The sequence below is a fragment of the Blautia sp. 2227st1_G12_2227SCRN_220401 genome (assembly GCF_039062885.1).
Lineage (GTDB): Bacteria > Bacillota > Clostridia > Lachnospirales > Lachnospiraceae > Blautia_A > Blautia_A fusiformis.
This window is the reverse complement of the sequence record NZ_JBCLNI010000028.1, coordinates 1-45569: the sequence shown is the minus strand read 5'-3', so window position 1 is coordinate 45569 and position 45569 is coordinate 1. Positions and strand designations below refer to the sequence as shown.

Genomic DNA, 45569 nt, shown 5'->3' with positions numbered 1-45569 from the left:
ATCATACATTAAAGTAATAACAAAGGTAATAACGAAACGAGAGGGGAATTATTATGAACACACAGAACAACACAGTAGTTAAACTTGCAGAAACTGCGTTATTAGCAGCTTTATGTTATGTATCCTTCACATTTCTGCAGATCAAGATCCCGGTGCCGGGCGGAGACGCAACATCCATTCATATCGGAAATGCTTTCTGCGTACTTGCAGCACTGCTTCTGGGTGGCGTATATGGCGGACTTGCCGGAGCTATCGGAATGGGAATTGCAGATATCATGGACCCTGTTTATATCACAGGCGCACCGAAAACCTTTGTACTGAAATTCTGTATCGGTCTGATCGTAGGTCTTGTGGCACACAAGGTTGCAAAGATCAATGAGAGTACAGATAAAAAATATGTTTTCAAATGGAGTGTGATCGCATCTGTCGCAGGACTTGCATTTAACGTAATTGCAGATCCTATCGTAGGATATTTCTACAAACAGTACATTCTGGGACAGCCACAGGAACTGGCACAGGCACTTGCAAAAATGAGTGCGGCGGCAACTTTTATCAATGCAGTTGTATCTGTAATTCTGGTAGCGATCATCTATAATGCAGTACGTCCGGTACTGATCAAAAGTCATCTGATCACAGTTACCAACAACAAAAATCAGGTTGCGTAAAACGACATACTAAAAAAATAATAGAAAACAAGAAATAACACAAGACAGCGAAATGGAAGTAAAATCCATTTCGCTGTTTTTTTATGCGGGTATAGGATCATTTTTTATATGGTTATCCTCACATGGAAAACAAATTTTGGAACAACCAAGATCTGTTTTGACGTATCCATGGCAGTGATCGCTGCGGTACTTTCCTTCGTATTTGCGGGAAGACTGGATGGTGTAAGAGAAGGTACTGTTATTTCCGCATATTCTCCCGCACCTTCTTAGGTGTGCACCCGAAGTGCTCCTGGAACATCCGTCGAAACAGCTTATAATTGTTGAATCCATGGCGTTTCAGAATCACATGCACAGGGTCTTTCGTATTGATCAGATCTTTGTAGATAAAAGAAAGTCTGTATTCATTCTGATATTCCAGAAATGTAACCCCCATCTTTTTCTTGAAAAAACGGCAGAAATATCCAGCCTGGAGATAAGCAACACCTGCGATCTCATCCAGAGAAATAGGCCGTTTGTAATTCTCAGAAATATAATTCAGCACCAGATTCAGCCGGTCCAGATCTTTTTTCAGCCGGCTTAGATCACTTTGAAAAACTTTGACACTGAAATTGTGACACAGCTGGAACAAAAGTTCAAAGATCAGGATATTGCAGACGAGAGTCGTATGGTGGAGTAAAAAGATACAAAAAAAGCGGAGATTTATCGTTATAAAGACTATTGAAAATAAAAGAAGTTTGTAGTAAGGTAGTAGCTACAACGCTTACGAAAGGGAAGAATGTTTCAGGTGGGCAGTCTCCTTTTTGTGGAGAATTTTGGATGAAGGAAAACGAAAAACAAGGGGGAAGAATTTATGGAGAAGGTAAAAGAGAAATCTTCTTTTTTCCGAAAGTTCGTAGGAGATAAGAGGTTTTATCTGATGGTCCTGTCTATTGCAGTACCGATCATGGTACAGAACGGGATCACAAATTTTGTCAGTCTTCTGGACAATATTATGATCGGTCGTATCGGTACCGAACAGATGTCTGGAGCGGCGATCGTCAATCAGCTGATCTTTGTATATAATCTATGTATTTTCGGCGGGGTGTCCGGAGCGGGAATTTTTACAGCACAGTATTTCGGACAGAAGGATCATGAGGGTGTCCGCCAGACACTTCGTTATAAATTGTGGATGGCAGTGATTCTGACAGCAATCACCATTATACTGTTTCTGACAGCAGGGGGTTCACTGATCAGCATGTATTTAAAAGGTGACGGGACTGCACAGGAGATCAGGGATACTCTTATTTATGGGAAACAGTATTTATGGATCATGCTTCTGGGACTTCCGCCATTTATGATGGTGCAGGTCTATGCAAGTACTTTACGTGAATGCGGTGAGACCGTACTTCCAATGAAGGCCGGGATCGTGGCAGTGCTGATCAATCTGATATTTAATTATCTTCTGATCTATGGAAAATTCGGATTCCCGGAAATGGGAGTAAGAGGCGCGGCTGTTGCCACAGTGCTCTCCAGATATGTGGAAGCCTGCATTGTCCTGAGCTGGACACATAAGCATACAGAAAAGAATATTTTTGCACAGGGTCTGTATTCAACATTAAAGGTTCCGGCGAACCTGACAAAGAAGATACTTATTAAGGGAACCCCGCTGCTTCTGAATGAGACTTTATGGGCAGCCGGAGTGGCCATGCTGACACAATGTTATTCAGTCCGTGGACTGAACGTGGTTGCGGGATTAAATATTTCCAATACCATCAACAATGTATTTAATATCATATTTATCGCACTTGGAGATTCGGTAGCCATTGTTGTAGGACAGCTTCTGGGGGCAGGTAAGATGAAGGAAGCCAGAGATACGGACAACAAGATGATCGCATTTTCTGTGTTCTGCTGTACCTGCGTGGCAGCTGTGATGTTTGTAATGGCACCACTGTTTCCAAGGCTTTACAATACCAATGCTGAGGCACGTACTCTGGCGAAATATTTTATTATGCTCACAGCATTTTTCATGCCGCAGAATGCATTCTTGCATGCAACATATTTTACTTTGCGTTCCGGTGGAAAGACCATCGTTACATTTCTGTTTGACAGTGTGTTTATCTGGGTGGTAAGTGTAACGATCGCATTTACCTTAAGCCGTTTTACAGGTCTGCCTGTACTTGTGATCTACGCAATGGTCCAGGCAGCGGATATGATGAAATGTGTCATTGGATTTATCCTTGTAAAAAAAGGCGTATGGCTTCAGAATATCGTTTCATAGAATTTTTTGAAATCTTCCGGGAGGGGTGCTTCCAGGGAGATTTCTTTTTTGGCATTTTTGTCATGATGCATGGAAGCCCGGGTGTCGGAAGCAGATTCATCAATTGAAAATGGAAGTTGAAATTTAAGCTTCCATGCGTGGAGTGCAGCCCGGGAAAACGGATTCGATATGTCCGATAAACAGTACAGAGAATCACCCAGAAGAGGATGCCCGAGAGATGCCATGTGTACACGGATCTGATGGGTACGGCCGGTTTTCAGACGGAGCATTACAAGAGAAGCCGGAGCTGCTGCGTCAGGGCCGGTAGATTTCAGAACAGAATAAAGGGTTTCTGCATGTTTGCTTCCGGGAAGCGTGCCATCTGTGGATACGACCATTTTCAGACGGTTATCCGGGTCAGGTGCAAGGGGAACGGAGATCCTGTGAAAAGCTCCATCTTCATCCACAGGCATGAAACCGGAAACTGCAGCCAGATAGGTTTTCTCTGAAATCCCTTCTTCACGCTGGTTCTGTAATCTGGCGGCAGCAGTCTGGTTCCTGGCAAAGAGCAGGATACCGGAGGTTTCTTTATCCAATCGTCCGATAGACCGGACTTTGGTAGGCTCTCCTTTGGAACGGAAATAGGAAGCCACCTGGTTGGCGAGACTGTCACTGTAGTGAGAACCGGAAGGGTGAGTGACAATCCCGGCAGGTTTATTTATGGCGAGGATATCCTGGTCTTCGTATATAATCGCCAACTCAGGAAGAAACTGTGACGTTGTAGCCGGTGAATGATAATTGTGAGAATTGACATCAGAACCTGCAAATTCTGAAGCTGCGGAATCAGAATATGAAATTGCGTCTGCGGAGAACTGGAAATTGTGATTGGACGAATAGACGATAAAGGATGAAGATTCCAGCTGGGCAGAATCCACATCGTCCGCTTCCAGGCATACTATGATCTGATCCCCGGGATAAGCGGTTTCCGTTACCCGGCACTGTTGTCCGTTTTTTCGGATACCACCGGGACGGAACTTCGCCTGGCTGATCTGCTTTTTTGTAAGACCTGCCTGCGTGCGAAGAAAGCGGGAGACAGGTGCCGGAACAGCTGTTTTCGGGATATAGATAGTAAGATAGCGGTTCATTGTGAGGAATCCTCCGATTCTATTAAATTAATAAATATTTACAGGAATTTGGATGCAGGAGATTTTTACTTATGCTGATAATAAAAAACAGCAACTTGAGTCCGATCCCTCAGCTGCAGTTTATCCAGAATGGAACTGAGATAATTTCGTACCGTTCCCTCACTGAGAAACAGTTCTGCGGCAATCTCCTTATTGCTGTATCCGTTGGCAATCAGCCGGATGATATCCAGCTCCCGTTCGCTGATGTTTCTGGAAGCATAATCAAATCCGTCGGAAGACTGCAGGAGTTCAGGGATTTTGGATATGATCTCTGTGCCGAATACGGTCTGGCCGGAGTAAACCGCCTGAAGAGCTGGAAGAATGCTGGTATGATCCTGCTTCAGAAGATAACCCTTTGTGCCGAGGCGGAGGGCTTTTACAATATATTCATCATCGGAAAAAGTAGTCAGAAGAAGAATTTTTGCCTCCGGAAATTCGCCCAGGATCTTTCTGGAAGCTTCCAGTCCGTCCATTCCTTTCATACGGATATCCATCAGAAGAATATCCGGAAGATACTCTCTGTACAGAGAGCAGGCTTCTTCACCATCAGAGCCGGTGGCAGTCACTTCGATATCCGGGTTTGCCTCAAGAATGGTTTTTAGTGCTCCTGCAACCAGGCAGTCGTCGTCTACGATTATAATTTTCATGTCAAAATCTCCTGTTTATGAGTTATAAAAAATAAATTTACAGATCAGAAAAAACAGACGGATCCAATATGCCGGGAAAGTACTTTGATCAAATCAGGAAGGTTTCCGGCAAAGTGAGAAATATCTGTCTGATTCAATTAGAAACAGATTTCGGGATCGTCACAAAGATCCGAAAACCATTCTCCTGCGTAATCTGGACCGTACCGCCCAGCGTCTTTGCACGGTCACGGATATTGGACAGTCCCATACCACCGGAAATATTTTTGGCCTTATTGCTGTCTGATCCAGTTTGAATATCCGGAATTCCATTTTCCGGTGTCCCATTATCCTCAATGCACAATTGATAAAGTGCAGGATGCTCCCGCAGAAGAATATCCACAGAATCCGCATTACTATGCCGCATCACATTGGAAAGCCCTTCCTTTGTAATACTGATCAGACTGTATTTCACCTCTCTTGGAATCTGCCTGGACATATCATAAGTAAGATTCACCGGGCAGAAGGTGAAATCCTTTACAAGTCCTTTTATGGCATCTTCCAGATCTATCGCATCGTCATGAAGATCATGTACACTGGAACGGATGCTGTTCATAGCACCGTTCAGGGATTCTTCCAGATTTCCAAGCAGAGGATCAAGAGAATCATTTTTGTTGATGGTTTTGCAGGCAGCAGTCATAAGGATAGAACGGGATAGTACATGTCCCACATTATCATGGATCTCTCTGGCAATTCTGTTTCGCTCGCGCAATGTAGCAGCATAAATCTCGTAATCCTGTTTTTCCAGAAGTGCCTTGTTTTTTTCAGAAAGAAGAAGCGTATGTTCCTCACTGTCATCCCGGATCTGATGAAAATCCTGGTAAAGAGCCTGATATTTTCCGGCATAGAGCCAGAGAAAAAATGAGAGAACGAAACCAAAAATCCCAAGCAGACAAAGAACTGCCGGAAATCTATTGATCTGAAAAACCAGAAATCCCCAAAGTGGAAGCGCAGCCACTGCCAGAGGAAAAAGCCCAGCAGATAAGGTCTGATACAGCAGCAGCGGGAAAAATAGAAGAAGATCCGAAAACCACAGGGAACATAATCCAAAGATCACATAGCTTCCTGCAAGAACCGGAATGATATTTCCGGCGGGTTTCAATACTGGCAAAGAATTGTGTGAACAGGATTCTGTTTTACATACCCTGCCCAGATAAGTAATGCAGCAAAGGATCACCGCAAAAAGGAGGGCAAACACAAGAGCCTGATCTGCAGGCACATAAAAAAATGTTAAAGTACTGTATAAAAGCAATAGTATGGAATCTGTAAAATAACGCATAAAAAATATACCCTCCTTTCTCAGAATTACAGCCTTTTCCGAAAGTCAGGCAGATAACCGGCTAAAATTATCGTATCCTGTTCCGGGAGAACCCCTTTTGCTGCACAAATTTCTGAAATCAATGTGCCTTTATTATAATATACCGGTTCCTTTCCTGCAAAGAAAAATCTATCCTTCTGAAAAAGACATGACATTTGTCATTTGCAGGTGGTGACATTCAACACTTGGAGCAGACAGAAGAAAAGGATATAATGGCATCATAGAAGAAATATGAATTTCTGCGAAAAAGACATAAAAGTCCTGCTTAACGGACTGTAAAAAAGGAGGAAAACATATGCCACAGAGTATGGTCCACATAGAAAATCTGGTAAAACGATATGGTGATCTTACCGCACTGAATCATCTGGAACTGGATATCCGGGAGGGTGAGATCTTCGGATTACTTGGTCCCAACGGCTCGGGAAAGACAACGGCCATCAGCTGCCTCTTGTCACTTCTGAAATATGACAGAGGTGAAATAAAGATATTCGGAGAAGAGATGAAGCCGGACAGCTATAAGCTCAAGGAACAGATTGGGATCGTGCTTCAGAATGTAGCCGTTTTTGATGAGCTGACAGTGCAGGAAAATATCGATTATTTCTGCGGCCTTTACATACGGGACAGGAAACGGAGAAAAGAGCTGGTGGAGGATGCCATTGAATTTACAGGTCTTGAAGATTTCCGCAAAATGTACCCGAAGAAGCTTTCCGGGGGCCTTTTACGAAGATTGAACATTGCCTGCGGGATTGCCCACAAGCCAAGACTGATCATTATGGATGAGCCGACGGTAGCTGTAGATCCACAGAGCAGAAACAAGATCCTGGAAGGGATCCAGACGCTGAACCACCAGGGCTCCACCATTATCTACACATCCCATTACATGGAAGAAGTGGAGCAGATCTGTACCAGGATCGCCATCATGGATCACGGAAGAGTCATCGCTCAGGGAACAAAGGAAGAATTGAAGCAGATGATCAAAACAGGAGAGACCATCACCGTAGAAGCCATTGCCCTGGAAGAAAAAAATCTCCGGGATATCCGCACACTGGAGCATGTGTTTGATGTGCAGTATAAAAAACAGGTGCTGGTCGTGCGCTGTACCGATGCGAAGCATAACCTGATCCGTCTTCTTAATTATCTGCAAAGCCAGGATATTTCTTTTGGAAGAGTCTTTTCCGAACTGCCTACATTAAATGATGTCTTTCTGGAGATCACCGGAAAACAGCTAAGAGATTAGGAGGGATGGGAGATGTTACATTTACTGAAATACAGTTTTCTTTCCAAGATCCGGAATTTTAACATTGTATTCTGGCCGCTGGTCTTTCCGCTTGTGCTTGGAACCTTTTTTTACTTTGCATTCGGAAATATCAATGAAGCAGATTTTCAGACGGTTCCGGTGGCAGTGGTGAAGGAAGCTTCTGCGGATACGTTTTTTATGACCTATCTGGATGAAGTGGAAAAAAGCAGTCCGGATCTTTTAAAAGCAGAAGAAATGTCGGAAAAGGAAGCGCTGGAAGCACTGCAGGATAAAAAAGTAGAAGGGATTTATTATGTGGGAAAAGAGCCTTCCCTTACAGTAGCAGGAACCGGAATAGAAGAAAGTATCCTTCAGACAGTTCTCGACAGCTGTGAAAACACCAGAACGACTATCACCAATATCATGAAAAAAAATCCGCAGATGGATATGGAAACCATGAAATCCTTGTTAAGTTCCGACAGCTTGGTAAGGGAAGTCTCTCTTGGCGGCCGGACCATTGACGGAAATGTGCAGTTCTTTTACGCACTGATCGCCATGGCCTGCCTGTATGGATGCTTTATCGGATTTGGCTCTGCGATCGGGATCCAGGCTAATATCACACCTCTGGCAGCCAGACGGTGTGTAACGCCGACCCACAAGCTGAAGCTGATCCTTACAGACCAGCTGACATCTTTTGCTCTGGGCTATGTGGACGTGATCATTCTGATCCTGTATCTCCGGTATATTCTCAATCTGGATTTTCAGGGACAGATGGGAAAAATGCTGGTGGTATCTTTTTTCGGAAGTCTCATCGGTGTATCTATGGGAATGTTTATAGGCAGCTTCGGAAAAATGCAGGAAGGCGTCAGAATCGGGCTCATGCTTGGAATCTCTATGGTAAGCAGCTTTCTTGCCGGACTGATGAACGGAAATATGAAGGATATCGTGGAAAAAAGTGTTCCGTTTGTGAACCGGATCAATCCTGCATCACTGATCTCAGATGCGTTTTACTGTATCAATGTATATGATGATATGACCAGATACTATAGAAATCTGATCACACTGGCGGTAATGTGCGTGGTGCTGGTGACGGCATCCTTTTTCATGGTCAGGAGGGAACGTTATGACAGTATTTAAAGGCTATATGAGGATCATGAAAAAAAATACAGGTCTGATCCTCCTGTATCTGGGCATTTTTTTCGGAGTGACAATGGCACTTCAGGCAGCGGCCGGTAAGGAAACTTATACCAGCTATGAAAGCGAAAAAATAAAGATCGGAGTGGTGGATAAAGACAACGGACCACTTGCAGAAGGACTGGTAAAATGGCTTGAAGGTACGCATCACGTGACCATGCTGGAGGATAACAGGGAGAAGCTTCAGGAAGAGCTTTTTTACAGAAATGTAGAGTACATCGTGGTGATTCCTGAGGATTTTTATGAGAGCTGTATGGTAAACGGCGAAAGTATTTCTGTGACCAAGGTGCCCGGATCTTATTCGGCATATTATGTGGATCAGCAGCTTGAGAGCTGTCTGAATACAATGCGGACATATCTGAAAGCCGGTTTTTCCCAGAAGGAAGCGGCAACAGCGATCCTGGATAAAAAAAGAGGAGAAGTCACTATGCTGGATACAGATGAAAACAGTGGTACGTCCGGATGGCTCTATTATTTCCGATATATTCCATATCTGTTTTTTGCATTACTTTGCTATGTGATGGGATATGTTCTGATGGCTTTCAAAAAAGACGATATACCAAAGAGAATGCAGGCATCTGCGGTCTCTGCAAGACGACAGAGTCTGGAAGGGCTTCTGGCCATGTTTGTGATGGGTGGGGGCTTATGGGGAATCGGTATGGCTGGAGCCATCCTTATGTATGGAAAAACATTTCTCGGTTCAGAAAATTTCGGATACTATGTACTGAACACTCTGGTAATGATGGCAGTGGCACTTTCACTTTCCTATCTGATCGGTCTTTTTGTAAAAAACAGCAACATGTTAAGCGGGATCGCAAATATCCTGTCTCTTGGAATGTGCTTTCTGTGTGGTGTGTTTGTTCCCATGAATATTATGGACAGAAACGTCCTGAAGGTGTCTCAGTTTCTTCCTGTGTACTGGTATGAAAACGTAAATGAGACTCTTGGAAGTTATAGCCACCTAACAGGTGAGGCAGCTGTATCGGTGTGGAAAGGCATTGGACTGGAAGCTATGTTTGCGGTAGTTTTTGTCTGCATGATCCTGGTAGTGACCAGGTATCAGCGGCAGAAATAACAGAAAATAATAGCAGATGGCTGTTAATTATGGTAGGATATAGCTGATAAAGATGATTTGCGGAGAAAAACATGAAAAAAATACAAGTTTTACTAAAACCACAATGCAATGCAGAAATTCAAAATCAGTTTGCAACAAAATTCGGAGATCAGTGCGAATTTACATTTCAGGGCAAAGAAACTGAGGATGCGATCGCAGCAGCAGAAGTAGTGATCGGAGAGCCAGAGGAAGAAGAAATCCTGAAAGCAGAAAATCTTCGCTGGATCCAGCTGACCTGGGCCGGTGCGGACAAATATACAAAAATGAAAGCATTCCCGACAGGAGTTACATTAACCAATGCTTCCGGCGCTTTTGGAAAGATCATATCAGAATATGTGATCGGGAATATCATTGCGCTGTACCGTGAACTTCCGAACTACTGGAAGAACAAACAGAAACACCTCTGGGTACAGAATCGATCATCAGAAACCATATATGGAAAAAACATTCTCATCCTGGGAACCGGGGATATAGGAAGAAATATTGCCCATAGAATGAAAGCGTTTGAAACGCATGTGACTGGAATAAAAAGAACTGCAGTCCCGGAGCATTTGCAGCAGATGAAAGAGTTTGATGAGGTATATGATCTGACAGCGCTGGATCAGCAGCTTCAGAAAGCGGATATTGTGATCGGCTGTCTCCCGGGAACACCGGAAACAAAATGCCTTCTGAATTACGAACGGCTGTATTCCATGAAAAAAGATGCAATTCTGGTTAATGTAGGAAGAGGAAGCCTCATTCCAACAGAAGACCTGATCAGAGTACTGGAGGAAGGCCATTTAAAAGGAGCGGTCCTGGATGTATTTGAAACAGAACCATTGCCGGAGACATCACCTCTTTGGAATATGGAAAACGTCCTTATCACTCCACACATTGCAGGCCCGAGTTTCGGTGGAAACGCTGAAGTCCAGGATATGATCTGGAACATCTGTATGGAAAATATGGAACGATATCTGAATGGAAAAAAATTAAAAAATATTGTCCGGTTAAAGGATGGGTATTAAATAAAAAAGATAGTTACAAGCTCCTTCTGATAAACTGTGAAGCAGTTATCCGGTTATGAGCAAGTAGCGAAGCGGATGCTTTTATCCGCTTGACTAAAAATACATTTATGGATATTTAAGAAAGAGACAGAGTGCATAATGATAACACGTCAGAAACTGATCGATCAGATAGAAAAATACAAGCCATATAATGAGCAGGAAGAAAAAGATAAAATCCTGATCCTGGATTGGATCAGAAATAATGAGAATGCTTTTTTCAGGGAAAATGCAGTAGCCCATATGACAGCTTCTGCCTGGGTAGTAAACAGAGAACGGACGAAAGTCCTTATGGTATATCACAACATATACAATTCCTGGTCCTGGCTTGGAGGACATGCAGATGGTGAGACGGATTTACTGTCCGTTGCTGTCAGAGAAGTAAAAGAAGAGGCAGGGATTTCCAATGTTCGTCCGGCGTCAGAAGAGATTTTTTCCCTGGAATCCCTGACTGTAGACGGCCATATAAAAAAAGGAAAATATGTATCCAGCCATTTGCACTTTAACCTAACATATCTTCTTGAGGCAGATTCAGAAGAGGCTGTTTCCATAAAAGCAGATGAAAACAGCGGTGTAGCCTGGTTTTCACCGGAAGAAGCATTGATGAGATCAACAGAACCGTGGTTTGTGGAACATGTTTATATTAAGCTTTTGAAGAAAATGAATCTATGTTATAATGGGATAAAGACAAAAGAGGTTTGACATTGACTGAGCAAATACGAAAATCTGACTGTAATGTAAGACAATACAGTTTTGCAGGAATCGACGGGAAGCAAGGTTAAAATAAAAGAATAAAGGACTGGATTGTATGAAAATGCAGTCTTTTTTTATTCATAAGGAATAGGGAAAATGTTAGCTGAGAAAGGGGGAAACAAACATGAAAAATTATTCAGAGGATGCGGACAGACAGTATCACATTCAGGTAGCAAAAGGAGAAGTGGGACGTTACGTTATTTTACCGGGAGATCCGAAACGCTGCAAAAAGATCGCACAGTATTTTGAGGATCCGGTTTTGGTAGCAGATAACCGGGAATACGTAACATACACCGGAACACTGGACGGAGTGAAGGTAAGTGTGACATCTACCGGAATCGGCGGACCGTCCGCTTCTATCGCAATGGAAGAGCTTTATCGGTGCGGGGCTGATACATTTGTACGCATCGGAACCTGCGGTGGAATGCAGCCAGAGGTAAAAAGTGGTGATATTGTTGTTGCAACGGGCGCGATCCGTATGGAGGGCACCAGTAAAGAGTATGCACCTATTGAATTCCCGGCAGTGGCAAATCTGGAAGTGATCAATGCACTTGTGGAAGGAGCAAAGAAAGAAGAATGTGAATTCCACACAGGTGTGGTACAATGTAAGGATTCCTTTTATGGCCAGCATGAGCCGGAAACCAAGCCGGTCAGCTATGAACTGATGAATAAATGGGAAGCGTGGAAACGTCTTGGCTGTCTTGCGTCGGAGATGGAATCCGCTGCTCTTTTTATAGTGGCAAGCCATTTAAAAGTACGTGTGGGCTCCTGCTTCCTGGTGCTTGCAAATCAGGAAAGAGAGAAGCTGGGTCTGGATAATCCTGTGGTACATGATACCGATAAGGCAATCCAGGTTGCAGTACAGGCAATCCGTGAATTGATCCGTGCAGAACAGGCACAGAAAAAGGCAGAATAACGTATACATGCCTGATTCAGGAAAGGTGGGAAAACTATGGAAGAAAAACAGATCAAAGAAATGATCGATCTGGCGATCAGACAGATGGACTATTCCTATGCGCCATACTCACATTTTCATGTAGGGGCGGTACTTCTTGCAAAAAACGGTACCTATTATACCGGGTGCAACATAGAAAATGCTGCCTATACTCCAACAAACTGTGCGGAAAGAACTGCTTTTTTCAAAGCGGTCAGTGAAGGCATGAGAGACTTTCAGGCAATCTGTATCGTTGGCGGCAAGGATGGTGTTCCTACAGAGTATGCAGCACCCTGTGGAGTATGCAGACAGGTTATGATGGAGTTCTGTGATCCGGAAACCTTTCAGATCATACTGGCAGTCAGCAGAGAAAAATATGATATCTTTACGTTAAAGGAACTGTTGCCATTTGGATTTGGACCGGATAATCTGAAGAAACTGAAGTGATAAGCGCATGTGGATATGTGCAGATATTTTCACGATATGAATGCAGTGAGAAGTAAAATATTGAAAAGTGATCGCCCGGATGTTGATATGACAGGCCGGGCGATCACTTTTTCTGCCATACAATAAAAAACGCTGAAAATCCTTAATTAAGGTTTTTCAGCGATTCTAATAGCAGGGGATGAGAGAATCGAACTCCCACCAAAGGTTTTGGAGACCCCTATCATACCATTTGACCAATCCCCTATATTAAATTGTGTTTTCATCACTGTTGCAATTATACATATAAAATATACAATTGTCAAGGGATGAGAGTGCTTTTTGTATAATAAAATATAAATAAAATTCTTCCTGTCATAAATCGGCAGAAAAGCGGAGATGGAGGGATTTGAACCCTCGCGCCGGTTGCCCGACCTACCGCATTTCGAGTGCGGACCCTTCAGCCACTTGGGTACATCTCCGGATGCAAACCTTTATTATTATATAAGGTATCCGGAGAAAGGTCAATCTTTTTTAAAACTTTTCTTTTTTGTATTATTGACGAATCTTCCAGACTATAATATGATAATGAGATAAAGTGTACAGACAGAAGTGGATGTGCAGAAATGGAGGGAATTATGAGCGATAAGAAATCAGCGATTCTCAGAGCGGCGAAGGGTCTTACTGAGAATTATGCTTCAGAAGAACTTTTTATGCCGAAGAGCGGTAGACGTCTGCCGAACCGTTCGGTGATCATTGATATAGTAAGAGATCTGAAATCTATTGTATTTCCGGGATATTTCAGTACGGATACCAGTGCTACCGTATTTCCGGAGTATTATGTGGGACACAGACTGAATGATCTTTATGACAGATTGAAGAATCAGATCGAGATCGCACTTCTTTATCACGGAGAGGAACCGGAAGAAGCAGCAGCTCATGCAGACAGAACTGCCTGTGGATTTTTTGAGCAGCTTCCTGAGATCCAGCGACTGCTTCTGACAGATGTACAGGCTGGTTTTGATGGTGACCCCGCAGCCAAGAGCAAGGAAGAGATCATTTTTTCATATCCGGGATTATTTGCTATCTACGTGTATCGTCTGGCACATGTTCTTTATAAAGAAGAGATTCCATTTATCCCGCGCGTGATGTCAGAATATGCTCATGGCCGTACAGGAATCGATATCAACCCGGGAGCGACCATCGGAGAGTATTTCTTTATCGATCATGGTACCGGTGTGGTTGTAGGTGAGACTACAGAGATCGGAAATAATGTAAAACTGTATCAGGGAGTGACACTGGGAGCGCTTTCCACAAGAAAGGGACAGCAGCTTGCCAATGTAAAACGTCATCCGACGATTCGTGATAATGTAACGATCTATTCTAATTCCACAGTGCTCGGTGGTGAGACGGTTGTAGGAGAGAATACGATTATAGGTGGTAATACCTTTATCACAGAATCCATTCCTGCAAATACCAAGGTCAGTGCAAAAAGTCCGGAGCTTGTGATCAAGAAACCGAAGGCCCAGGTTTCTGCCACAAATGTATGGGAGTATTGATAAAAAATCCAATAAATAAAAAAATTAAAAAAAATAAAAAAACCTGTTGACAAATAAAACAGTATGTTATATACTAATCATCGTTGCAGCGGTCAAGCGATCGGTAATCACCGAAGCGACGATGCGCGGGTGTAGTTCAATGGTAGAACACCAGCCTTCCAAGCTGGATACGTGGGTTCGATTCCCATCACCCGCTTATGCGATAGTGGCGTAGTTGGTAACGCGCGACCTTGCCAAGGTCGAGACCGCGGGTTCGAGCCCCGTCTATCGCTCTCATCGAAGGATGAAGATTTATAATTTCATAACTGCGGGTGTAGTTCAATGGTAGAACACCAGCCTTCCAAGCTGGATACGTGGGTTCGATTCCCATCACCCGCTTGTGCGATAGTGGCGTAGTTGGTAACGCGCGACCTTGCCAAGGTCGAGACCGCGGGTTCGAGCCCCGTCTATCGCTCTTCGGAACTCTGAGGATGATCAGAGTTCTTTTTTGTTGCGAAAAAATCCTCTGCTTTATTTTTATGCAGCAGAGGATTTTTCGCGTTATGTGTTACTGCGTAGCTTATTCAGTTGTTTCACCCTGATCGATCAGAGTATAGAAGGTCAGAAGATAAAGCCCACATAAGCCTACAAGTCCGTAGATGATCCGGGAGAGCCAGCTCATGCTTCCGAACAGGAATGCTACCAGATTAAAATTAAAGAAGCCGATCAGACCCCAGTTTATGGCACCGACCACAGCAATGGTCAGGGTGAAGTACTGCAGACATTTATTTGACATAAGTCACCATCCTTTCGTTATACAGGAAATAGTTTTTCATAGAATCGAAAAAATATACACAGGAATGAGAAAAAGAAAAACGGAAATTTCTGCCAGCCATGAAAAAATCATGAAGGAGAAATTTCCGTTTTCCTTTCATATGCAAGATAAAATGTAAATTTCCGGTTTATCGAATTTGGATCGTAAATATCTGCCAGGCGATTCCGATATCTTACTTCAGCTTCAGAATCTGAGAGGTTGTCTGTCCGCCGCTTACATTCAGAGTTTCTTTGCCCTGAAGCGTTACATCATTGGTAGTATCCTTCAGAAGAAATACCTGGCATACAGTGACGGTTTTTCCGGGATCAATGGTGCTCATGTAGTTATCTACAGCATCATCGCTGGCTTCCGGATAAGTTCCTTCCAGAACTTCTCCGTTCTGGGAAGCCTGCAGGGTGAAGTCTACAAATGCACTGGACTGGGAATCGCCGGAGTTTGTATAGTCGTAGTAGATCATCAGACAGGGATTTCCGCCGTAGTCCTTGGAAATCGCAAACTGTTTGAAACGGACGGAGAATTTGTCAGTTGTAATATCAATGGATGCACTTGTGCCCTCAGCAGAGGCCGTGCTGCCTGGGGTGGAAGAATCCTCTGCAGCGGCAGAACTGCTATCTGTGCTGTCATCCGTAAGCTGGGATGATATTTCGTCTTTTACGCTTTTGAAGTTTGCGCACATAACCTTGACTGTGGTGTCATCCAGAGAAACGATCTTCCAGTCGCTGCCGATTTTGATCAGAGGATAGGTAATATCGATCTCACTGTATTTCTCATCAGCTGTGGAAGCATTTTCGGCAAGAAGTGCAGCGAGCATTTCCTGGATATCATCCTGTGTCATTTCCTTTCCGGCATAGGCTGCGACAGCAACCTTACGGGTGTATTCCTGAATAGTTGCTGCATAGATATTGGTTCCGTCAATATATTTCATGTGAACCGTTATCCTGGCAGTTCCGTTCTGGATGTCAAATTTGTTTTTGGTGATCTTGTAGGTCATTTTTTTGTTGACGGTAGTGAAGAAATCTGTGTAAGCAGAATCACGGATATCTGCATCATCCAGAGCGCTGAGATCATGACTCTGGAGAAGGTTCTCCATTGTGGTAAAATCCATGTTCTGCATTCCTGTGAGAAATTTTTCTGTGGCTTCTACCGGTTTATGGCGCTGCATCATATACCAGGCGGTTCCGCCGGTTGCGGCAGCGATCAGAAGGATGATCAGACAGATCACGAGAGGCTTTTTGCTTTTTTTCTTTCTGTGGGGAGTGTCGCCTTCAAAATCATTGGAGATCAATGATCTGGAGAGCTCATCGTCATAAAAATCATTATTGTCTTCTGTATTCATTATTCCTCCTTACAATAAGTCATTCTGGTTTTCGGGTGGGTAAGTCAGAGGATATCTGTTTGCATTTGCGGGCAAACAGCATCACCCTGTGTTACCGTAACGATTATATCATAGGTTTACTGTTTGAGAAACCCCCTGTGTTATGATATACTGGAAGACACAGAAAAAGTGGTTGAGTACAGGTGACAAAGCGGAATGCGAATGCCCGCTTTATGCAGCAGAAAAGGTGAGGTGAAATATATGTTACGGACAATTCAGTATTCATTTCCTTCAAAAGCAGACGGATTGGAAATTTCCTGCCTGGCAGTAGTGCCGGAGTTGGAACGTAATGAGAAATACCGTGGGATCATACAGATCGTTCACGGAATGAGTGAGTACAAGGAACGCTACATTCCTTTTATGGAATATATGGCAGAGCGAAAATATATAAGTGTGATCCATGATCACCGTGGCCATGGGAAAAGCGTACGCAGTAAAGAGGATCTTGGGTATATGTACGGTGGTGGGGCGGATGCCATGCTGCAGGATATCCATACGGTGAACTGCTTGATCAAGGATCATTTCCCAGGTATTCCGCTGATCCTTTTCGGACACAGCATGGGCTCTCTGGCAGTTCGTGCCTATGCAGCTCATCATGACAGCTGTATGGATATGCTGATCGTCTGCGGCTCACCCAGCTATAATGTATTTCGTCCGGTCGGAGTAGCTCTGGCAAAAGCGGGAAAGACTGTTTTCGGGCCTAAACACAGTGCGGGTCTGATCGAGATGATGTCTTTTGGAAGCTATGCAATGCACTTTAAAAAAGAAAAAAACCGTTTTTCCTGGATCTGCTCTGATCCGCAGGTTGTGCAGGATTATTCGGATTCAGAATACTGTGGATTTACCTTTACGGATGATGCATATCTGGCACTTTTTGACCTGATGAAAAGAGCCTATGATGTGAAGCACTGGAAGTGTACAAAGCCGGAAATGCCGGTGCTGTTTATTAGTGGGGCGGAGGATCCCTGCATGGTAAATGTGAGACAGTTTGCGAAGTCTGTCCGTGCCATGCGTTGTGCAGGATACCGGGATGTCCGGGGAAAATTATATCCGGGAATGCGCCACGAGATCCTGAATGAGAAAGACAGGGAAAAGGTTTATCATGATATATTTACATATATCTGCAAAAAAGGACTTTGAACGCTCTGTGACAGAGTGATATAATAAAAATCTGAGTGCTCCTGCAGACATCTGTGAGAGGGCGCAACTACTGAGAAAACAGGAGGATTCGTAAATTATGAGAGCAAGTGGGATTTTACTTCCAGTGTCCAGTCTGCCATCGAAATATGGGATCGGATGCTTTTCTGAGGAAGCATATGAGTTTGTAGACCAGCTGGCAAGAGCAGGACAGAAATACTGGCAGATTCTTCCTCTCGGACCTACCGGATATGGAGATTCACCATACCAGTCTTTTTCTACCTTTGCGGGAAATCCGTATTTTATTGATCTGGAGGCTTTTGTAAAAGAGGGATATCTGGATAAAAGTGATTGCGAGGACTGTGACTGGGGTACAAACGAGAGCTATGTGGATTATGAGAAGATTTATAATTCCAGATTTCGGCTTTTGAGAAAAGCCTTTGAAAATTATGACTGTGAGACAGACCAGGAGTACCGTAAGTTTGTAAAAGAAAATGCTGCCTGGCTGGAAGATTACAGCCTGTATATGGCAATCAAGGACAGCCTGAATGGGATCAGCTGGATCGAATGGCCTACGGAACTTAAAAACAGAGAAAAAGCTGCATTGGCTGAAGAAAGAGAGAAGCTTGCAAAAGAAGTGGGATTTTACTGTTTCCAGCAGTTCTGCTTTTTTAAACAGTGGACAGCACTGAAAGCTTATGCAAATGCTAAGGGAGTGGAGATGATCGGAGACATCCCGATCTACGTTGCGTTTGACAGTGCGGATGCCTGGGCACAGCCGGAATTGTTCCAGTTTGATAAGGAAAATATTCCGATCGGCGTTGCCGGATGTCCGCCGGATGCTTTTTCCGCCACAGGGCAGCTCTGGGGAAATCCGCTTTATGACTGGGAATATCACAAGAAAACAGGCTATGCATGGTGGACACGCCGAATGGCAAATTGTATGAAGCTTTATGATGTGGTAAGGATCGACCATTTCAGAGGCTTTGATGAGTATTATTCCATTCCGTACGGAGATAAAACTGCCCAGTTCGGTCACTGGGAAAAGGGACCGGGAATGGATCTGTTCCGTGCGCTTGAAAAGAATCTTGGAAAGCTGGATGTGATCGCAGAGGATCTTGGTCTCCTTACAGACAGTGTGATCGAGATGGTGGAAGAATCCGGATTCCCGGGAATGAAGGTATTGCAGTTTGCTTTTGACGAGAATGAGGACAGTCCGTATCTGACGCACAGATATGAAAGGAATTGCATTGTTTACACAGGTACTCATGACAATGAGACAACAAGAGGATGGTTCCGCAATCTGAGCCAGCATGACCGAAATTTTGCCAGGGCCTATATTGGCTGTGAGGGCAAGCATGAGACTGCGGCAGTGTGGAGCATGATACGTGCGGCGATGTCCAGTGTTGCAGATCGCTGTGTGATCCCGGTACAGGATTATCTCTGCCTTGGAAATGAGGCAAGGATCAATGAACCGTCAACTCTTGGTGACAACTGGAAGTGGCGTATGAAAAAAGGCCAGCTCAATGAAACAATTATTCAGAAGATTTATAAAATGACAAAGCTTTATGGAAGACTTGTAAAAGAAGAAACGGAAGAGAAGGAAAAAACAGAAGCTGACAGGGAAAAGATATCTGACAAATAGAGAAATATAAGGATATCAGAAAGGACAGAAATACATCATGGAAGAACAGAAAAGAGAAAATAAGGAAGAGCTGCAGCAGGAAACTGCTGAGGAAAAGAATTCCGGACAGGGAAATTCTTCCACAAGAAGCAGTCTTCTGTGGATCTTTGCAGGAGGCTATCTTGTGTATACAGGATATCGTCTCTGCGCCAGTGTCATAAGCGGAGCAGAAGACTCCGGTGTGGTATTTCTGGCAGCGGGAGGTATTTTTGTTGTGATCGGAGCAGTGCTTTTGATCATGGCGATCCGTAATCTTGCAAAGGCTGGCGCACAGAAACATGAGCTGGAAGAAGCTGCTGCGAAAAAAGCGGCAGAGGAAGCTTCTCAAAATCCGGAAACCGTGGCAAAGAAAAAAATGTCAATTGCGGAGCGGGCGCATCTTGCGGAAAATCTGGATGACGCACCGGAGGAGAAAGACGAAAAATAAAACTGGATGCAGGTGAGAGTAAAATGCCTGCTGAGATATGACGATTAGTAATAGCAAAAACGGAACATCATAAGGCAAAAAAATCCTTATGTATGTTCCGTTTTTTAGATCAGGCAGATCGCAAAACAGTTATCTGCGTCTTTGTGCGTTTCTGCGCTTTTTTCGAGATTTTTTTCTGCCGGGGGTATGTAAGGTAGACCAGCAGAATGCCTGTACCAGCAAAATTCCGATCATTGCTCCGCAGCTGTCGATCCCTACATCCCTTACGGAAGGTCCGCGGGCCTCTACAAAAGACTGGTGGTATTCATCCAGTCCGGCAAATCCTACACATACAAATCCGGCAAGGAGCATCAGCCAGATTCCCCGAACTCCGTATACATAGATGGGGAAGGAAATAGATATGGCCAACAGGCAGTATTCTGTCATGTGAGCAGCCTTACGGACATAAAATTCGATACCGGCAGCTTCCTGGGAAAGCTGTTCCAGGCTTTTGCCGGAAGCTAATATTTCGTTTTTGGTTTCTACGATCTGGTAGCTGATCTTGTAGCTCAGGGCACCGGAAACATCTCCGGTCTGTGCGGAAAAAGAGTAGATCACGCACATCATCAGGATCGCAGGTGCAAAAGAAAAAGGTTTTAATAATGTAATCAGTATTTTCATGGCTCTTAATATAGCACTCCCGCATGGAAAAGTCCAGAAAAATACAGAAAAAGAACAGGGAAAAGGAAAAACAGGGAGAGAAGGTTAAATGGGATAGGAGGTTAAAGGGGAAGTGGACAGTAAGGACTGAAATGTGTTAGAATATAAAATAAATTTCAGGGGCATTTTTAAGAAAAAAAGCAGCCCGGGATCGAATAGAAGAAAATTACAGGAGGAAATCAACAAATGAGTCTTGCAGATAATATATTCATTGACATGTGCAAAGATGTCATAGAAAACGGAACCAGCACAGAAGGTGAGAAGGTACGTCCTGTGTGGGAGGATGGAACTCCGGCTTATACCATCAAGAGATTTGGTGTTGTGAACCGTTATGATCTCCGGAAGGAGTTTCCGGCACTGACTTTAAGAAAAACAGCGTTAAAGAGTGCAATGGATGAGATTCTATGGATCTGGCAGCAGAAATCTAATAATATCCATGATCTTCACAGCCACATCTGGGACAGCTGGGCAGATGAGAACGGTTCCATCGGAAAAGCCTACGGCTATCAGTTAGGTGTGAAGCATCAGTATAAAGAGGGAATGATGGATCAGGTAGACAGAGTTCTTTTTGATCTTAAGAACAATCCGTACAGCAGAAGGATCATGACCAATATTTATGTACATCAGGATCTCCACGAGATGAATCTTTACCCATGTGCCTATTCCATGACTTTCAATGTAACCAAGGAACCCGGAAAAGACAAGCTGGTCCTTAATGCGGTGCTGAACCAGAGATCTCAGGATATCCTGGCTGCAAACAACTGGAATGTGTGTCAGTATTCTCTTCTTCTCATGATGATCGCACAGGTCTGCGATATGGAAGCCGGAGAGCTTGTTCATGTGATCGCAGACTGCCATATTTATGATCGTCATATTCCGGTAATTAAAGAACTGATCTCCAGAAAACCGTATCCTGCACCGACAGTAAAACTGAATCCGGAGATAAAGGATTTTTATAAATTCACCACCGATGATCTGATCGTGGAGAATTATGAGACATGGCCACAGATCAAAAATATTCCCATTGCAGTATAATTGCATAAAGAAAGGAAGAAAGAATGAATATTATTGTTGCAGCAGATAAAAACTGGGGAATCGGAAGAAATAATGAACTTTTGGTAAGTATTCCGGCAGATATGAAGATGTTCCGTGAGGAAACTACAGGAAAAGTGGTTGTTATGGGAAGAAAAACACTGGAGTCTTTTCCAAACGGACTTCCTCTGAAAAACAGAACCAACATTGTGATCACCGGCAACCGGGATTATCAGGTAAAAGGTGCGGTGATCGTTCACAGCATCGAGGAAGCACTGAAGGAAGTGGAGAAATATCCGGCAGAGGATGTGTACTGTATCGGCGGAGACAGTATTTACAAACAGATGCTCCCGTACTGTGATACAGCTCATGTGACAAAAATCGATTTTGCATATGAAGCGGATGCGTATTTTCCAAACCTGGATGAGGACCCGGACTGGGAGATCACAGCGGAGAGTGAAGAACAGACATACTTTGATCTGGAATATGCGTTTGTGAAATACGAGAGAAAAGATAGGTAATGTGAGCACAGATCATAAAGCAGAATGAGAATGCCCGCTTTGTACAGAAAAACAATGAAGAAATAATAAAAAAACAGACCACCGAAAAAAATACGGCGGTCTGTTTTTTTGTGCTTAATGTTATGTATAATGACGAAAATCCGGTAATTACTCGATTACGTGGATCCATCCCTTCGGTGCTTCGATGCGTCCCATCTGGATACCGGTCAGTGTGTCGTACAGCTTCTGGATGACCGGACCCATCTTCTCCATTCCGCTTGGGAAGCAGATTTCTTTGCCGTGATCATTGATCTTTCCGACAGGAGAGATAACTGCAGCAGTACCGCAAAGACCACACTCTGCAAAATCTTTAACCTCATCGAAGTAGACCTCACGCTCTTCAGCTTCCAGTCCAAGGTACTCCTTTGCAACGTAGATCAGAGAACGACGTGTGATGGAAGGAAGGATGCTGTCAGACTTCGGTGTTACAACCTTGCCGTCTTTAGTAACGAAGATGAAGTTTGCTCCGCCTGTCTCCTCAACTTTTGTACGAGTCTTGGGATCAAGGTACATGTTCTCATCAAAGCCCTGTTTGTGAGCATCTACGATAGCATGAAGGCTCATTGCGTAGTTCAGGCCAGCCTTGATGTTACCGGTTCCGCAAGGTGCGGCACGGTCATAGTCGCTGACACGGATCGTGATCGGTTTGGCGCCGCCTTTAAAGTACGGACCAACCGGTGTTGTAAGGATACGGAACTGATATTCGTCAGCCGGTTTAACACCGATCACGGCGTTGGAACCAAACATGTACGGGCGAAGATAAAGTGTTGCGCCGGAACCATATGGCGGAACCCATGCAGCATTTGCCTTAACAACCTGCTCAACAGCGTCGATAAATCTTTCCTTCGGGAATACCGGCATTTCAAGTCTTGCTGCAGATGCAGCCATACGCTCTGCGTTCAGGTCAGGACGGAAAGTAACGATATGTCCGTCTTCTGTTGTGTATGCCTTCAGACCCTCGAATACACTCTGAGAATACTGAAGCACACCAGCACACTCGTTGAGTACGATATTAGGGTCTGTGCTTAAAGTACCCTCATCCCATTTTCCATCTTTAAAATTAGACACGTATCTGTAGTCGGTTGGCATGTAAGCGAATCCGATGCTGGACCAGTCGATGTTCTTTTTTTCCATAACGATTCCTCCGTTTACAATTTTTACTTTTTACCATTGTAAAACTTTTACGTGATGACTTCAATAGTTTTTTGTTCCTTTTTTTCATTTGCTTGTAATTTTAATATGATTTCGATATAATAAAAATTATCTATGGACTGGAGGGAAAAATGGACAATCACGAATTTGAAGACCTTGGAAAAAAGATTCAGGATATTGTAGATAATGCAGTGAATTCAAACAGCTATCACGAATTAAGCCATACGATCAACCAGACAGTAAATAAGGCCATTAATTCCGGAAGCGAAGCGCTGAAAAATGCGCTGAATTCCGTATTTGATCCGGGTGCTGATCCGGAATTCCGTAAGAAAAGCTATACATACCAGAGCCCTTATTACGGAAGAAGCAGAAAAGCAAAGCAGCAGGCTGCAAGGAAACAGTCGGAACTGCTCTACGGAAAGACTACCGGTGAGAATCTCAAAGGCATGATGATGGCAGTTTCCGGTGGGATACTTTTAAGTGGCATGGGGCTTGGAGCCATGGTGCTTCTGATCTGGATGGGCATTGGACACAGCGGTGCACTTGCAGCAGGTGTGCTTGGAGTGATGTGTGCAGGCGCAGCAGGTGGCGGTGCTCTTTTGGGAGCGGGAACAAGCCGTCTCGGAAGACTGGGACGTTTCCAGAAATATATCCGTGCGCTGGGAGACCACACCTACTGTAATTTTCAGAAGCTTGCCCAGGCAGCAGGAAAGAACGAGAAATTTGTAAAAAAAGATATCAGCAGAATGATCCAGAAGGGCTGGTTTCTGGAAGGCCATGTGGATGAGCAGGGAACCTGTCTGATCACCAGCAATGAGACCTATCAGCAGTATCTGGAAACACAGAAGCAGCTGGAGCTTCGTAAACAGGAAGCAGATCCTAAGGTTCAGCTGGAGGAGAATATGAGTCCGGAAGCCCAGGAAGTCCTGAGAAAAGGAAATGAATTTCTGGTAAAGATCCGTGAGAGCAATGACGCCATTCCCGGGGAAGAAATTTCCGCAAAGATTTCCAGGATGGAAATGATCGTTCAGAAAATTTTTGAGCGTGCAGGAGAGCATCCGGAGGTGATTCCGGATCTTAAGAAAATGATGGATTACTATCTGCCCATGACTGTGAAGCTTCTGGATGCTTATGAGGATATGGATGGACAGCCTGTACAGGGCGAGAATATCACGGCTTCCAAGAAAGAAATTGAAGAAACCATTGATACACTGAATATTGCTTTTGAGAAACTTCTGGATTCCATATTCCGGGATACCGCATGGGATGTATCCACCGATATTTCTGTGCTGCATACGGTTCTGGCACAGGAGGGACTGACAGAGGATGATTTCGAAAAAATGAAACAGAATGCGGAAATGAAATAAGTACAACGAGCAGATCAGAAGCTGGAATACAGACATCTGCCGGAAGGTACAGCTGATCAAGGAGAATGCTTATGGGAGAAGAATTTAAAGACTTTGAGGTAGAAGCACCGGTGCTGACTTTGGAACCGGATCTCACGGAAGAAAAAGAAGAAATTGCAAAAAAAGAACCGGAGAAACCCCAGGAGCCTGCAGTAGAGGAACCGGTGTTATCTCCCCAGGAACAGAAAATCGTAGAAGACTTTGCAGCAAAGATCGATATTGAAAATACAAACCAGATCCTGCAGTACGGAGCCGGCACTCAGAAGAAGATGGCAGATTTTTCTGATGCAGCGCTGGTAAATGTGAAGACACAGGATCTTGGGGAGGCAGGAGAGCTTCTTGCAAATGTGGTAGGAGAATTGAAGGATTTTGATGCCACAGAGGAAAAGGGATTTTTCGGTTTTTTCAAAAAACAGACAGCGAAGGTGGAAACTCTGAAAAACCGTTACACAAAGGCCGAGGGAAATGTGACGAAGATCACGGAAGCTCTGGAGCAGCACCAGATGCGTCTGATGAAAGATTCTGCCGTGCTGGATAAAATGTATGAGCAGAACCTTGCATATTTTAAAGAACTTTCCATGTACATTCTTGCGGGTAAAAAGAAGCTTAGGGAAGTCAGAGAAGGCAAGCTCAACGAATTGCATCAGAAGGCAGCGGCAAGCGGACTTCCGGAAGATGCACAGGCTGCCAATGATCTGGAAAGCAAATGTGACCGCTTTGAGAAAAAGCTTCATGATCTGGAGCTTACCAGAACCATTTCTATGCAGACTGCACCGCAGATCCGCATGATCCAGAACAATGATACGACGATGATCGAGAAGATCCAGACAACCATTGTAAATACCATTCCTCTCTGGAAAAGCCAGATGGTGCTGGCTCTAGGGATCGCGCACTCCACAGAAGCCGCACAGGCACAACGGCAGGTTACGGATTTTACCAATGAACTTCTGAAGAAAAATGCGGAAACGCTTCACCTGGCATCTGTGGAAACTGCAAAGGAATCCCAGCGTGGTATTGTAGATATTGAAACTCTGAAAAAAACCAATCAGGAACTGATCCAGACACTGGATGATGTGATGAAGATCCAGCAGGAAGGCCGTGAAAAACGTCAGGCAGCAGAGGCAGATATGAGACGTATGGAAAACGAACTGAAAACAAAGCTGCTGGAGATCCGACGTTAGGAGTAAGAGTAAAAAGATAGTTCGGAAAGGAAAGGCAGGGCGTTTGAAGACACCTGCCTTTCAGGATTCATAAAGGAGATTTTTATGTACAGAGATCATACAAAAGTAATAAAAATTGGAAATCGTGTTATCGGAGGAGGAAATCCGATCCTTATCCAGTCCATGACCAATACGAAAACTGAAGATGTAGAAGCAACGGTTGCGCAGATCCTTTCACTGGAAAAAGCAGGCTGTGATATTATCCGCTGCGCAGTTCCTACTATGGAAGCTGCGAAGGCTTTATCCCAGATCAAAAAACAGATCCATATTCCGCTGGTTGCGGACATCCATTTTGATTATCGCCTTGCCATTGCAGCCATGGAGAACGGTGCGGACAAGATCCGTATCAATCCGGGAAATATCGGTTCCAAAGAGAGGATCCAGGCAGTTGTGGATACAGCAAAGGAACGGAATATCCCTATTCGTGTAGGAGTAAACAGCGGTTCCCTTGAAAAAGAACTGGTAGAAAAATATCACGGTGTTACAGCCGAAGGACTTGTGGAGAGTGCTCTTGATAAGGTGCACATCATTGAAGAGATGGGATATGACAATCTTGTGATCAGCATCAAATCTTCTGATGTTCTCATGTGCGCCAGAGCCCATGAACTGATCGCAGAAAAAACACAGTATCCTCTTCATGTGGGAATTACAGAAGCAGGAACTCTGTATTCGGGAAATATCAAATCAGCTATCGGACTTGGGATCATCCTGTATCAGGGAATCGGAGATACCATCCGTGTTTCTCTGACAGGCGCACCGCTGGAAGAAGTGAAATCAGCCAAAAGGATCCTGAAAACGCTGGGACTTCGCAAAGGAGGCGTGGAGGTTGTTTCCTGTCCGACCTGCGGAAGAACAAAAATCGATCTGATCGGCCTTGCAAACCAGGTAGAGACCATGGTACAGGATATTCCTCTTGATATTAAGGTTGCGGTTATGGGCTGTGTGGTAAATGGACCGGGAGAGGCGAAGGAAGCAGATCTCGGAATTGCAGGAGGCGATGGTGTTGGTCTTCTGATCCGGCATGGAGAGGTTGTAAAAAAAGTACCGGAAACGGATCTTTTGGATACACTTCGTCAGGAACTTCTTACCTGGAATGAGCAGGAGTCATAATGGAGAAAGATTTTTTTGATGTATTTCCGCATCTTAAAGTGAAGAAAGAGCTGGAAGAACTTCTGGACATGGTATTTGTGACAAAGGTTTCCATGAACCCCGGAAGAACTCATTTGAGGGTTTATATCGAAAGCAGCCGCTGGATACACAAGAAGAATATTTTTGCGCTGGAGGATGAGATCGAACGGCAGTGCTTTCCGGGGATTCCCATGACTGTAACAGTTGTGGAAAAATTTCATCTTTCCGAGCAGTATACACCGGAGAACTTTCTGGAAAGCTACCGTTCCAGTATGGAGATGGAGCTGCGCAACTATAACATGCTGGAGTACAATCTGTTCCGTAGATCAAAAATCATTTTTACAGGAAAAGATACCTTGCGTATGGAGCTTCCGGATACGGTTATTTCCAGACAGAAAAGCGAAATACTTGTTGAATATTTTCATAAGGTTTTCTGTGAACGCTGCGGTATGGATCTGAAAGTGGAACTGGATTTTGTGGAAGTGAAAGAGAGTAAATACCGGAAAAATGCTGCACTTCAGATCAAACAGGAAGTGGAAAATGTCCTGAAGCATGCCAAACTCAGCGGGGATCAGGAAAGCGAACCGAAGCAGGAGGATACAGCCAGGGAAGAGACAAAGAAAACCTCTGGAGATAAGAGCGGCGAAAAGACAAACGAGAAGAAATCCGTTGACAAAAAACAGCAGAAGGTTCAGAAGGGGGATTTCCGCGGCAGCTTCGGATTCCGCAGGGACAGCAATCCGGATGTGGTTTACGGCAGAGATTTTGATGGAGAAACGATTCCGCTGGAGAGCATTACCGGTGAGATGGGTGAGGTTATCATCCGATGTCAGGTTATGGATGTGGAAGCTCGTGAGATCCGAAATGAGAAAACGATCCTGATCTTCCCTGTGACCGATTTTACGGACAGTATTGTTGTGAAGATGTTTCTGCGTAACGAGCAGGTTCCGGAAGTGACGGAAAGTGTAAAAAAAGGCGCATTCCTGAAGCTGAAGGGAGTTACCACCATTGACCGTTTTGACAGTGAGCTTACTATTGGAAATATTACAGGTATCAAGAAAATCGCCAATTTTACCAGCACAAGAATGGATACCAGTCCTCAGAAGCGTGTGGAGCTTCACTGTCACACCAAGATGAGCGATATGGATGGTGTCAGCGATGCAAAGGCATTGGTAAAACGTGCCTATGAGTGGGGACATAAGGCTATCGCTATCACGGATCATGGCGTGGTGCAGTCCTTCCCGGAGGCAAATCACTGCTTTGATGCCTGGGGCGGTTGTGTTCCAAAGGAGTCTGATTTTAAGGTGCTCTATGGAATGGAAGCGTATCTGGTAGACGATCTGAAGGGTATGGTCACCAATTCCAAAGGGCAGCGTCTGGATGGAGATTTTGTTGTTTTTGATATTGAGACTACGGGATTCTCAGCACTAACCTGCAGGATCATTGAGATTGGCGCGGTAAAAGTGGAAAAAGGACAGATCACAGATCGTTTTTCCACCTTTGTAAACCCGGAAGTGCCCATTCCGTTCCGTATTGAGCAGCTGACAAGCATCAATGATTCCATGGTCCTGGATGCACCTGTGATAGAGGAAGTACTGCCGAAATTCCTGGAATTCTGTGAGGGCTGCGTGATGGTGGCCCATAATGCGGACTTTGATATGAGCTTTATTATTGAAAACTGTAAACGGCAGGGGATTTCGGATGATTTTACTTATGTGGATACCGTTGGTATGGCTAGATTCCTTCTTCCTGCCCTGAACCGTTTTAAACTGGATACGGTAGCCAAGGCAGTAGGTGTTTCTCTTGATCATCACCACAGAGCTGTGGATGATGCGGCATGTACCGCAGAGATTTTTGTGCGGTTTGTAAAGATGCTGGAAGAAAGAGATATTTTTGATGTGGATGAGATGAACAGGCAGGGTGCGGTTTCACCGGATACCATCCGAAAGCTGCCCACATACCATGCTATTGTTTTTGCAAGAAATGAGACCGGAAGGATCAATCTGTACAAGCTGGTAAGCCAGTCCCATTTAAAGTACTATCACAGAAGACCAAGGGTTCCCAAAAGCGTGCTGGAAAAATACAGGGAAGGCCTTCTGGTGGGAAGTGCCTGCGAGGCAGGAGAGCTTTATCAGGCACTTCTTCGCAATGCACCGGATCAGGAGATCGCCAGACTGGTAAATTTTTATGACTATCTGGAAATCCAGCCTCTTGGGAACAATGCGTTTATGCTTGCGGATGAAAAACATGATATGATCAATTCTGAGGAAGACTTAAAAGAGATAAACCGGAAGATCGTAAAACTTGGAGAACAGTTCAAAAAACCGGTGGTTGCCACCTGTGATGTGCATTTTATGGATCCTCAGGACGAGGTTTACCGACGGATCATCATGGCAGGAAACGGATTTTCTGATGCAGATAACCAGGCCCCGCTTTATCTTCGTACAACGGAGGAAATGCTGGAGGAATTTTCCTATCTGGGAAGTGAAAAGGCGGAAGAGGTGGTGATCACCAATACCAATAAGATCGCGGATATGATCGAGAAGATATCACCGATCCATCCGGATAAATTTCCACCGGTCATTGAGAACTCCGAGCAGGATCTTAAGAATATCTGTTTCACGAAGGCTCACGAAATGTACGGAGATCCGTTGCCGAAGATCGTGGAGGACCGTCTGGACAGGGAGCTGAATTCTATTATCTCCAATGGTTATGCGGTAATGTATATCATTGCACAGAAGCTTGTGTGGAAGTCCAATGAGGACGGCTATCTGGTTGGATCCCGTGGTTCTGTAGGTTCTTCTCTGGCAGCGACCATGTCCGGTATCACGGAGGTAAACCCTCTGCCGCCTCATTATCTCTGTCCGAATCCGGACTGTAAATACAGTGATTTTGATTCCCCTGAGGTGAAAAAATACGCGGGTATGGCAGGATGTGATATGCCGGATAAGATCTGTCCGAAATGCGGTGCCAGGATGAACAAGGAAGGCTTTGATATTCCTTTTGAGACATTCCTTGGTTTTAAAGGTGATAAGGAGCCGGATATCGACCTGAACTTTTCCGGTGAATATCAGGCCAATGCTCACCGGTATACAGAGGTTATCTTCGGAAAAGGGCAGACCTTTAAGGCGGGAACCATTGGTACCCTTGCGGAAAAAACCGCATTTGGTTATGTGAAGAACTATTATGAGGAACGGGGGCAGCACAAGCGTTACTGTGAGATCAACCGTATCGTGAAGGGCTGCACCGGTGTCCGCCGTACCACTGGCCAGCATCCGGGAGGTATCATCGTACTGCCTATGGGTGAGGAGATTGAGAAATTTACACCTGTGCAGCACCCGGCCAATGATGTGAACAGTGATATCATCACCACACATTTTGATTACCATTCCATTGACGGAAATCTTCTGAAGCTTGATATACTTGGACACGATGATCCGACCATGATCCGTATGCTGGAGGATCTGACCGGCATCAGTGCAAGAACAGTTCCGCTGGACCAGAGAGATGTCATGTCCCTGTTTGCGGGAACGCAGGCTCTGGGGATCAGCCCGGAGGATATCGGCGGCTGCAGGCTGGGATGCCTTGGGATCCCGGAGTTTGGTACAGACTTTGCCATGCAGATGTTGATCGATACCAAGCCGAAATATTTTTCCGACCTGGTACGTATTGCTGGACTTTCCCACGGCACGGATGTATGGCTTGGAAATGCCCAGGTATTGATCCAGAATGGTACAGCTACCATTTCCACAGCAATCTGTACGCGAGATGATATTATGATCTATCTCATCGGAAAAGGAGTGGAAAGTGGTCTGGCGTTTACCATCATGGAGAGTGTCCGTAAGGGAAAGGGGCTTCGTGAGGAATGGATCCAGACTATGAAAGAGCATGATGTTCCGGACTGGTATATCTGGTCCTGTAAGCTGATCAAGTACATGTTCCCGAAAGCCCATGCGGCAGCTTATGTTATGATGGCGTATCGTATCGCATGGTATAAAGTGTTTCATCCACTGGCTTATTATGCAGCATTTTTCAGTATCCGTGCCACTTCCTTTTCCTATGAACTGATGTGCATGGGAAAAGAACGTCTGGAATATTATATGGCGGAGATCCGGAAAAAAGGTGATGAGGCATCCAAGAAGGAACAGGATACACTGAAGGATATGAGGATCGTACAGGAAATGTACGCCAGAGGTTTTGATTTTGTGCCGATCGATCTTTATAAGGCAAAGGCACACCGGTTCCAGATCATCGGAGATAAACTGATGCCTGCTCTGGATACCATAGAGGGTCTTGGAGATAAGGCAGCAGAGGCAGTTGTGGATGCTGCCGCAAAAGGCAGATTCCTTTCCAAGGATGATTTCCGTGATCGTACCAAGGTCAGCAAGACCGTTATCGATCTGATGGATGATATGGATCTTTTCGGAGATATCCCGCAGTCCAATCAGATGTCACTGTTTGATTTTACGGGTTGATATATGATACCGGAAGGGCTTACAATAAATAAAAAATACTGCCGTTTATCCTGAAGGCTGATCTGGCAGTGAGAACTCCCAGGAGGATACCAGATACTATGAAAAAAGAAGAATTAAGATACCTGCAGCGACTTGCGGAGCTATATCCTACTATAGCAAAGGCTTCAACAGAGATCATCAATCTGCAGTCTATATTAAACCTTCCGAAAGGTACCGAGCATTTCATGTCGGACATTCATGGAGAATACGATGCGTTTTCCCATGTTCTTCGGAATGGATCAGGGGCTGTACGAAAAAAGATCGATGATGTATTCGGACATACCTTAAGCAACAGCGACAAACGTTCTCTTGCCACACTGATCTATTATCCGAAGGAAAAGATGGAGGTTGTAAAAAAACAGGAAGAAGACATGGAGAACTGGTACAAGATCACACTTTATCGTCTGATCGAAGTATGCAAGACAACGGCATCCAAATATACCCGTTCCAAGGTCCGTAAGGCACTTCCTGCAGACTATGCATATGTGATCGAGGAGCTGATCACAGAGAAAGCGGAAGTTCTGGACAAAGAAGCATATTACGATGCCATCGTCAATACGATCATTGAGATCGGCCGGGCAGAGAATTTTATCATTGCCCTGGCAGAACTGATCCAGCGTCTTGTTGTGGATCATCTTCATGTGCTGGGAGATATTTATGACAGAGGTCCGGGCCCGCATTTCATCATGGATCGTTTGATGAAATATCATTCGCTGGATATCCAGTGGGGAAATCATGATGTGGTCTGGATGGGAGCTGCTACAGGACAGAAAGCCTGCATTGCAACGGTGATCCGGAACAGCATCCGTTACCGAAATATGGATATTCTTGAGGATGGATATGGGATCAATCTCATGCCTCTGGCAACCTTTGCAATGGAGGCTTATAAGGATGATCCATGTACTGCTTTTGAGATGAAGGGAGATGCCAATAACTATAGTATTCTGGAAGAAGAGCTTGGACGGAAAATGCACAAGGCTATTGCCATTATCCAGTTTAAGCTGGAGGGTCAGCTGATCCGCCGGCACAAAGAATTCCATATGGAAAAGCGTTGTTTGCTTCATAGGATCGATCCGAAAAAGGGAATGATCACACTTCCGGACGGAAAAGAATATCCGCTGACCGATACATATTTTCCTACTATTGACTGGAAAAAGCCATATGAACTTACTACAGAGGAAAAGGATGTAATGGAACGCTTGGATTCCGCGTTCCGAAACTGCGAGAAACTGCAGAATCATGTCCGGCTTCTTCTGGACAAGGGAGGCCTTTATAAAACTTATAATGGAAATCTTCTGTTCCATGGAAGTATTCCGCTTAATGAGGATGGAAGTCTGAAAGAAGTTCAGATTTATGGAAAAACCTACAAAGGAAAAGAATTGTACGATGTTCTTGAGACTTATGTGCGCCGGGCGTTTTTCTCTGTAAATGAGGATGAAAAGCGTAAAGGCAGGGATATTATGTGGTATATCTGGGCAGCTCCGAATTCACCGCTGTTCGGAAAAGACAAGATGACCACTTTTGAACGTTATTTTATTAAAGATAAGGAAACACATAAAGAAACTAAAAATGCCTACTATCATCTTCTGGAAAATGAGAATGTTGTAGATGATCTGCTCCGTGAATTTGAACTAGATCCGGAAAAAGGTCACATCATCAACGGGCATGTGCCGGTTCACCAGAGTGAGGGAGAGAGTCCTGTAAAATGCAATGGCAAAGTTCTTGTGATCGACGGCGGTTTTTCCAGACCATATCAGAAGGTTACGGGGATTGCCGGTTATACACTGGTTTATAACTCCTACGGGCTGATCCTGTCTGCTCATGAGCCTTTTACTTCTGCGGAAGAAGCGGTAGCCAAGGAGCAGGATATTGTTTCCAACAGGGTGGCGGTTCACTACAATAACAAACGTACACTGGTCGGTGATACCGATACCGGAACTGCTCTGAAGGAAAGGATCAGTGAGCTGATCCAGCTTCTGGAAGCTTACAGAAAAGGTATCATCAAAGAGAAAAAATAAGCAGAATTGAGAAATACAAGAAGGGTTTCCTGTATGCTATAGTAAACAGAGGTAATGCAGATGAGAAAAAACAAAAGAAGAAAAAAACGGCTGAGAGCAGTTCTGATCCTGTTGATCATTCTGTTTATTCTGGCAGGACTGGGAGGGATGCTGTATGTTTCCCACAGGGATAAAGTGGAAAAAGAACAACGAAGAGAGGCCGCATTGGCTGCATTGGACAGTATTCCGGAGGTGACAGCAACTCCGGCAGCAACAGCAACACCGGTTCCGACAGCGACACCGACACCGTCATTGACACCGGTCCCGACAATCCTTCCGGCATTTGAACCGGAAAATTATCAGGGAATCTGGTACAGCGAAGACGGGCTGACAACGATCGATATTTATGATATCAGTCTGAAATCTGTTTCCTTTACCTATAAGAGAGTGAATGGAAAAGATCCTTCCATGACCGCAGAAGTAGATGTGACTGCAGAGGTAGCAGGAAATGCCACACAGTTCCGTTTTAAGGATTCCGAAGGGAATAAGGCAAAAGGAGAGTTTGTTTTCGATAAAAGTGGTGAGCTTTATGTGAAGGTAAAAACATATGAACGGGGAGAGGGATCTCTGACCTATCCGAAAACAGAGTCTATTATGACCCGGCAGGAGCCATCCCTGGAAGTATCCGAAAATTCCGAAGAGGATGCTTCCTATAATGAAAGCAACGAAAATTCCTATGAACAGGAATCCTACAGCGAAAGCAGTGAAGATTCTTCTGATGAGAATACAGAAGAATATGAGATTCCCTACGGAGAAGAAGAAACCTATTATACGGAATGATCAAAAAAAATAAAACACGATAAAATAAAGAATCCCCGGATTTTGGCAATCAGGGAATCCCGATACAGGAATTCCCGAAACTGTTCCACATTTCCGGGGATCTCTTTATTTGATCATTTTTTTGCGGTCTGTGCGGCCGACGAGATAATCGATGCTGGTGTCGTAATAATTTGCCAGCCGGATAAGCATTTCGATAGGAATATTACGGGATCCCGTTTCATAATGGGAATAAGAACGCTGACTGATATGAAGAATCTCACTTAATTCTCTCTGGGACAGATCCGCGTCTGTACGTAAATCCTGAATACGCTGAAATTTCATTGTGCTCACCTCTTCTTTCTATTGAAAGTATAAAACAGAACGAAATGCACCCTTGCAAAAGGGAGCAAAATGGACTATACTAAATTTATTATCTTCTAAAATTCAGAAAATGTCTATCTGAAAATTCCCTTGTTTTTAACCAATGCGGATTTCGAATATCCGCCTGACCTGAAAAGACGAAAAGATGGAAGATCGGGATCCGTTTTTTCGCAGAAAGGAATGTATTTGTTTGCGAGTGTTTTATCAGCAGCGATCTACGGAATGGAAGTACGTGAGATCCAGGTTGAGGCAGATGTCAGTGATGGTCTGCCTTCTTTTGCTATGGTAGGATTTCCCTCTGCCCAGGTGAGAGAGGCCCAGGAAAGAGTCCGGACTGCATTTAAGAACAACCGGCTTTGTCTGCCACCAAAAAAAGTAACTGTAAATTTTGCACCTGCCGATATGAAAAAGGAAGGAGCCGGTTTTGATCTGCCTGTGGCGGCTGCAGTACTTGCGGCTGCCGGAATTCTGGAACCGGATCTTCTGGAAGGAGTTATGATCGTAGGAGAGATCAGTCTGAATGGAGAGATCCATGGGGTTGCCGGAGTTTTGCCTCGGGTGATCCGCGCAAGAGAGCTGGGCTTACGCTTTTGCGTTATTCCGGAGGAAAACATCCGGGAGGGGAATCTGGTGAAGGATATGCCGGTGTTTGGAGTAAAAAGTCTGAATGCCATGATCCGATGTCTGAGAGACCCAAACACTTATACAGCTGCGTATCAGGAAAAAGAAAAAACAGAAAACAAACCGGAAATACCAAAGGTTGATTTTGCGGACATCTGCGGGCAGGAAGGAGCCAGGCGGGCGGCAGAGATCGCAGTGAGCGGTTTTCATAATATTCTTTTTATCGGACCGCCAGGATCCGGAAAGACCATGCTGGCAAGACGTCTGCCGACCATTATGCCGGAGATGACATTTGAGGAAAGCCTGGAGATCACCAAGGTATACAGTGTGGCAGGACTTCTCACGGAAAAAGATCCGCTGATCCGGCAGAGGCCTTTTCGAAGTCCGCATCATACCAGTTCCCCTCAGGCTTTGGCAGGTGGCGGCAGGATACCGGGGCCGGGGGAGATCACTCTTGCACACAGAGGTGTTCTTTTTCTGGATGAGATGCCGGAATTTTCCAGAAAAAGCCTGGAGATCCTGCGTCAGCCGCTGGAAGATAAGGAGATCCATCTGTCCAGAGCTGCCGGAACTTATATTTTTCCGGCTAGTTTTATGCTGGCGGCAGCGATGAATCCCTGTCCCTGCGGATTTTACCCGGATATGAACAGATGTCGTTGTACGTCAGGGGAGATCACGCATTATCTTGGAAAGATCAGCCAGCCTCTCCTGGAGCGTATTGATATCTGCACAGAAGTTCCGGCAGTGAGTTTTTCAAAAATGAAAAAGAAAATTGCAGGGGAATCCTCTGCGCAAATAAGAAAGAGGGTGGAAGCAGTACAGGAGATCCAGAGAGAACGTTACAAAAAGGAAAAATTTTGCTTCAATGGGGAGCTTGACGGAAGAAAACTGGAAAAATACTGTGTAATGACGGGAGGGGCAGACAAACTTCTGGAGCAGGCATATGAGCAGTTTCAATTCAGTACCAGAGCATATCATAAGATCCTGAAAACGGCCAGGACCATCGCGGATATGGAATCCTCCGAAAAGATAAAGGAAGAACATATCTGCGAAGCTCTGACGTACCGGGCATATGATAAGAAATACTGGTCATAAAACAGAAAAAAGGAAGGTATTTTATATGGAAGAAATACAGCAAACAAGGATCCGGTGTGCCCGGAAGGACAGTAGTGTTTATCCGGCAAGACTTCAGGAACTTCCTGGTATGCCAAAACAATTATATTATATTGGAAGATTTCCGGATGATGACAAACCTACAGCTGCAATTGTAGGAGCAAGGCTGTGCAGTCCTTACGGACGGATACAGGCATTTAATTACGGAAAATTCTTAAGCGAACATGGGGTACAGGTGATCAGCGGTATGGCGGCCGGCATTGATGCTGAGGGCCACAAGGGTGCTCTGGAAGGTGGTACCCCGACCTTTGCCGTGCTGGGAAATGGCGTGGACATCTGTTATCCTTCATCCAGCAGAGGTATTTACCGGAGAATCCCCGAAAAAAACGGAGGGATCATCAGCGAATATGAACCAGGTACCAAAGGCAGGGCATATTATTTTCCGGCAAGGAACCGGATCATCAGCGGACTGGCAGATCTGGTGCTTGTGGTGGAAGCAAAAGAAAAGAGCGGATCACTGATCACAGCTACCTGTGCACTGGAACAGGGGAAGATGGTATACGCCATTCCGGGAGCAGTAAATGATGCGCTGAGCCGAGGCTGTCACAAGCTGATCTACGACGGAGCAGGAATTGCATACTCTCCGGAAATACTTCTGGATGAGTGGGGATTATCTGTGAAAAAAAAGACAAATTTGTCTGAAAAAAGCAAGTTAGGACTTGCAACGGATTTGGATTTGGTGTATAGTTGTCTCGATTTACGACCAAAAAATCTGGATCATATTATCAGAAAAACCGGTTTTTCACCGGGAAAAACAGCCGGGATCCTGGGACAGCTTATTTTGATGGGGCTTGTGAAGGAAACCGGGAGACAGTATTATATCAGACTTGAATAAATGCTTTTTTGCCCGGAGATTTAGCAGGAGTTTTTAAGCCGGACAGGAAGGCAGAATGAGATTAGGAGAGGTAAAATGGCCAAAAATCTGGTGATAGTAGAGTCACCTGCTAAAATGAAGACAGTAAAGAAATTTCTGGGGGCAAATTATACAGTAGAAGCGTCCAACGGTCATGTGAGGGATTTCCCCAAGAGCCAGTTTGGTATTGACGTGGACAATGATTTTGAACCGAAGTATATCACAATACGAGGAAAAGGTGAACTTCTTGCAAAACTTCGTAAAGAAGCAAAAAAAGCAGATAAGATCTATCTTGCAACTGACCCTGACCGTGAGGGAGAAGCAATTTCCTGGCATCTGATGCAGGCTTTGAAGACAGATACTGCAAAGATGCACAGAATCACATTTAATGAAGTAACAAAAACAGCAGTTAAGGCGTCCATCAAGCAGGCCAGGGAACTGGACATGAATCTGGTAGATGCACAGCAGGCCAGACGTATGCTGGATCGTATGGTAGGTTATACCATCAGTCCGCTGCTCTGGGCCAAGGTAAAAAGAGGCTTAAGTGCAGGCCGTGTACAGTCTGTGGCACTGCGTATCATCTGTGACAGAGAAGATGAGATCAATGCATTCATTCCTGAAGAATACTGGAGCCTGGAGGGTGAATTTCAGGTAAAGGGTGAGAAGAAACCGTTGACAGCCAAGTTCTATGGAACAGATAAAAAACTTCCGATCAGAAACCGTCAGGAAATGGATGAGATCCTGAAAAGTCTGGAAGACTGTAAATATGAGATCACAGAAGTAAAAAAAGGTGAGAGGATCAAAAACGCTCCCCTTCCGTTTACCACAAGTACTCTGCAGCAGGAAGCTGCCAAGACACTGAATTTTTCTACGCAGAAGACTATGCGCCTGGCACAGCAGTTATATGAAGGTGTGGATGTAAAAGGCAGTGGTACGGTAGGTCTGATCTCCTATCTGCGTACAGATTCTACTCGAATTTCAGAGGAAGCAGATGCAGCAGCAAGAACTTATATTTCTGAGCAGTATGGTTTGGATTATGTTTCTCAGACAGAGAAGGCAATCAAAAACGGACAGAAGATACAGGATGCTCATGAGGCGATCCGTCCTACAGATATTGCGAGGACACCAGTTCTGGTGAAGGAATCCCTGACCAGGGATCAGTTCCGTTTATATCAGCTGATCTGGAGACGTTTTGCGGCGAGCAGAATGGCACCGGCACGTTATGAGACCACGTCTGTCAAGATCGGAGCAGGTGAGTATGTGTTTACGGTTGCAGCATCCAAGGTTGCCTTTGATGGCTTTATGTCTGTGTACACAGAAGAGGGCGATGACAAAAAGGGCAATGTTTTAAGTCAAAGTCTGGAAAAGGGTATGGAGCTGAAGCTGAAAGAACTGAAGCCGGAGCAGCATTTTACACAGCCGCCGGCACATTACACAGAGGCTTCACTTGTAAAGACCATGGAAGAGCTTGGAATCGGACGTCCAAGTACGTATGCGCCGACCATCACAACGATCATCAGCAGACGCTATGTATCCAAGGAACAGAAAAATCTTTACGTCACAGAGCTTGGAGAGGTTGTTAATAATATTATGAAACAGGCTTTTCCAAGTATTGTGGATGTAAACTTTACAGCAACTATGGAGGGACTTTTGGACTGCGTGGAAGCAGGTACTGTACAGTGGAAAACGGTTGTACGTAACTTCTATCCGGATCTGAAGCATGATGTGGATGAGGCTGAGAAAGAGCTTGAGAAAGTTGATATACAGGATGAGGTTACGGATGTGATCTGCGACAACTGTGGCCGCAACATGGTGATCAAGTACGGTCCTCATGGAAGATTTCTTGCATGCCCCGGATTTCCGGACTGCCGTAATACAAAACCATATTATGAGAAGATCGGTGTTGCATGTCCGAAGTGCGGCGGCGAAATTGTCATGAAAAAAACGAAAAAAGGCAGAAAATATTACGGATGTGAGAATAATCCGGAATGTGATTTTATGTCTTGGCAGAAACCTTCTGCAAAGAAATGTCCGAAATGTGGTAATTATATGCTCGAAAAGGGAAATAAGCTGGTTTGCAGCCAGGAAACCTGCGGATATGTGGAACAAAAACCAAAAGATGAAGATTGATTGAATAAATGCTTTTCCACCAATTTTCAGAAAATCCCGTTAAAAATAAAAAAATATAAAAAAGTCTTGTAAATTTCCAGAATAACGTGTAATATTAGACTAGAAAAACGATTTCTTTCAAGGTACGAAAGTGAAAGGAGGAAAAATGAGCGTTCAGTTGCTAGATAAAACTAGAAAAATCAATAAGCTTCTGCATAACAGCAGCTCAAGCAAGGTAGTGTTTAACGACATTTGCCAGGTGCTCATGGAAACCTTAAGTTCCAATATCCTGGTACTCAGTAAGAAAGGTAAGGTTCTGGGAGTCAGTATCTGCCCGGGTGTGGATGAGATCACAGAGCTGATCGATGACAAAATCGGCGGACATATCGACCCATTATTGAATGAGAGATTTCTTGGTGTTCTTTCCACAAAGGAGAATGTCAATCTCCAGACACTTGGCTTTGAGCATGTACCCGGAAATTATCAGGGAATCGTGAATCCGATCGATATTGCAGGTGAGAGACTGGGAACGTTATTCATGTACCGCAATGATCATCCCTATGATATTGAGGATATTATTGTCAGCGAGTATGGTACAACAGTTGTAGGCTTGGAAATGATGCGTGCGGTTCATGACGAGAACGCAGAAGAAGACAGAAAACAGCAGATCGTTAAATCGGCATTCAGTACACTGTCCTTCTCAGAACTTGAGGCGATCATCCATATTTTTGATGAGCTGGATGGGGATGAGGGTATCCTGGTTGCCAGCAAGATCGCTGACCGTGTAGGTATCACCAGATCCGTGATCGTAAATGCACTGCGTAAATTCGAGAGTGCAGGTGTGATCGAATCCCGTTCATCCGGTATGAAGGGAACTTACATTAAAGTTCTTAATGAAGTGATCTTTGATGAGCTTGAGGAGATAAAAGCACAGAGAAGCAAGAAGGCATAATGTGATCAGCACTGTCAGATGCTTGATATAAGATAAAGAACGTGACAAAAGAGACTTCCCGCTAGCGTGGGAGTCTCTTTTTTGTCTGTTTCATAAAATCAAAATAAATAATGAAATTGAGAAAACAAGAGAAAACAAGAGTATAAAAGAGATAAAATCAGAATAATATAGAAAAACCATATCTTAAAAGGGTTGCGAAAATATGTGAAATTCACTAATATAGCCATAGTGATTAGCACTCGTATAAAGTGAGTGCTAGCAGACGAAGATGGAACTTATAAAGGAGGAACATAGATCATGAAGTTAGTACCTTTAGGCGACAGAGTAGTATTAAAACAGGTTGAAGCAGAAGAGACAACAGCATCCGGAATCGTACTTCCGGGACAGGCACAGGAGAAACCACAGCAGGCAGAAGTTATCGCAGTTGGTCCTGGCGGAGTTGTAAATGGCAAAGAAGTAAAGATGGAAGTAGAAGTCGGAAACACTGTTATTTACTCCAAATATGCAGGAACAGAAGTTAAGATGGATGGTACGGATTACATCATTGTAAAACAGGAAGATATCCTGGCAGTTATTAAATAATATAAACATCTTATCGTATATCAATATAAATAGGAGGTCATTTTATCATGGCAAAAGAAATTAAATATGGCGCAGAAGCAAGAGCAGCACTTGAAGCTGGTGTAAATAAACTTGCAGATACAGTAAGAGTAACACTTGGACCGAAAGGAAGAAACGTAGTACTTGACAAATCTTTCGGTGCTCCGCTTATCACAAACGATGGTGTTTCCATCGCAAAAGAGATCGAGCTTGAGGACGGATTCGAGAACATGGGTGCTCAGATCATCAAGGAAGTTGCATCCAAGACAAACGATGTAGCAGGTGATGGTACTACAACAGCGACTGTACTTGCTCAGGCAATGGTTCATGAGGGAATGAAGAACCTGGCAGCAGGTGCCAACCCGATCATCCTCAGAAAAGGTATGAAAAAAGCAACAGATGTTGCAGTAGAAGCGATCAAGAACATGAGCCAGGCAATCAACGGCAAAGAGCAGATCGCTAACGTAGCAGCAATCTCTGCAAGTGATGAGCAGGTTGGACAGCTTGTTGCTGATGCTATGGAGAAAGTTTCCAAAGACGGTGTTATCACTGTTGAGGAGTCCAAGACCATGCATACAGAGCTTGACCTTGTAGAAGGTATGCAGTTTGACCGTGGATATATTTCCGCATACATGTCCACAGATATGGAGAAAATGGAGGCAACTCTTGATGATCCGTACATCCTGATCACAGACAAGAAGATCAGCAATATCCAGGAGATCCTTCCACTTCTTGAGCAGGTTGTTCAGGCCGGTGCGAAACTTCTCATCATCGCTGAGGATGTTGAGGGTGAGGCCCTTACAACTCTGATCGTCAACAAACTGAGAGGAACCTTCCAGGTAGTAGCTGTAAAAGCTCCTGGCTATGGTGACAGAAGAAAAGAGATGCTTCAGGATATCGCGATCCTGACAGGCGGACAGGTGATCTCCGATGAGCTTGGTCTTGACCTGAAAGAAGCTAAGATGGAGCAGCTTGGACGTGCAAAATCTGTTAAAGTTGCAAAAGAGAACACAGTTATCGTTGATGGTCTCGGTGACAAAGATGCCATTGCAAAACGTGTTGCACAGATCCGTGCGCAGATCGAGGAGACAAAATCCGAGTTCGATAAAGAGAAACTTCAGGAGAGACTTGCAAAACTGGCTGGCGGCGTAGCTGTTATCCGTGTAGGTGCTGCTACTGAGACAGAGATGAAAGAAGCAAAACTTCGTCTTGAGGATGCTCTTGCAGCAACAAGAGCAGCTGTTGAGGAAGGTATCATCGCAGGTGGCGGATCTGCTTACATCCATGCTTCCAAAGAGGTTGCAAAACTTGCAACAACACTTGAAGGAGATGAGAAGACAGGTGCTTATGTGATCCTGAAAGCTCTTGAGGCTCCGCTGTTCCACATCGCTGCAAACGCAGGACTGGAAGGCGCTGTTATTATCAACAAAGTAAGAGAGTCTGAGATCGGTACAGGCTTCGATGCTCTCAATGAGAAATACGTAAACATGGTTGAGAACGGAATCCTTGATCCGGCTAAGGTTACAAGAAGTGCTCTTCAGAATGCTACAAGTGTTGCATCTACACTCCTTACAACAGAGGCTGTAGTTTCCACAATCAAAGAAGATACTCCGGCTCCGGCTGCAAACCCGGGAATGGGAATGATGTAATTATCAGCTGAGCAGGTGAAATAATTAATTCACAAAATGAGAGGGCCTGCGCCATAGACGCGGCTCTCTTTTTGTGTTATAATCAAAAAGTCAGTAAATTACGAAAGGAAGAAACAAATGAGTGACTTATATTCAGAGCTTCTGGTAAAAAAGAAGCAGACAGCGAAAGATCTGGTTGTGAAATACGGTCTGATAGCGCTGACGGTGATCATGGTCCTGGGAGGCCTTGTGCTGAATGTACTTTTGCTGGTACCGGCTATTGCACTTGGTATTGCATGTTATTTTGTAATACCGAAGACAGATCTGGAGTACGAGTATCTGTTTGTTAACGGAGAACTGGACATTGATATGATCATGTCAAAATCAAAAAGGAAAAGAGTGAAATCGCTCCAGCTTGCGGAGGCAGACCTTGTGGCACCATTAAAGTCCCACAGAATGGACTATTATAATGGCAATCAGAAGATGAAAGAGTATGATTTTTCATCAGGAATTGAGGATCATAAACGCTATGCAATGATCATAAGAGACAGTGGAGAAACCTGCAAAGTGATCCTGGAACTGGATGACGCACTTGCAAATACCATGAAAAATTCTGCACCAAGTAAAGTTTTTTTGGATTGACATGAATCTTGTTTTTTGTTACACTAGTTCACAAATTTAAAATATCTTACACAAGGGAGGAAATGCAATGGGTACTATTATTGGTGAAGGCATTACGTTTGATGACGTCCTTCTGGTTCCGGCTTATTCTAAAGTGATTCCGAATCAGGTAGATGTTTCAACGTATTTAACCAAGAAAGTAAAGCTGAATATCCCCATGATGAGTGCGGGAATGGACACAGTTACAGAGCACAGAATGGCAATTGCCATGGCCAGACAGGGTGGTATCGGTATCATCCACAAGAATATGTCCATCGAAGCACAGGCAGAAGAGGTTGATAAGGTTAAACGTTCTGAGAACGGTGTTATTACAGATCCATTTTATCTTTCACCGGAGCATACACTGAAAGATGCCAATGATCTGATGGCGAAATACCGTATTTCCGGTGTTCCGATCACAGAAGGCAGAAAGCTTGTAGGTATTATCACAAACCGTGATCTTAAATTTGAGACAGATTTCAGCAGAAAGATCAAGGAGTGCATGACTTCTGAAGGACTGATCACAGCCAAGGAAGGAATCACACTTGAGGATGCCAAGAAGATCCTTGCGAAATCCCGTAAGGAGAAATTACCCATTGTAGATGACGACTTTAATTTAAAAGGACTCATTACCATCAAGGATATCGAGAAACAGATCAAATATCCGCTTGCAGCCAAGGATGCACAGGGACGTCTTCTCTGTGGTGCGGCAGTTGGTATCACAGCCAATGTACTTGCACGTGTAGATGCACTTGTGAAAGCGAATGTGGATGTAATCGTAATTGATTCCGCACATGGTCATTCTGAGAATATCTTAAAAGCAGTCCGCGAGATCAAGGCTGCATATCCGGAACTTCAGGTTATCGCAGGTAACGTTGCAACAGGAGCAGCTACCAAGGCACTGATCGAAGCTGGTGTAGATGCAGTTAAAGTTGGTATCGGACCTGGATCTATCTGTACCACACGTGTTGTTGCAGGTATCGGTGTACCGCAGGTTACTGCTGTTATGGATTGCTATGAAGTAGCCAACAGCTACGGAATCCCGATCATCGCAGATGGTGGAATCAAGTATTCCGGAGACATCACCAAGGCTATCGCGGCAGGCGCCAATGTCTGCATGATGGGCAGCATGTTTGCTGGATGCGATGAGAGCCCGGGAACATTCGAGCTCTATCAGGGAAGAAAATATAAAGTATACCGTGGAATGGGATCTATTGCAGCTATGGAGAACGGCAGCAAGGATCGTTACTTCCAGGAGAACGCCAAGAAGCTTGTTCCAGAAGGTGTTGAAGGACGTGTTGCATACAAAGGACACGTTGAGGATACCGTATTCCAGTTAATTGGCGGTTTAAGATCCGGTATGGGTTACTGCGGAGCAGAGAACATTGAGAAGCTGAAAACAACAGGCAGATTCATTAAGATCTCCGCTGCATCTCTCAAGGAGTCACATCCACATGACATCCATATCACAAAAGAGGCTCCAAACTACAGTGTAGATGAATAATAAAGGAAAAAAAGGTAAGACCGGTAAAAAGTCACCCAGGCCGTCCCATAGCGGGCGGCCTGTTTCCGTAAAGAAAACTTCCTCCGGGTCTTCCAGAAGAAAAAAGAAGTCTTTGAGAAAAAAGAACCCGATCAAGATCCTGCAGAGGATTGTGCTGATATGTATCATTGTGATCGTTGCTTTTGCTGCGTGTGCGTTAGGATACGCATTTTTTGAGATGCGCATGGAACAGAGTGAAACTCAGTCCGGACAGGAAGAAATATCCGGGAATGCCAGCGGAAATGGCGGACCGGAACAATGGCAGGCAGAAGGAGCACCTTTTATTGATGTGGAGCTTTTGACACCGAATTCCTATTCCAGACCACAGATTTCTATGGAACAGGTAAATTATATAGCCATTCATTATACGGCCAATCCGGGATCTACTGCCGTATCCAACCGGAATTATTTTGAAAATCTTGCGACAACGCAGGACAACAAAGTCAGCAGTCATTTTGTGATAGGGTTGGAGGGAGAAGTGGTACAATGTATTCCCACTTCAGAAATATCCTATGCCACAAATTCCAGAAATGTAGATACCATATCCATTGAATGCTGCCATCCGGATGAAACAGGGCAGTTTAATACAGCAACCTATGATTCGGCGGTAAAGCTGACAGCGTGGCTTTGTACACGCTTTGGACTGACTTCGGATCAGGTGATCCGTCATTATGATGTCACAGGTAAAGACTGTCCGAAGTATTACGTGGAAAATCCCGATGCATGGATCCAGATGAAATCAGAC

Annotated in this window: 40 protein-coding genes and 6 tRNA genes; 35 read left to right on the top strand and 11 right to left on the bottom strand. The window is 44.5% G+C overall.

Features of this window, described 5'->3' with window-relative positions; genetic code table 11:
* The first annotated feature begins 53 nt into the window (after positions 1–53).
* Both ABCM67_RS13160 and ABCM67_RS13155 read left to right on the top strand, forming a co-directional pair.
* Complete coding sequence (locus ABCM67_RS13160; protein WP_129976152.1) at positions 54–665, top strand: ECF transporter S component; 612 nt, start codon at positions 54–56, stop codon at positions 663–665.
* A gap of 108 nt (positions 666–773) precedes the next feature.
* Positions 774–935 carry a hypothetical protein gene (locus tag ABCM67_RS13155; RefSeq protein ID WP_173760055.1) on the top strand — a complete coding sequence of 54 codons (162 nt, stop codon included), beginning with the start codon at positions 774–776 and terminating at the stop codon, positions 933–935.
* Here the strand turns inward: ABCM67_RS13155 and ABCM67_RS13150 are convergent.
* Entirely contained in the window at positions 904–1206 is a 303-nt protein-coding gene (locus tag ABCM67_RS13150; RefSeq protein ID WP_342992907.1) for an AraC family transcriptional regulator, read from the bottom strand. The genes ABCM67_RS13155 and ABCM67_RS13150 overlap by 32 nt on opposite strands.
* Before the next feature lie 309 nt (positions 1207–1515).
* Between ABCM67_RS13150 and ABCM67_RS13145 the strand changes: the two genes are divergently transcribed.
* Positions 1516–2922 (top strand): MATE family efflux transporter, encoded by a 1407-nt coding sequence (locus tag ABCM67_RS13145; RefSeq protein WP_144095119.1) that lies wholly within the window; start codon positions 1516–1518, stop codon positions 2920–2922.
* Here the strand turns inward: ABCM67_RS13145 and ABCM67_RS13140 are convergent.
* The 3 genes from ABCM67_RS13140 to ABCM67_RS13130 form a co-directional block, all read right to left on the bottom strand.
* Positions 2904–4046 carry an RluA family pseudouridine synthase gene (locus ABCM67_RS13140; RefSeq protein ID WP_147603483.1) on the bottom strand — a complete coding sequence of 381 codons (1143 nt, stop codon included), beginning with the start codon at positions 4044–4046 and terminating at the stop codon, positions 2904–2906. The genes ABCM67_RS13145 and ABCM67_RS13140 overlap by 19 nt on opposite strands.
* Before the next feature lie 65 nt (positions 4047–4111).
* A complete protein-coding gene (locus tag ABCM67_RS13135; RefSeq protein WP_021651843.1) occupies positions 4112–4732 on the bottom strand; it encodes a response regulator transcription factor in 621 nt (206 codons plus the stop codon).
* 133 nt (positions 4733–4865) lie between these two features.
* Positions 4866–6047, bottom strand: coding sequence for a histidine kinase (locus ABCM67_RS13130; RefSeq protein ID WP_147603482.1), 1182 nt, complete (start codon positions 6045–6047; stop codon positions 4866–4868).
* Positions 6048–6393: 346 nt separating this feature from the next.
* Between ABCM67_RS13130 and ABCM67_RS13125 the strand changes: the two genes are divergently transcribed.
* The 7 genes from ABCM67_RS13125 to ABCM67_RS13095 all read left to right on the top strand — a co-directional run bounded on the left by ABCM67_RS13125 (position 6394) and on the right by ABCM67_RS13095 (position 12805).
* Entirely contained in the window at positions 6394–7323 is a 930-nt protein-coding gene (locus tag ABCM67_RS13125; RefSeq protein WP_114001774.1) for an ABC transporter ATP-binding protein, read from the top strand.
* 12 nt (positions 7324–7335) lie between these two features.
* Positions 7336–8460 carry an ABC transporter permease gene (locus ABCM67_RS13120; protein ID WP_147603481.1) on the top strand — a complete coding sequence of 375 codons (1125 nt, stop codon included), beginning with the start codon at positions 7336–7338 and terminating at the stop codon, positions 8458–8460.
* Positions 8447–9592, top strand: coding sequence for an ABC transporter permease (locus ABCM67_RS13115; RefSeq protein WP_147603480.1), 1146 nt, complete (start codon positions 8447–8449; stop codon positions 9590–9592). The genes ABCM67_RS13120 and ABCM67_RS13115 overlap by 14 nt, the downstream gene beginning before the upstream one ends.
* Before the next feature lie 71 nt (positions 9593–9663).
* Complete coding sequence (locus ABCM67_RS13110) at positions 9664–10635, top strand: D-2-hydroxyacid dehydrogenase (protein WP_147603479.1); 972 nt, start codon at positions 9664–9666, stop codon at positions 10633–10635.
* 138 nt (positions 10636–10773) lie between these two features.
* Entirely contained in the window at positions 10774–11373 is a 600-nt protein-coding gene (locus ABCM67_RS13105) for an NUDIX hydrolase (protein WP_147603478.1), read from the top strand.
* 175 nt (positions 11374–11548) lie between these two features.
* Positions 11549–12340, top strand: coding sequence for a uridine phosphorylase (udp, locus tag ABCM67_RS13100; RefSeq protein WP_147603477.1), 792 nt, complete (start codon positions 11549–11551; stop codon positions 12338–12340).
* Between the two features lie 36 nt (positions 12341–12376).
* Positions 12377–12805 (top strand): cytidine deaminase, encoded by a 429-nt coding sequence (locus ABCM67_RS13095; protein ID WP_015524321.1) that lies wholly within the window; start codon positions 12377–12379, stop codon positions 12803–12805.
* A gap of 172 nt (positions 12806–12977) precedes the next feature.
* Here ABCM67_RS13095 and ABCM67_RS13090 read toward each other — a convergent pair.
* Positions 12978–13048, bottom strand: a tRNA-Trp gene (locus ABCM67_RS13090).
* Positions 13049–13175: 127 nt separating this feature from the next.
* Positions 13176–13263, bottom strand: a tRNA-Ser gene (locus ABCM67_RS13085).
* Between the two features lie 156 nt (positions 13264–13419).
* On the opposite strand from ABCM67_RS13085, the gene epsC reads away from it, so the two are divergent.
* The 5 genes from epsC to ABCM67_RS13060 all read left to right on the top strand — a co-directional run bounded on the left by epsC (position 13420) and on the right by ABCM67_RS13060 (position 14794).
* Positions 13420–14340, top strand: coding sequence for a serine O-acetyltransferase EpsC (gene epsC, locus ABCM67_RS13080; protein ID WP_022426729.1), 921 nt, complete (start codon positions 13420–13422; stop codon positions 14338–14340).
* 125 nt (positions 14341–14465) lie between these two features.
* Positions 14466–14536 (top strand) — tRNA-Gly (locus ABCM67_RS13075).
* A 3-nt stretch (positions 14537–14539) separates the two neighbouring features.
* Positions 14540–14612: transfer RNA gene (locus tag ABCM67_RS13070), tRNA-Gly, on the top strand.
* Positions 14613–14647: 35 nt separating this feature from the next.
* Positions 14648–14718, top strand: a tRNA-Gly gene (locus ABCM67_RS13065).
* A 3-nt stretch (positions 14719–14721) separates the two neighbouring features.
* Positions 14722–14794, top strand: a tRNA-Gly gene (locus ABCM67_RS13060).
* 105 nt (positions 14795–14899) lie between these two features.
* Here the strand turns inward: ABCM67_RS13060 and ABCM67_RS13055 are convergent.
* Both ABCM67_RS13055 and ABCM67_RS13050 read right to left on the bottom strand, forming a co-directional pair.
* Entirely contained in the window at positions 14900–15115 is a 216-nt protein-coding gene (locus ABCM67_RS13055; protein ID WP_015524323.1) for a DUF378 domain-containing protein, read from the bottom strand.
* 211 nt (positions 15116–15326) lie between these two features.
* Positions 15327–16490 (bottom strand): DUF5067 domain-containing protein, encoded by a 1164-nt coding sequence (locus ABCM67_RS13050; protein ID WP_342992906.1) that lies wholly within the window; start codon positions 16488–16490, stop codon positions 15327–15329.
* 240 nt (positions 16491–16730) lie between these two features.
* On the opposite strand from ABCM67_RS13050, the gene ABCM67_RS13045 reads away from it, so the two are divergent.
* The 3 genes from ABCM67_RS13045 to ABCM67_RS13035 all read left to right on the top strand — a co-directional run bounded on the left by ABCM67_RS13045 (position 16731) and on the right by ABCM67_RS13035 (position 19777).
* Positions 16731–17669: an alpha/beta fold hydrolase gene (locus tag ABCM67_RS13045; protein ID WP_147603476.1), complete on the top strand. Its 939-nt coding sequence runs from the start codon at positions 16731–16733 to the stop codon at positions 17667–17669.
* Between the two features lie 97 nt (positions 17670–17766).
* Positions 17767–19311, top strand: a complete 1545-nt coding sequence (gene malQ / locus ABCM67_RS13040) for a 4-alpha-glucanotransferase (RefSeq protein WP_118609046.1) — start codon at positions 17767–17769, stop codon at positions 19309–19311.
* Positions 19312–19348: 37 nt separating this feature from the next.
* Positions 19349–19777 (top strand): hypothetical protein, encoded by a 429-nt coding sequence (locus tag ABCM67_RS13035; RefSeq protein WP_092071388.1) that lies wholly within the window; start codon positions 19349–19351, stop codon positions 19775–19777.
* A 129-nt stretch (positions 19778–19906) separates the two neighbouring features.
* Here the strand turns inward: ABCM67_RS13035 and ABCM67_RS13030 are convergent, their stop codons facing one another.
* Entirely contained in the window at positions 19907–20437 is a 531-nt protein-coding gene (locus tag ABCM67_RS13030) for a VanZ family protein (protein WP_059085423.1), read from the bottom strand.
* A gap of 225 nt (positions 20438–20662) precedes the next feature.
* Here ABCM67_RS13030 and thyA point away from each other — a divergent pair, with 225 nt between their 5' ends.
* A complete protein-coding gene (gene thyA / locus ABCM67_RS13025) occupies positions 20663–21511 on the top strand; it encodes a thymidylate synthase (RefSeq protein WP_059085424.1) in 849 nt (282 codons plus the stop codon).
* A 23-nt stretch (positions 21512–21534) separates the two neighbouring features.
* A complete protein-coding gene (locus ABCM67_RS13020) occupies positions 21535–22029 on the top strand; it encodes a dihydrofolate reductase (RefSeq protein ID WP_015524334.1) in 495 nt (164 codons plus the stop codon).
* A gap of 147 nt (positions 22030–22176) precedes the next feature.
* On the opposite strand, the gene ABCM67_RS13015 is transcribed toward ABCM67_RS13020, so the two are convergent.
* Positions 22177–23202 carry a branched-chain amino acid aminotransferase gene (locus ABCM67_RS13015; RefSeq protein WP_059085425.1) on the bottom strand — a complete coding sequence of 342 codons (1026 nt, stop codon included), beginning with the start codon at positions 23200–23202 and terminating at the stop codon, positions 22177–22179.
* A gap of 149 nt (positions 23203–23351) precedes the next feature.
* Here ABCM67_RS13015 and ABCM67_RS13010 point away from each other — a divergent pair, with 149 nt between their 5' ends.
* The 6 genes from ABCM67_RS13010 to ABCM67_RS12985 all read left to right on the top strand — a co-directional run bounded on the left by ABCM67_RS13010 (position 23352) and on the right by ABCM67_RS12985 (position 34325).
* Positions 23352–24587: a 5-bromo-4-chloroindolyl phosphate hydrolysis family protein gene (locus ABCM67_RS13010; RefSeq protein WP_059085426.1), complete on the top strand. Its 1236-nt coding sequence runs from the start codon at positions 23352–23354 to the stop codon at positions 24585–24587.
* A 71-nt stretch (positions 24588–24658) separates the two neighbouring features.
* Positions 24659–25807 (top strand): toxic anion resistance protein, encoded by a 1149-nt coding sequence (locus ABCM67_RS13005; RefSeq protein ID WP_059085427.1) that lies wholly within the window; start codon positions 24659–24661, stop codon positions 25805–25807.
* 84 nt (positions 25808–25891) lie between these two features.
* A complete protein-coding gene (gene ispG / locus ABCM67_RS13000; protein WP_021651821.1) occupies positions 25892–26956 on the top strand; it encodes a flavodoxin-dependent (E)-4-hydroxy-3-methylbut-2-enyl-diphosphate synthase in 1065 nt (354 codons plus the stop codon).
* A complete protein-coding gene (locus tag ABCM67_RS12995; protein WP_021651820.1) occupies positions 26956–31449 on the top strand; it encodes a PolC-type DNA polymerase III in 4494 nt (1497 codons plus the stop codon). The genes ispG and ABCM67_RS12995 overlap by 1 nt, the downstream gene beginning before the upstream one ends.
* A 98-nt stretch (positions 31450–31547) precedes the next feature.
* Positions 31548–33506 (top strand): fructose-bisphosphatase class III, encoded by a 1959-nt coding sequence (locus ABCM67_RS12990; RefSeq protein WP_022426636.1) that lies wholly within the window; start codon positions 31548–31550, stop codon positions 33504–33506.
* 60 nt (positions 33507–33566) lie between these two features.
* Positions 33567–34325: a hypothetical protein gene (locus ABCM67_RS12985; protein WP_059085428.1), complete on the top strand. Its 759-nt coding sequence runs from the start codon at positions 33567–33569 to the stop codon at positions 34323–34325.
* Between the two features lie 105 nt (positions 34326–34430).
* Here ABCM67_RS12985 and ABCM67_RS12980 read toward each other — a convergent pair whose 3' ends face one another.
* Complete coding sequence (locus tag ABCM67_RS12980; protein WP_015524345.1) at positions 34431–34646, bottom strand: helix-turn-helix transcriptional regulator; 216 nt, start codon at positions 34644–34646, stop codon at positions 34431–34433.
* Between the two features lie 219 nt (positions 34647–34865).
* Here ABCM67_RS12980 and ABCM67_RS12975 point away from each other — a divergent pair, with 219 nt between their 5' ends.
* From ABCM67_RS12975 to ABCM67_RS12935, 9 genes are all read left to right on the top strand, one after another.
* Positions 34866–36401: a YifB family Mg chelatase-like AAA ATPase gene (locus ABCM67_RS12975; RefSeq protein WP_235812335.1), complete on the top strand. Its 1536-nt coding sequence runs from the start codon at positions 34866–34868 to the stop codon at positions 36399–36401.
* Positions 36402–36426: 25 nt separating this feature from the next.
* A complete protein-coding gene (gene dprA / locus ABCM67_RS12970; RefSeq protein WP_059086853.1) occupies positions 36427–37314 on the top strand; it encodes a DNA-processing protein DprA in 888 nt (295 codons plus the stop codon).
* A gap of 75 nt (positions 37315–37389) precedes the next feature.
* Entirely contained in the window at positions 37390–39462 is a 2073-nt protein-coding gene (topA, locus tag ABCM67_RS12965; protein ID WP_021651815.1) for a type I DNA topoisomerase, read from the top strand.
* A gap of 145 nt (positions 39463–39607) precedes the next feature.
* On the top strand, positions 39608–40393 hold the full coding sequence (gene codY / locus ABCM67_RS12960; RefSeq protein ID WP_015524350.1) for a GTP-sensing pleiotropic transcriptional regulator CodY: 786 nt from the start codon (positions 39608–39610) through the stop codon (positions 40391–40393).
* A gap of 297 nt (positions 40394–40690) precedes the next feature.
* Positions 40691–40975 carry a co-chaperone GroES gene (gene groES / locus ABCM67_RS12955; protein WP_021651813.1) on the top strand — a complete coding sequence of 95 codons (285 nt, stop codon included), beginning with the start codon at positions 40691–40693 and terminating at the stop codon, positions 40973–40975.
* Between the two features lie 47 nt (positions 40976–41022).
* Complete coding sequence (gene groL / locus ABCM67_RS12950; protein WP_021975898.1) at positions 41023–42642, top strand: chaperonin GroEL; 1620 nt, start codon at positions 41023–41025, stop codon at positions 42640–42642.
* A gap of 117 nt (positions 42643–42759) precedes the next feature.
* Positions 42760–43263 carry a DUF6106 family protein gene (locus ABCM67_RS12945; RefSeq protein WP_021975899.1) on the top strand — a complete coding sequence of 168 codons (504 nt, stop codon included), beginning with the start codon at positions 42760–42762 and terminating at the stop codon, positions 43261–43263.
* 67 nt (positions 43264–43330) lie between these two features.
* Positions 43331–44785: an IMP dehydrogenase gene (guaB, locus tag ABCM67_RS12940; protein WP_021975900.1), complete on the top strand. Its 1455-nt coding sequence runs from the start codon at positions 43331–43333 to the stop codon at positions 44783–44785.
* A gap of 112 nt (positions 44786–44897) precedes the next feature.
* The coding region (locus ABCM67_RS12935; protein WP_342992905.1) for a peptidoglycan recognition family protein at positions 44898–45569 on the top strand (672 nt) is incomplete at its 3' end.

Excerpts from the sequence above, each read along its gene's own strand:
- ABCM67_RS13160 (WP_129976152.1), top strand. The coding sequence starts at position 54 with ATGAACACACAGAACAACACAGTAGTTAAACTTGCAGAAACTGCGTTA.
- ABCM67_RS13155 (WP_173760055.1), top strand. The coding sequence starts at position 774 with ATGGTTATCCTCACATGGAAAACAAATTTTGGAACAACCAAGATCTGT.
- ABCM67_RS13145 (WP_144095119.1), top strand. The coding sequence starts at position 1,516 with ATGGAGAAGGTAAAAGAGAAATCTTCTTTTTTCCGAAAGTTCGTAGGA.
- ABCM67_RS13140 (WP_147603483.1), bottom strand. The coding sequence starts at position 4,046 with ATGAACCGCTATCTTACTATCTATATCCCGAAAACAGCTGTTCCGGCA.
- ABCM67_RS13135 (WP_021651843.1), bottom strand. The coding sequence starts at position 4,732 with ATGAAAATTATAATCGTAGACGACGACTGCCTGGTTGCAGGAGCACTA.
- ABCM67_RS13130 (WP_147603482.1), bottom strand. The coding sequence starts at position 6,047 with ATGCGTTATTTTACAGATTCCATACTATTGCTTTTATACAGTACTTTA.
- ABCM67_RS13125 (WP_114001774.1), top strand. The coding sequence starts at position 6,394 with ATGGTCCACATAGAAAATCTGGTAAAACGATATGGTGATCTTACCGCA.
- ABCM67_RS13120 (WP_147603481.1), top strand. The coding sequence starts at position 7,336 with ATGTTACATTTACTGAAATACAGTTTTCTTTCCAAGATCCGGAATTTT.
- ABCM67_RS13115 (WP_147603480.1), top strand. The coding sequence starts at position 8,447 with ATGACAGTATTTAAAGGCTATATGAGGATCATGAAAAAAAATACAGGT.
- ABCM67_RS13110 (WP_147603479.1), top strand. The coding sequence starts at position 9,664 with ATGAAAAAAATACAAGTTTTACTAAAACCACAATGCAATGCAGAAATT.
- ABCM67_RS13105 (WP_147603478.1), top strand. The coding sequence starts at position 10,774 with ATGATAACACGTCAGAAACTGATCGATCAGATAGAAAAATACAAGCCA.
- udp (WP_147603477.1), top strand. The coding sequence starts at position 11,549 with ATGAAAAATTATTCAGAGGATGCGGACAGACAGTATCACATTCAGGTA.
- ABCM67_RS13095 (WP_015524321.1), top strand. The coding sequence starts at position 12,377 with ATGGAAGAAAAACAGATCAAAGAAATGATCGATCTGGCGATCAGACAG.
- epsC (WP_022426729.1), top strand. The coding sequence starts at position 13,420 with ATGAGCGATAAGAAATCAGCGATTCTCAGAGCGGCGAAGGGTCTTACT.
- ABCM67_RS13055 (WP_015524323.1), bottom strand. The coding sequence starts at position 15,115 with ATGTCAAATAAATGTCTGCAGTACTTCACCCTGACCATTGCTGTGGTC.
- ABCM67_RS13050 (WP_342992906.1), bottom strand. The coding sequence starts at position 16,490 with ATGAATACAGAAGACAATAATGATTTTTATGACGATGAGCTCTCCAGA.
- ABCM67_RS13045 (WP_147603476.1), top strand. The coding sequence starts at position 16,731 with ATGTTACGGACAATTCAGTATTCATTTCCTTCAAAAGCAGACGGATTG.
- malQ (WP_118609046.1), top strand. The coding sequence starts at position 17,767 with ATGAGAGCAAGTGGGATTTTACTTCCAGTGTCCAGTCTGCCATCGAAA.
- ABCM67_RS13035 (WP_092071388.1), top strand. The coding sequence starts at position 19,349 with ATGGAAGAACAGAAAAGAGAAAATAAGGAAGAGCTGCAGCAGGAAACT.
- ABCM67_RS13030 (WP_059085423.1), bottom strand. The coding sequence starts at position 20,437 with ATGAAAATACTGATTACATTATTAAAACCTTTTTCTTTTGCACCTGCG.
- thyA (WP_059085424.1), top strand. The coding sequence starts at position 20,663 with ATGAGTCTTGCAGATAATATATTCATTGACATGTGCAAAGATGTCATA.
- ABCM67_RS13020 (WP_015524334.1), top strand. The coding sequence starts at position 21,535 with ATGAATATTATTGTTGCAGCAGATAAAAACTGGGGAATCGGAAGAAAT.
- ABCM67_RS13015 (WP_059085425.1), bottom strand. The coding sequence starts at position 23,202 with ATGGAAAAAAAGAACATCGACTGGTCCAGCATCGGATTCGCTTACATG.
- ABCM67_RS13010 (WP_059085426.1), top strand. The coding sequence starts at position 23,352 with ATGGACAATCACGAATTTGAAGACCTTGGAAAAAAGATTCAGGATATT.
- ABCM67_RS13005 (WP_059085427.1), top strand. The coding sequence starts at position 24,659 with ATGGGAGAAGAATTTAAAGACTTTGAGGTAGAAGCACCGGTGCTGACT.
- ispG (WP_021651821.1), top strand. The coding sequence starts at position 25,892 with ATGTACAGAGATCATACAAAAGTAATAAAAATTGGAAATCGTGTTATC.
- ABCM67_RS12995 (WP_021651820.1), top strand. The coding sequence starts at position 26,956 with ATGGAGAAAGATTTTTTTGATGTATTTCCGCATCTTAAAGTGAAGAAA.
- ABCM67_RS12990 (WP_022426636.1), top strand. The coding sequence starts at position 31,548 with ATGAAAAAAGAAGAATTAAGATACCTGCAGCGACTTGCGGAGCTATAT.
- ABCM67_RS12985 (WP_059085428.1), top strand. The coding sequence starts at position 33,567 with ATGAGAAAAAACAAAAGAAGAAAAAAACGGCTGAGAGCAGTTCTGATC.
- ABCM67_RS12980 (WP_015524345.1), bottom strand. The coding sequence starts at position 34,646 with ATGAAATTTCAGCGTATTCAGGATTTACGTACAGACGCGGATCTGTCC.
- ABCM67_RS12975 (WP_235812335.1), top strand. The coding sequence starts at position 34,866 with ATGTATTTGTTTGCGAGTGTTTTATCAGCAGCGATCTACGGAATGGAA.
- dprA (WP_059086853.1), top strand. The coding sequence starts at position 36,427 with ATGGAAGAAATACAGCAAACAAGGATCCGGTGTGCCCGGAAGGACAGT.
- topA (WP_021651815.1), top strand. The coding sequence starts at position 37,390 with ATGGCCAAAAATCTGGTGATAGTAGAGTCACCTGCTAAAATGAAGACA.
- codY (WP_015524350.1), top strand. The coding sequence starts at position 39,608 with ATGAGCGTTCAGTTGCTAGATAAAACTAGAAAAATCAATAAGCTTCTG.
- groES (WP_021651813.1), top strand. The coding sequence starts at position 40,691 with ATGAAGTTAGTACCTTTAGGCGACAGAGTAGTATTAAAACAGGTTGAA.
- groL (WP_021975898.1), top strand. The coding sequence starts at position 41,023 with ATGGCAAAAGAAATTAAATATGGCGCAGAAGCAAGAGCAGCACTTGAA.
- ABCM67_RS12945 (WP_021975899.1), top strand. The coding sequence starts at position 42,760 with ATGAGTGACTTATATTCAGAGCTTCTGGTAAAAAAGAAGCAGACAGCG.
- guaB (WP_021975900.1), top strand. The coding sequence starts at position 43,331 with ATGGGTACTATTATTGGTGAAGGCATTACGTTTGATGACGTCCTTCTG.